At 64.9% G+C, this 57671-nt stretch carries 40 protein-coding genes and 3 tRNA genes; 20 read left to right on the forward strand and 23 right to left on the reverse strand.

Going from position 1 to position 57671, the window contains the following annotated elements; translation table 11 throughout:
* Positions 1–99: 99 nt before the first annotated feature.
* The 4 genes from ACFOPH_RS19235 to ACFOPH_RS19250 form a co-directional block, all read right to left on the reverse strand.
* A complete protein-coding gene (locus ACFOPH_RS19235; protein WP_379736963.1) occupies positions 100–1488 on the reverse strand; it encodes an amidohydrolase in 1389 nt (462 codons plus the stop codon).
* 217 nt (positions 1489–1705) lie between these two features.
* A complete protein-coding gene (locus ACFOPH_RS19240; protein ID WP_379736964.1) occupies positions 1706–3460 on the reverse strand; it encodes an extracellular catalytic domain type 1 short-chain-length polyhydroxyalkanoate depolymerase in 1755 nt (584 codons plus the stop codon).
* Between the two features lie 303 nt (positions 3461–3763).
* Entirely contained in the window at positions 3764–4219 is a 456-nt protein-coding gene (locus ACFOPH_RS19245) for a MarR family winged helix-turn-helix transcriptional regulator (protein ID WP_312547355.1), read from the reverse strand.
* Positions 4220–4344: 125 nt separating this feature from the next.
* A complete protein-coding gene (locus tag ACFOPH_RS19250) occupies positions 4345–5355 on the reverse strand; it encodes an alpha/beta hydrolase (RefSeq protein WP_379736965.1) in 1011 nt (336 codons plus the stop codon).
* A 316-nt stretch (positions 5356–5671) separates the two neighbouring features.
* On the opposite strand from ACFOPH_RS19250, the gene ACFOPH_RS19255 reads away from it, so the two are divergent.
* Positions 5672–6019, forward strand: coding sequence for a tRNA-binding protein (locus tag ACFOPH_RS19255; protein ID WP_312547357.1), 348 nt, complete (start codon positions 5672–5674; stop codon positions 6017–6019).
* Between the two features lie 22 nt (positions 6020–6041).
* Here the strand turns inward: ACFOPH_RS19255 and ACFOPH_RS19260 are convergent, their stop codons facing one another.
* The 5 genes from ACFOPH_RS19260 to ACFOPH_RS19280 form a co-directional block, all read right to left on the reverse strand.
* On the reverse strand, positions 6042–6602 hold the full coding sequence (locus ACFOPH_RS19260) for a TetR/AcrR family transcriptional regulator (RefSeq protein ID WP_379736966.1): 561 nt from the start codon (positions 6600–6602) through the stop codon (positions 6042–6044).
* A 146-nt stretch (positions 6603–6748) separates the two neighbouring features.
* A complete protein-coding gene (locus tag ACFOPH_RS19265) occupies positions 6749–8221 on the reverse strand; it encodes an aldehyde dehydrogenase family protein (protein ID WP_379736967.1) in 1473 nt (490 codons plus the stop codon).
* Between the two features lie 303 nt (positions 8222–8524).
* A complete protein-coding gene (locus ACFOPH_RS19270; protein ID WP_379736968.1) occupies positions 8525–10438 on the reverse strand; it encodes a DUF885 domain-containing protein in 1914 nt (637 codons plus the stop codon).
* A gap of 219 nt (positions 10439–10657) precedes the next feature.
* Positions 10658–14800 carry a DEAD/DEAH box helicase gene (locus tag ACFOPH_RS19275; RefSeq protein WP_379736969.1) on the reverse strand — a complete coding sequence of 1381 codons (4143 nt, stop codon included), beginning with the start codon at positions 14798–14800 and terminating at the stop codon, positions 10658–10660.
* Positions 14797–16734 carry a S9 family peptidase gene (locus ACFOPH_RS19280; RefSeq protein ID WP_379736971.1) on the reverse strand — a complete coding sequence of 646 codons (1938 nt, stop codon included), beginning with the start codon at positions 16732–16734 and terminating at the stop codon, positions 14797–14799. The genes ACFOPH_RS19275 and ACFOPH_RS19280 overlap by 4 nt, the downstream gene beginning before the upstream one ends.
* 122 nt (positions 16735–16856) lie before the next feature.
* Between ACFOPH_RS19280 and hemE the strand changes: the two genes are divergently transcribed.
* The 3 genes from hemE (at position 16857) to ACFOPH_RS19295 (ending at position 22040) form a co-directional block, all read left to right on the forward strand.
* Positions 16857–17939, forward strand: a complete 1083-nt coding sequence (gene hemE, locus ACFOPH_RS19285; RefSeq protein WP_379736972.1) for a uroporphyrinogen decarboxylase — start codon at positions 16857–16859, stop codon at positions 17937–17939.
* Positions 17940–18546: 607 nt separating this feature from the next.
* The gene (locus ACFOPH_RS19290; protein ID WP_379736973.1) at positions 18547–20553 is read left to right on the forward strand and encodes a primosomal protein N'; all 2007 of its coding nucleotides are present in this window, start codon (positions 18547–18549) and stop codon (positions 20551–20553) included.
* 47 nt (positions 20554–20600) lie between these two features.
* A complete protein-coding gene (locus ACFOPH_RS19295) occupies positions 20601–22040 on the forward strand; it encodes a dihydrolipoyl dehydrogenase (protein WP_379736974.1) in 1440 nt (479 codons plus the stop codon).
* Between the two features lie 99 nt (positions 22041–22139).
* Here ACFOPH_RS19295 and ACFOPH_RS19300 read toward each other — a convergent pair whose 3' ends face one another.
* The 4 genes from ACFOPH_RS19300 to modA all read right to left on the reverse strand — a co-directional run bounded on the left by ACFOPH_RS19300 (position 22140) and on the right by modA (position 24996).
* A complete protein-coding gene (locus ACFOPH_RS19300; RefSeq protein ID WP_312547367.1) occupies positions 22140–22679 on the reverse strand; it encodes an REP-associated tyrosine transposase in 540 nt (179 codons plus the stop codon).
* 194 nt (positions 22680–22873) lie between these two features.
* Positions 22874–23359, reverse strand: a complete 486-nt coding sequence (locus tag ACFOPH_RS19305; protein ID WP_379736975.1) for an SRPBCC family protein — start codon at positions 23357–23359, stop codon at positions 22874–22876.
* Between the two features lie 171 nt (positions 23360–23530).
* Positions 23531–24229, reverse strand: coding sequence for a molybdate ABC transporter permease subunit (gene modB / locus ACFOPH_RS19310; RefSeq protein ID WP_312547369.1), 699 nt, complete (start codon positions 24227–24229; stop codon positions 23531–23533).
* Positions 24226–24996 carry a molybdate ABC transporter substrate-binding protein gene (gene modA, locus ACFOPH_RS19315; protein ID WP_312547370.1) on the reverse strand — a complete coding sequence of 257 codons (771 nt, stop codon included), beginning with the start codon at positions 24994–24996 and terminating at the stop codon, positions 24226–24228. The genes modB and modA overlap by 4 nt, the downstream gene beginning before the upstream one ends.
* A 69-nt stretch (positions 24997–25065) precedes the next feature.
* On the opposite strand from modA, the gene ACFOPH_RS19320 reads away from it, so the two are divergent.
* Both ACFOPH_RS19320 and ACFOPH_RS19325 read left to right on the forward strand, forming a co-directional pair.
* Positions 25066–27147 (forward strand): UvrD-helicase domain-containing protein, encoded by a 2082-nt coding sequence (locus ACFOPH_RS19320; protein WP_379736976.1) that lies wholly within the window; start codon positions 25066–25068, stop codon positions 27145–27147.
* A gap of 25 nt (positions 27148–27172) precedes the next feature.
* Positions 27173–27376: a SlyX family protein gene (locus ACFOPH_RS19325; protein WP_312547372.1), complete on the forward strand. Its 204-nt coding sequence runs from the start codon at positions 27173–27175 to the stop codon at positions 27374–27376.
* Positions 27377–27536: 160 nt separating this feature from the next.
* Here the strand turns inward: ACFOPH_RS19325 and ACFOPH_RS19330 are convergent, their stop codons facing one another.
* Complete coding sequence (locus ACFOPH_RS19330) at positions 27537–28844, reverse strand: GMC family oxidoreductase N-terminal domain-containing protein (RefSeq protein WP_379736977.1); 1308 nt, start codon at positions 28842–28844, stop codon at positions 27537–27539.
* A 219-nt stretch (positions 28845–29063) separates the two neighbouring features.
* Here ACFOPH_RS19330 and ACFOPH_RS19335 point away from each other — a divergent pair, with 219 nt between their 5' ends.
* The 7 genes from ACFOPH_RS19335 to ACFOPH_RS19365 all read left to right on the forward strand — a co-directional run bounded on the left by ACFOPH_RS19335 (position 29064) and on the right by ACFOPH_RS19365 (position 40199).
* The gene (locus ACFOPH_RS19335) at positions 29064–31199 is read left to right on the forward strand and encodes a M3 family metallopeptidase (protein ID WP_312547376.1); all 2136 of its coding nucleotides are present in this window, start codon (positions 29064–29066) and stop codon (positions 31197–31199) included.
* 91 nt (positions 31200–31290) lie between these two features.
* Positions 31291–33414, forward strand: a complete 2124-nt coding sequence (locus ACFOPH_RS19340; RefSeq protein WP_379736978.1) for a M3 family metallopeptidase — start codon at positions 31291–31293, stop codon at positions 33412–33414.
* Positions 33415–33546: 132 nt separating this feature from the next.
* Positions 33547–35667 (forward strand): M3 family metallopeptidase, encoded by a 2121-nt coding sequence (locus ACFOPH_RS19345; RefSeq protein ID WP_312547378.1) that lies wholly within the window; start codon positions 33547–33549, stop codon positions 35665–35667.
* A 176-nt stretch (positions 35668–35843) separates the two neighbouring features.
* The gene (locus tag ACFOPH_RS19350; RefSeq protein ID WP_312547380.1) at positions 35844–36056 is read left to right on the forward strand and encodes a VF530 family protein; all 213 of its coding nucleotides are present in this window, start codon (positions 35844–35846) and stop codon (positions 36054–36056) included.
* A gap of 12 nt (positions 36057–36068) precedes the next feature.
* The gene (locus ACFOPH_RS19355) at positions 36069–36362 is read left to right on the forward strand and encodes a DUF4404 family protein (RefSeq protein WP_312547382.1); all 294 of its coding nucleotides are present in this window, start codon (positions 36069–36071) and stop codon (positions 36360–36362) included.
* A 169-nt stretch (positions 36363–36531) separates the two neighbouring features.
* Entirely contained in the window at positions 36532–38778 is a 2247-nt protein-coding gene (locus ACFOPH_RS19360; protein ID WP_379737967.1) for a YgiQ family radical SAM protein, read from the forward strand.
* A 257-nt stretch (positions 38779–39035) separates the two neighbouring features.
* Positions 39036–40199: a GGDEF domain-containing protein gene (locus ACFOPH_RS19365; protein ID WP_379736979.1), complete on the forward strand. Its 1164-nt coding sequence runs from the start codon at positions 39036–39038 to the stop codon at positions 40197–40199.
* 153 nt (positions 40200–40352) lie between these two features.
* On the opposite strand, the gene ACFOPH_RS19370 is transcribed toward ACFOPH_RS19365, so the two are convergent.
* The 3 genes from ACFOPH_RS19370 to ACFOPH_RS19380 form a co-directional block, all read right to left on the reverse strand.
* Positions 40353–40429: transfer RNA gene (locus tag ACFOPH_RS19370), tRNA-Asp, on the reverse strand.
* 191 nt (positions 40430–40620) lie between these two features.
* Positions 40621–40697 (reverse strand) — tRNA-Asp (locus ACFOPH_RS19375).
* Positions 40698–40734: 37 nt separating this feature from the next.
* A tRNA-Val gene (locus tag ACFOPH_RS19380) sits at positions 40735–40810 on the reverse strand.
* 588 nt (positions 40811–41398) lie between these two features.
* Between ACFOPH_RS19380 and ACFOPH_RS19385 the strand changes: the two genes are divergently transcribed.
* The 3 genes from ACFOPH_RS19385 to ACFOPH_RS19395 all read left to right on the forward strand — a co-directional run bounded on the left by ACFOPH_RS19385 (position 41399) and on the right by ACFOPH_RS19395 (position 45515).
* Positions 41399–43210, forward strand: a complete 1812-nt coding sequence (locus ACFOPH_RS19385) for a S8 family peptidase (RefSeq protein WP_312547384.1) — start codon at positions 41399–41401, stop codon at positions 43208–43210.
* Positions 43211–43455: 245 nt separating this feature from the next.
* Complete coding sequence (gene dinB, locus ACFOPH_RS19390; RefSeq protein ID WP_312547385.1) at positions 43456–44532, forward strand: DNA polymerase IV; 1077 nt, start codon at positions 43456–43458, stop codon at positions 44530–44532.
* Between the two features lie 86 nt (positions 44533–44618).
* Positions 44619–45515, forward strand: a complete 897-nt coding sequence (locus ACFOPH_RS19395; protein ID WP_312547386.1) for a recombination-associated protein RdgC — start codon at positions 44619–44621, stop codon at positions 45513–45515.
* Positions 45516–45707: 192 nt separating this feature from the next.
* Here ACFOPH_RS19395 and ACFOPH_RS19400 read toward each other — a convergent pair whose 3' ends face one another.
* Complete coding sequence (locus ACFOPH_RS19400) at positions 45708–47306, reverse strand: catalase (protein WP_379736980.1); 1599 nt, start codon at positions 47304–47306, stop codon at positions 45708–45710.
* A 99-nt stretch (positions 47307–47405) separates the two neighbouring features.
* The gene (locus ACFOPH_RS19405) at positions 47406–47891 is read right to left on the reverse strand and encodes an asparaginase domain-containing protein (RefSeq protein WP_312547390.1); all 486 of its coding nucleotides are present in this window, start codon (positions 47889–47891) and stop codon (positions 47406–47408) included.
* Between the two features lie 137 nt (positions 47892–48028).
* On the opposite strand from ACFOPH_RS19405, the gene ACFOPH_RS19410 reads away from it, so the two are divergent.
* On the forward strand, positions 48029–48784 hold the full coding sequence (locus tag ACFOPH_RS19410) for an L-asparaginase (protein WP_312547392.1): 756 nt from the start codon (positions 48029–48031) through the stop codon (positions 48782–48784).
* 207 nt (positions 48785–48991) lie between these two features.
* Here the strand turns inward: ACFOPH_RS19410 and ACFOPH_RS19415 are convergent, their stop codons facing one another.
* Positions 48992–49981, reverse strand: coding sequence for a D-2-hydroxyacid dehydrogenase family protein (locus tag ACFOPH_RS19415; protein WP_312547393.1), 990 nt, complete (start codon positions 49979–49981; stop codon positions 48992–48994).
* A 348-nt stretch (positions 49982–50329) separates the two neighbouring features.
* Here ACFOPH_RS19415 and ACFOPH_RS19420 point away from each other — a divergent pair, with 348 nt between their 5' ends.
* Positions 50330–52195 carry a phosphoenolpyruvate carboxykinase (GTP) gene (locus ACFOPH_RS19420; protein WP_312547394.1) on the forward strand — a complete coding sequence of 622 codons (1866 nt, stop codon included), beginning with the start codon at positions 50330–50332 and terminating at the stop codon, positions 52193–52195.
* 189 nt (positions 52196–52384) lie between these two features.
* Here the strand turns inward: ACFOPH_RS19420 and ACFOPH_RS19425 are convergent, their stop codons facing one another.
* Both ACFOPH_RS19425 and ACFOPH_RS19430 read right to left on the reverse strand, forming a co-directional pair.
* Positions 52385–52861, reverse strand: a complete 477-nt coding sequence (locus ACFOPH_RS19425; RefSeq protein WP_379736982.1) for a hypothetical protein — start codon at positions 52859–52861, stop codon at positions 52385–52387.
* 13 nt (positions 52862–52874) lie between these two features.
* Positions 52875–53330 carry a DUF2214 family protein gene (locus tag ACFOPH_RS19430; RefSeq protein ID WP_379736983.1) on the reverse strand — a complete coding sequence of 152 codons (456 nt, stop codon included), beginning with the start codon at positions 53328–53330 and terminating at the stop codon, positions 52875–52877.
* Between ACFOPH_RS19430 and ACFOPH_RS19435 the strand changes: the two genes are divergently transcribed.
* Together ACFOPH_RS19435 and ACFOPH_RS19440 are read left to right on the forward strand one after the other, a co-directional pair.
* The gene (locus tag ACFOPH_RS19435) at positions 53329–53505 is read left to right on the forward strand and encodes a hypothetical protein (protein WP_379736984.1); all 177 of its coding nucleotides are present in this window, start codon (positions 53329–53331) and stop codon (positions 53503–53505) included. The genes ACFOPH_RS19430 and ACFOPH_RS19435 overlap by 2 nt on opposite strands.
* A 25-nt stretch (positions 53506–53530) precedes the next feature.
* Positions 53531–54328, forward strand: a complete 798-nt coding sequence (locus ACFOPH_RS19440) for a lipid-binding SYLF domain-containing protein (protein ID WP_379736985.1) — start codon at positions 53531–53533, stop codon at positions 54326–54328.
* Positions 54329–54506: 178 nt separating this feature from the next.
* Here the strand turns inward: ACFOPH_RS19440 and uvrA are convergent, their stop codons facing one another.
* Complete coding sequence (gene uvrA, locus ACFOPH_RS19445) at positions 54507–57356, reverse strand: excinuclease ABC subunit UvrA (protein WP_312547399.1); 2850 nt, start codon at positions 57354–57356, stop codon at positions 54507–54509.
* Positions 57357–57671 lie beyond the last annotated feature (315 nt).

Genomic DNA, 57671 nt, shown 5'->3' on the forward strand with positions numbered 1-57671 from the left:
TCGTTATTGTAGGGGACCCGAGAGCGCCGAATACTCACCAATTGTTGCCAATTTGAACTTTTTGAGGCCGCCGGATCGGCCGCAGCGACAGGGTGCCGTTCACGGCGCCAGCCAGGGCCCCGCAGCCGCCAGCATCGCCTCGACGCCCCGGCCCACCGTCGGCGTGATGGTCGGCGCGAACTGGGGCGAATGGTTCGAGGGGATCTCATTGACCCGGCCTTCCCGCTCGAGCCGGTCATACAGTGCCGGGTCGGTTCCGCCCACTGCCCAGTAGACGGAAGGAACATCCCAGGCCCGTGCGAACCAGCTGAAATCCTCGCTGGCCGACGCCGGGACGATCTCGCCGACCTGGTCCGCACCGAAGCGGCCTTTCAATGCCGCCACGACCTTGGGCGTTGCCACTTTGTCGTTGTAGGTCGCGGGGAAATGTCCTTGTTCCTCGAACGCCGGCGGCTTGGGAGCATTCGAGGCGGCCGCTTCCGCGTTGATGATGCGCCTGATGGCGCCAAGAACGGTCTTGCGTACCTGCTCGTCGAAGGTGCGGATGTTCAGGTGCATCGTCGCATCGTTAGGAATGATGTTGGCGCTGCTTCCCGCCTGCAGCGCACCGACGGTGACGACCGCGCCCTCGGTGATGCCGACCTCGCGCGAGACAACGGTCTGCAAACGCATCACCGATGCGGCGGCCATCACGACCGGATCGACCGTTTTTTCCGGCGCCGAACCGTGCCCGCCGCGGCCGAACAGCTTCACCCCCACGCTGTCGGACATCGACAGCAGCAGGCCGATGCGGGTACCGATTCTGCCGGCGCGCAGGGGCATGACGTGCTGTCCCAGCACGACGGCCGGCTTCGGGAAGCGCTTGACCATGCCGTCGTCGATCATCGCGCGGGCGCCCTTGCCGGTTTCTTCCGCCGGCTGGAACACCGCCATGACCGTACCGCGCCAGTTCTTGCGGTGTTCGGCAAGCATCCGCGTCGCACCCATCAGCCAGGTGACGTGCATGTCGTGCCCGCAGGAGTGCGCGACCGGAACCGACGCGCCGGATGGCCCTTTGCCTTCCTTCTTGCTGGCATAAGGCAGCCCCGTATCCTCCTTCATGTCGAGCGCATCCATATCGGCCCGCAGCAGCACGGTCGGGCCGTCGCCGTTGCGCAGGATGCCGACCACGCCGGTACCGCCGACTTTCTCGGTCACCTCGAAACCCTGTTTGCGCAGCCAATCGGCCGCGATCTTCGCAGTACGGACTTCCTGCATCCCGAGTTCGGGGTTGGCGTGCAGGTCCTTGTAGACGGCTTCGAGCTCCTTGAGCAACGCAGCCGACGGACTCGGGAACGAGGCCGTTTTCGCCGGCATGCTTTCCTGCTGCTGTTGGGCATGGGCCGTGTCCATGATCGCTATCCCGGGGAACATGAAGACCGTTCCCGCCAGCACGGTCAACCGTAAACCGGGAAGCCGCGCGACCCACCGCTGGAGCAGCGCCGACAAGGTTGGGATAGGCATGATGGACCTCCACGAAGGTTGGTCGAACGCAGCCGCGCAGCCGCCCGCCTTTCGGCCGACGCGATGTGACCTGGGCCACGATCGGGACTCGACTGCCAGCAAAATCCTTGGTTCCTGATCCTAGCACGGGGCAGGCGGCGGCACGGCGTACGAAAAAAAGCCGGGGCCAGGCCCCGGCAAGCGCTGCGTCTGACTGGTCGTGTCAGTTTGCCGGTGGACAGCTGCCGATGATGTAGTAGCCGGCCGAGGTCTGCGCCAGGGTGCTGGTATAGAAGGTGTTGTTCAGCCCCATGTTCTGGTTCGAGCCGTTGGCCAGCGCATAGCCGCCGCTGGCGTGGGCACGCCCGGCCTGCACGTGGCTGTAGTTGCTGGCCGTGGTCGCGGTGCAGACGAAGCCGGAGCCGGTGCTGCCGGTTACCGTTGCCGAGCGCGCGCTTTCCACGCCGCCGTTGCCGACGGCCGAGACCTGGTAGCCGTAGCTGGTCGAGGCAGCCAAGCCGCTGTCGGTGTAGCCGGTCGCCGTCAGCACCGTGCCGTTGACCTTGCTGCCGTTGCGGTAGACGTTGTAGCCGGTGGCGCCGTTCGCGGCGTTCCAGCCCAGCGTGATGCTGCTGGCCGTGCTGTTTGTCACCGCCAGGCCGGCCGGCGGCTGCAGCGCCGGCGCCGTGCCGACCAGGAATTGCGGGATGGCGCAGGCGTTCGAGGTCAGGCCGGTCGTGCTGTCGGTCGCGCTGACCGTACCGCTGTAGTAGCCGTCGGCGCGGCTGCCGTAGGCCTTGCTGAAGCTGGCGCCGCTGCCGGCTGCGGCGTCGTTCACCGGCGTCGGGCCGTTCAGGGTCACCTGGTAGCTGGCGATCGTGCCGCCGCTGGCGCCGCCGTTGACGGTAACGGTCGAACCCGAGACGGTCGCGCTGCACGAATTCATGACGGGCGCCGCCGCGCGCGCCACGCGCAGGTTGTTCTTGAACCAGAAGTCCATCACGAAGGACGGGTAGTTGACCTTGGTCGCGTCCACGTAGTTGCTGTTCTGGCCGCCGGTGCCGGCCGGCCAGGCGTGGCCCATGCCGGTGACCGTGATCTCGGAGGTGCGCAGCTTGCCGTTGGCGTCAAGGTAGGGGATGTTGCTGCCGCCGGTCGGCACGGTGACGGTCGTCCCCTTGGTGAAGCTGCCGCCGTAGGCGATGCGCATTGCCGCCGCGTCGAGCGGGCCATAGCCTTGCGCCACCGTGTAGTCGTTGGTGCCCCAGATGACGCCGGCGACCTGGGTCGCGAATTGCGGCGCGTTGGTGCCGGCCAGGTTCTTGCAGTTGTTGCCGGCCGTGGTCGCGGTGAAGCCCGACGGCACCACGCCGATCTGCGCGGTCGACACGCCGAGCGCCGGTCCGGCGTTGATGCCGATGCCGGCGAAGATGTCGGGCGCCAGGCAGCCCATCACCATGGTCTGGGCGCCGCCCGAGGACAGGCCGGTGACGTAGACCTGCTTGGGATCGATCGCGTACTGCGGGTTGCTGACGAAGCGGTTGATCAGGTCGAGCAGGATGCCGGCATGGCCAGTGCTGCGGCTGTGGGTCGTCCTGGCCCAGTCCCAGCAGTGCACGCCATAGACGTTGCCGGTGGCGTTCGGCGCCAGGATCACGGCGCCATACTGGTCGGCCACCGCTTTCCAGTTGTAGCCCTTGTCGCTGCTGCTGTCGATGACGTCGCCGGCGGCGGTCTGGGAGCAGCCGTGCAGCACCAGCACCAGGGCGCGCTTGCCGGCAAGAGCAGGGGCGCTGGCGGGCCAGTAGTAATAGCCGGTGAGGGCGCCGCCGTTGACGGTGTCGCTGGCCCAGGTCTGGTTGGCGCTCCAGGTGCCGGGACCGGCCTGGACCTGCGCCTGCGCCGGCAGGGCAAGACAGGACGCGAACGCCGCGGCCAGGGCGGCATGCCGGACCGTTGTGTGAAAAGCAAATGCCATTAAAGCCTCCGTTGCGTGAATCACTGCGATGGGCCCGGACGCGCGAGGACGTGAAGACGCCTCTCGGTGGCCGGGATCGATGACACGAGGGGAAAGCAGGCAGCCGGCGGCGGGCGCTAGGAGGAAGGCGAGGAAAGCAGTTGCATGGCGGGTCTCCGGCTGTTGTTGTCGTCGCGACGGGAAGTCGCCAAGCTTATTGTAGTCACGGAACAATTGCACACAACTGGTGCGCAAGCACGCCGTTTGTGCGGCTTTGCACAGGAGACCGGTCCTGATTGAGCCGGTCTCCTGTTGACTGCCGGGTCAGGCGTTGTCGGTCAGGCTCGCCCGCAACTGGTCGAGTTGCTTCTTGAGGGTCGCGATGTCCTGCAGGCCGCAGCCGCTGGCGCACATCACCTGGGAGGGAAACTTGGCTGCTTCCTTGCGCATCTCGCTGCCGTGTTCGGTCAGCGAGATGATGACCTGGCGTTCGTCGTTCGCCGCGCGTACCCGGTGCACCAGCCCGGCCTGTTCCATCCGCTTGAGCAGCGGCGTCAGGGTCGCCGAATCCAGCAGCAGGCGTTCGCCGATGCTCGATACCGTCTGCTCGTCCTGCTCCCACAAGACCATCAGGACCAGGTACTGCGAATAGGTGATGTCGAGCTTCTTGAGCAGCTTGCGATACAGCTTGCTCATCGCCAGCGAGGTCGAGTACAGGGCAAAGCACAGCTGATCGTCGAGCTGGGGAGCGCCCTCTGCGGATTTGTTCTTGCGGTTCATGTCGCGAGTATAGGTAGCACACTATCTAATTGCAAGCGATTTCCAGGCAAGGCCGTGCGAACATGCCGAGGCGGCGGGGGCGCGCATGCGCGCCCCCGCCATTTTTCAACGATGTGCCAACGAGGTCATTGCAGGCGCAGTTTCAGTTCCTGGGCCGCCTGGCCGAGGGCGCTGCGCACTGCCGGCACGTCGCTGAGCGCGTTGAGCAGGCCGAAGTCGTGGATCATGCCGTTGTAGCGCACCGATTTCACCTCCACGCCGGCGGCATCGAGCTTGCGGCCGTAGGCTTCGGCTTCGTCGCGCAGCACGTCGAATTCGGCGGTCTGGATCAGTGCCGGCGGCAGGCCTTTCAATTGCGCGGTGCTCGCCTGCAGCGGAGAAGCGTGGATATCGCGGCGGGCCGCCTGGTCGCGGGTGTAGTTGTCCCAGAACCACTTCATCATGTTGCGGGTCAGGAAGTGTCCGCTCGCAAACTGCTTGTACGAGTCGGTGTCGAAGTTCGCATCGGTCACCGGCCACAGCAGGACCTGTGAGCGCAGGGCAGGCGCGCCTTGTTCCTTGGCCATCAGGCTGACCACGGCCGCCATGTTGCCGCCCACGCTATTGCCGGCCACGGCCAGGCGCTTGCCGTCCACGCCGATCCGGGCACCGTGCTCGGCGACCCAGCGGGTGGCGGCGTAGGCTTCCTTGATCGCCACGCCGTAGCCGGCTTCCGGGGAAGGCGTGTAGTTGACGAACACGGCCACCGCGCCGGACCCGGCCACCAGGTCGCGCACCAGGGGCTCGTGGGTAGCATAATCGCCCAGCACCCAGCCGCCGCCGTGGAAGAACATGAAGGCCGGGAGAACCCCTTTCACGTCGGCCGGGCGCACGATGGTCAGCTTGACCGGCTTGCCGTCCAGGTCGACGGTCCTTTCGCTGACCTCGGCCGGGGCCAGCTTCGATTCGGCGCCTGCCTGCGCGCCGGCCAGCACGGCGCGCGCTTCCTGCGGCGTCATCGTTTCCATCGGCTTACCGCCTTCGATGGCTTTCAGGAAGCTGGCGGTCTGGCGTTCCACGCCCGGCAGGCTGCCGGCGCCGGCGCCGGCGGTAGCGGCGATCAGGGCGGTGGCGATCAGGGTATGAGCGGCTTTCATGATGTTTTCCTTTATCAGCGATTAAATAGCGTACTACTTATTTTGTATGAAAATGGCCGGACGAAGAGCTAGGCGGTCCGGCTTGTGCTTGCCACAACTGCCGTGTTGCGTGTTGCTGCAGGATGGCGCTTGCAGCCCGGCGCCATCGGGCGCCGTGGTCACGGCGCTGCGTGGCCATCCATGCGGCGCAGTATAGATAGCGCGCTATTTAATTGCAAGCGATTTTATTAGTGGTCGACGCGGCGTTTGCCCGTACATATGGCATACCGGGCACCGGCCTCTGGCTTGCGCCGCGTATATGGTGTATTTTTTGGTAATGGAAAAAACCGAAAAAATCGCGTGGTCCGACTTCATGAAGGTAGAACTGCGTGTCGGGCGCATCCTCTCCGCCGAAGCCTTTCCCGAGGCGAGAAAGCCGGCCTATAAACTGCAGATCGATTTCGGCAGCGAGATCGGCATCCGCAAGTCGAGCGCCCAGATCACGGCGCTGTACGACCCGCAGACGCTCGTCGGGAAGCAGGTCGTGGCGGTCGTGAATTTCCCCGAAAAGCAGATCGGCCCCTTCATGTCCGAATGTCTGGTGACGGGCTTCCACGACGCCGCGGGCAACGTCAGCCTGTGCGTGCCGGAGCATGAGGTGCCGCTCGGCACCCGGCTGCTGTGACCGCGTCGTCTTCGTGGGCGCCTCAAGCGTCCAGCTGCAGGGTATCGGCCAGCTGGCTGTAATACTGCGCGATGAATTTCTTCCCGTCGGCGGGAGAAAACAGGTACAGGCGCATCAGCCCTTCGAACACGAGCGACAGGCGCTCGGCGACCGCGTCCGGGTCGAGGTGGGCAGCGAATCGGCCATTCTTGCGGGCGGCGCGTATTCCCTGATGCACGGCTTGAAGCAGGCCTGCTTCGGAACTGCGCAGCAGTTCGGCGACCTGCGGATTGCGTGCGCCCTCGCTGGCGATCTCGGCGCGCAGCACCGCGACCGCGTGCCCTTGGGGCGTGAGGAAAATGTCCGCCAATACCTCTTCGATGGCAGCCCGGCTGAAATCCGTATTCCAGAAACGCGCAATGAAATCATAGTGGCGCCGCAGGTCGACGTCGACCAGGGCCACGATCAGCGCTTCCTTGCTTGGGAAGTACTGGTAGATGTTCGCCGTGCTGACGCCCGCGGCGGCGCTGATCTCCGCGATCGAGGCCGCGTGGAATCCACGCTGGAGGAAACAGCTGCGCGCGCCATCGAGGATCTGCGCCATGCGCTCTTCACGCGCCTGTTCGTTCACGGGACGGCCGCGCGGGGCCTTGCTGGTGCTGGTTTTCATGCCTGGATTATATAAAGGGAGCCTGTGGCAGGCAAAGTCCGGCAGGCCGCGCGCCGCCGGCGCGCGGCGCCGGTCCCCGATCAGGCTGCGGCCGGCGTCGCTTCGGCCGAGGCGTAGACCTTGATCTCCTGGAACTGCTCGATGGCGCGCGGACCGCACAGGACACCGATGCCGCTTTGCTTGAAGCCGCTCTGCTCGAAGTGTTCCGACATCACCCCCCAGCAGTTCATCCAGATGTGGCCGGCCCGGATCGCCTTGCCGACGCGGCGGCAGCGCGCCAGGTCGCCGGAAAAGACCGACGCTGCAAGGCCGTATTCGGTGGCGTTCGCACGCGCGATGGCGTCGGCTTCGTCGTCGAAGATCTCGAAGGTCTGGACCGGACCGAAGACCTCGTTCCGGACCACATAGGCATCGAGGGACTCGACTTCGATCAGGCTGGGACGGTAGAAGGCGCCCGCGGCCAACGGGCCTTCGGTGACGGGCCCGCCGCGCACGAGGATGCTGGCGTAGGATGCGGCCTCGGCGACCACCGCGTCCACGCGCTGCACGCTTGCCTTGTCGATCAGCGGGCCGAGCTGGGCGTCGGGATCGTCGCTGGCGCCGAGCCGCACGTTGCGGTAGGCTTCCACCAGCGCCGCGCGCAGCCTGTCGGCGACGCCGCGCTGGACGAGCACGCGCGCCCCGGTGCAGCAGAACTGGCCGTTCATCACGACCAGGGCGGCGACGATCTGCGGGACCACGGCCTCGAGGTCGGCGTCGTCGAACACCACCAGCGGCGCCTTGCCGCCCAGTTCGAGGTTCAGGCGCTTGAGCGTCCTGGCGCCGTTGGCGGCGATGAGCCGGCCCACCTTGGTGCTGCCGGTGTAGCTGATCATGTCGACGTCGGGAGAATCGACCAGCATCGCGGCGCCGACGCTGCCGGTTTCGGTGATCACGTTGAGTACGCCGGGCGGCAGGGACCTCGTCGCGGCGACCGCTGCGGCGAGCAGGGCATTGGTCAGCGCCGTCTGGTGCGGCAGCTTGAGCACCACCGTGCATCCGGCGGCAAGGGCCGGCGCGACCGCGCGCACCGACAGGATGACCGGCGAATTCCAGGGCGAGATCACGCCGACCACGCCAAGCGCTTCGGGATCGGAGTGGAAGTGCAGGCCGGGGGCGGCTTCGAGCGCGCGGCCGCCGGTCTGCAGCAGCGCGGTCGCGGCGCCGTGGCGCAGCCAGTCCACCGTCACCTGCAGCTCCCACTGGGTCTGCGCCAGCAGCTTGCCGCCTTCGCGCGCCAGCATCAGCGCCATCTCATCCGCCCGCTTCGCCACCTCGCCGGCCAGTTCGAACAGGGCGCGCGAGCGCAGGGAGCGGTCCCTGGACCAGCCGGTGGTATCGAAGGCGCTGCGCGCGGCCTGGATTGCCTGCCGCGCTTCTTCCGGGCCGATGTCCAGGTAGTTGCCGAGCGGCTGGCCGTTCGAGGGACTGACGGCCTGCCTGAGCGTGCCGCCATCGTTCCAGGCGCCGTTGATCCAGTTCCCTGCTGCTTTCGTTATCGTCGAGCGTTCCATCACAGTTCCTTTCAGAGCAATCCCCGCTGGTTGGTCGATACAGACAAGGTGCGGTGGGCCAGTCGTCTGATCGTGTCCTGGCGCCGGTGAACTGCTGTTTTGCGCCGCCATGAATATAAGAGTAAACGATCACTTATATAATTACAAGGCGTTTTTCTGTGGGGGAGCACCTTGCGCGTGCCGGATGGGGACGCCATAGGGCCGTAGGCAAAGGGCATGAGAATGCCAGCGAGGAGGCGCGCCGCAGCGCAAAAAAAAACCGGGACACGCGGTCCCGGCTCTTGCGGTTCGCTGCGAGGACGGTCAGTCCCGCATCAACTCCGCGATCATCTTCACCGGCGCATTGCCGTAGCTGAGGAACTGGTCGTGGAAGGCCTTCTGGTTGAAGCGCTCGCCCAGGGCCTGCTTGCGCTGCTCGCGCAGTTCCATGATCTCGGCGTAGCCGCTGAAGTAGCTGGTCAGCTGCACCGACGACAGCTGCACGCGGCGCCATTTTTCCGTCGCTTCCTGGCGCGTCTGGAAGGCCTGGCGCACCAGCAGGTCCATGGCTTCGTTTTGCTGCATGCCCAGCACGTGGACCGAGTAGTCGAGGATGGTGTTGGTGACGCTGCGCAGGTTCCACTTCGAGTACATCAGCCACATCTCGGGCGCTTTGCCGCCGTAGCCGGATTCGAGCATCATGCGCTCGCCGTATACCGCCCAGCCCTCGACCATGGCGCCGTTCCCGAACAGGGACTTGACCAGCGAGGGCGAGCGGTTCGCGTGCACCAGCTGGGCGTAGTGGCCGGGGATGGCTTCGTGGATGTTCAGGATCTGCAGGATCCACTCGTTGTACTCGCGCAGGCTGCTCTCGGCCTGCTCCGCCGACAGGCCATCCAATGGCGTGACGTTGTAGTAGGTGCGGTCCTTCGGACGGTAGGGGCCCGGCGCATCGATGCTGGCGCCGGCCACGCCGCGCTGGTACATCGGGGTCTCGCGCACTTCGAGCGGCTTGTTCGGGTCGAGCGTGAGCAGGTCGTGCTTGATGACCCAGTCCTGCAGCTCGGGGATCTGGCGCCGGATCTCGGGCAGGAAGTTCTCGCGCGCGACGTGGCGGCTCGAGAGCTTATCGATCAGCATGCCGATCTTCCTGAAGCGGTCGTTCGGCTTCGGCGTGTTCGCCATGTAGCGCGGCCACAGCTCGTCCGAGATCGCGTCCATGCGGCCCAAGAGTTCCTCGCGCGCGGCCAGGGCCTTGCGATAGGTCTGCTCGGCGCTGCTGGCCGACTGGATCTCGAGCGCGAACTTCTGCTCGTACAGTGCCTTGCCGATCCGGAAGGGACGCGCCTGGCCGTTCTGCGCCAGCGTCTTGTCCAGGTTGCTCAGGTAATCGACGTAGCCCAGCACCGCGGTGCCGGCGTTGGCGATGCGCTGGGCGAAGATGGCTTTTTCCTGGACGTTGAGGATCGAGTCCTGCGCCGCCTGGCCGAGGTCGGCCAGCACCGCCAGCGTGCCCGGCGCCTGTGCGATCGCCAGCTGGGTGTGCTCGCGGGTCGGGTTCTTGATCGTGGCCTGCGCCGCCTGGTAGTAGGCCGGCACGTCCGCCAGGCGCCGCAGGATGGTGCGCAGGCGCTGGGGCTTGGCCGCGTATTCGGTGTTGAGGATCAGGTCGAGCGGCTGGGCCACGTTGTACAGCGACGGGTTCCACTCGAATTCGCGGAAGGTGGTCAAGCGCCAGACGTCGGTCTCGAGCTTGTTGATCAGGAGCGCGATGTCGGTGCGCTGGCGCGGCGACATCTGGCGCTGGTCGAGCTTGCGGAACTTCTCCAGCCATTCGTTGGCGAAGGCCAGCTTCTTGGCGCGGGTGGCGTCGTCGGGGATGGTCAGGCTGGCGGCGGCGTCGAACTTGCCGACCGCGATGCCGCCTTCCGGATCGATGCGCCACAGCGCGGTCAGGTACTGCATGCTGTAGGAATCGGCGCGGCGGTCGAGGCGCTTTTCGGATGTGGTCTGGCGCGGCGCGGCGGCTGCGACAGCGGCGCCGGTGGCGGCGGCCGCAGCGACGGCCTTGCCCTTGCCCTTCGACTTGCCCTTGGCGGCGGGCGCCTTGGCCTTGGATGCTTTGGACTTCACTACCTTCGCCGCCTTCGGCTTGGTGCTCTTGGCCGGCTTGGCGCTGGCGGGCGCCAGCACGAGGCTGGCGACAATCGCTGCCAGCGCGAGTTTTGTTTTCATCATCGTCATCTGCCCTGTGGAGTGTAGATCGGGGCGCGGCCCCGGCGATATGTGGGCCAGCGCGCCAGAGTAGCACCATTCAGGCCGCTTGCGGGCGGCTGAAACAAACCGTCACGTTTCGTACAAATGGCCCCTGCGCGCCTCATCCACCGTCGGGTTCGCTTGCAAAAGCGGCAATGATCACACGGATCGGACGCGCGCGACAAGTGCGCGCTCGGCGCGTCAGTGCTTCTCCAGGCCCTGCTGCAGCATCGCCAGCATGTCGCTTGGGGACATGCGCGCGGCCATGTCGCCGCCTTCGAGCAGGCTCTCGGCCAGGTCGCGCTTGTGGTGGTGCAGTTCGACGATGCCTTCCTCGATCGTGTGGCGCGCCACCAGGCGGTAGATGGTCACCGGGCGCTGCTGGCCCATGCGGTGCGCCCGGTCCGAGGCCTGGTCCTCGACCGCCGGGTTCCACCACGGGTCCATGTGGATCACGTAGTCGGCCGCCGTCAGGTTGATGCCGACGCCGCCGGCCTTCAGGCTGATCAGGAACAGATCGCCTTCTCCGGCCTGGAAGGCGTCGACCCGTTTTTTCCGCTCCTGCATCGGGGTCGCGCCGTCCAGGTACTGGTAGCGGATGCCGCGCGCGTCGAGGTGCTTGCGGATCAGGCTCAAATGGTCGACGAACTGGCTGAACACCAGCACCTTGTGGCGGTTCTCCAGCAAATCGTCGATCAGGTGCGCAAATGTGGACAGCTTGCTGCTGGCGATGCCGATGCCGGGCGCAACCAGCTCCGGATTGCAGACCGCGCGCCGCAGCCGCATCATCTCGGCCAGGATCGCGATCGACTTCTGGCTCTCGGGCGCTTCCAGCGCGGCCAGTTTATCGAGCGCCTCGCGCCGCAGCGATTCGTACAGCGCCGTCTCTTCCGGCGTCAGTTCGACCGGGATCACGATCTCGGTGCGCGGCGGCAGCTCGGTCAGCACCTGGCTCTTGGTGCGGCGCAGGATGAAGGGCTGCGTCAGGCGCCGCAGGCGTGCCCGCGCACCCGCTTCGGCGCGCTTGTCCTGGGCCTTTTCGATCGGACCGGCAAAGCGCAGCTGGAACTGGTCGCTGGTCCCGAGCAGACCGGGATTGATGAAGCGGAACAGGTTCCACAACTCGCCCAGGTGGTTTTCCAGCGGCGTGCCGGTGGCGATCATGCGGAACTCGCCGCGCAGCGCCATCACCGCCTGCGAGCGGCGCGTCGCCGCGTTCTTGAAGGCTTGCGCTTCGTCGAGCACAATGGTGTGCCAGGTCTTCTTCGCGAACAGCGGCGCTTCCAGCTGCAGCAGCCCGTAGCTGGCGACGATCACGTCGAACGGGCCGGCGCTGTCGACCATGTCGGCGCGCTCGCCGGGGCCGAACAGTTGGATGTTCAGGGTGGGCGCGAAGCGCGCGGCTTCGGCGATCCAGTTGGTGCAGACCGACGTCGGCGCGACCACCAGGGTCGGCCCGTTCGGCGCGCGCAGCAGGATCAGGGCCAGCGCCTGCAGGGTTTTGCCGAGACCCATGTCGTCGGCCAGGCAGGCGCCCACGCCCCAGTGCGCCAGGCGCGCCAGCCACTCGAAGCCCTCGCGCTGGTAGTCGCGCAGCTCGGCCTGCAGGGTGCTCGGCAGCTGCGGCACGTACTCGGCATTCGCGGCCATCTTCTGCAGGTGCGCGCGCCAGGCTTTATCGGCTTCCACGCCGCCGGCATCGAGCGCCAGTTCCTCCAGCGCGAAGCTGGCCAGCGGGTGCACGCGCAGCGCTTGCGCGTCGGCGTCGGTGTAGGCGGCCAGGTCGGTCAATCGGCGGTGCAGCTCGTTCGTCAGCGCCAGGAACTGGTTGTCGCCCAGCGCCACGAAGCGGCCCTCGCTGCCGCGCAGCTTTTCCAGCAGCGAGACCAGGTCGAGCACGCGATTCTCGTCGACCACGACTTCGCCGTTGGCGGCGAACCAGTCCTTGTCGCGCTTGATGCTCAGGCGTACCGACTTCGACGAGACCTTCTTGCTGACCCTGAAAGGTTCTCCTTCGGGCCAGGCGATCACGACCTTCGACGCATCGAGTTCCTGCAGTTCGCTCACCAGTTCCAGGCAGGCCAGCGGCTGGCCGAGCAGCCATTCGTCGTGTTCTTCCTCGGCGCTTTCCAGCGCGCGGATGTCCGCCAGCAGCTGGCGCTGGCTTTCGCGCTCGGCGTTCAGGTCGCGTTTCGCTTCGGTGCGCACGCCGTTGACGTCGGCGATCACGCGCTCGGCGCCGCTGCCCGGCGCGTAATAGGCGCCAGTGTCCGGTAGCGGGCGCACCAGGATGCGGATGCGCAGGCCCTGGCCGTAGGGCAGCAGGTGCACGTGCAGGCGCGGGTCGGCGTCGATGCGTTCCAGGTCGGCGGCGCTGCTGCCGATGTCGGACTGCACCGTGACGATCGAGGAGATCGCGCCAATCGCCTGCAGCACCCGCACCTCGGCTTCCAGCGGGACCACCAGGCCGTCGCCGACGATGGCGCCGATGCGGTGGTGCTCCTCGCGGATACGCACCACGCGCAGCCGGGTCGGCGATTCGCGCGTGACGACCACGTCGCCGTCGCCGAGCCGCACGGGCGGACGCAGCGAGATCGTCACATGCGCGCGGTCGGCCTTTACCAGCAGCTCCGGTTCGCCCGGCAGCAGTTCGACCCGGGTGCCGGGCGAGTCGAACCAGAACAGCAGCGGGTGGCCGACCAGCGCGGCGACCGCCTTGTCGAGGTCGAAATCATAGCGCAGCCCGCTGCCGTAATGCTGGCGCTGGGCGCCGATGCTGGCCACCACCTGCAAGTCCTGGGCCGTGACGAAATCGAGCGAGCCGGCCTCGTCGAGCAGGCGTTTCAGGCCCATCGGGCGGCCACGGCTCCAGCCGCCTTGGGCATCGCGCTTCTGCTCGCGCGGCTCGATTTCCTGGATGCCGCCCAGGTGCGCGTCGTAGCGCAGCAGCCAGACCAGGCGCGATTCCTTCACCACTTCGACGTTGACGGCAGGCTGCAGGTTGATCAGGGCGTTCAGCTGGCGTTCCCAAGGCTGCTCGCGCTCGAACCAGAGCGTCATGTCGCTCAAGCGGTGGCGCTGGCGCAGGGCGATGGCGCGCTGCTCGTGCTGGACGCCGCCCAATTGCCCCAGCAGACCGGCCAGCTGGGCGCTGATGAAGTCGAAACCGGCGGCTTCCGACAGCGCCAGGCTCTCTTCGAGTTGCGCGCGCCGGGCCGACAACTGCGGCATGCCCAGCCACCAGTGCAGCAGCGCCCGGAACATTACAGGCTGCAGCGCGCTTTCCCAGCTGCGCGAGGGCAGCACCTCGGCGTCGACGGTGCCGCCGCGGATCTGGCGCAGCATGCTCAGTTGCTGGTAGACGGCGGTGTCGTGGCTCTGCACGGCGCGCGTGGCGCTGTCGAGGTAGCTCTCGACCAGCTTCTGGTGCTTGGCGTCGCCGCGGCGCAGCAGGGCCGCCACGTACAGGTGCCCGCCGATGCCGGCAAAGATCGCCTTGCGCTTGCCGGTCTCGCGCCGCAGCAGTTTCAAGGCCGCCTCGAAGCCGCTCAGGGCCTCGTCGAGCTGGTCGCGCAGCAGCAGGATCACGCTGCGGTAGAACAGGGCGGCCGAGTCGTCCAGCTCCGCCAGCAGGGTGCCGGCATCGTCCAGGCGGCCGCACAGGATCAGGTGCTCGGCCAGGGACACGCGCAGGGCCATCGAGGCGCCGCCGTGGGCGACGTGGCGCTCGACGTAGGTGCGGATATCGGATGCGGCGGCGGGTTCGCGCTGGACATGGGCGATCAGTACCGCCAGCACGTCGTCGCGCAGTTTCGGGTGGATGCGGTCGACCAGTTCCGGCTCGAAGGGGCGCGCGCAGATGTCGACCAGCGGATGCGAATATGCGGCTTCATGGCATGCCAGGCAAGCCGTCAACAGCGGTGTTACGTGGGCTGCGTCCTTGCCTTCGATGAGCGCCAGGCGTAGCAGGGCAACGCCCTGGCGGTAGCTGCGCAGCACCGGCCGGCCCTGCCAGTCGATCCGCAAGGGCATCTCGTGCAGATAGGCGAGCGCCAGCGTTTCCAGCTCGTCGGCATCGAGCATGGCGTGCAACATTGGCCAAGCCAGCTCGGGCTCGATGACGAAGCCGCGGCCCGTCACTTCCCTGATCAGGCCATTGTCGCGCAGGGTGCTCAGGTCTTCGTTCGAAGCCTTTTCGGTAAATGCGGCGTCGTAGATGAGTTTCAGGCATTCGTGGACGCGCTTGCGGCCGACCGGCTCGCCAGCTATCGCGAGCAGGCCGAGGGCGCGCTTGAATTCGTCGGAAAGGCCGTCAATGCGTTTGCGTGGGCTTGTCAATGTCATGCAGGTAAATTCTCGATTTCCACCCGGGGCAGCTCGCCCGGCACCGCAATGCCGAACACGCGCAGGTAGAACACCAGCTCCGCTTCCAGGGTGCGCACCACGCTGTCGGCCTTGCGGAAGCCGTGGCCTTCGCCCTCGAGCGTGATGTAGGCGACCGGCACCCCGCGCGCGCGCAGCGCTTCCACCATCGACTCCGACTGCTGCGGCGGCACCACCTTGTCGTCCAGGCCCTGGAAGAAGATCATCGGGCGCGTGAGCGAGGCGGTGTGATGGATCGGCGAACGCTGGCGGTACACGGCCGCGGCCTGGGCTTTCGGGGCGATCAGGTATTCGTTGTAGTGCGACTCGAACTTGTGCGAGTCGGCGTCCAGCCCGGCCAGGTCGGACACGCCGTAGTAGCTGGCGCCGGCCTTGAACACGTTGTGGAAGGTAAGGGCGGAGAGGGTCGTCAGGCCGCCGGCGCTGCTGCCGCGGATCAGGAGGCGCTCGGGGTCGGCCAGCCCTTGTTCGGCCAGGTGGCGCGCGCCGGCCACGCAGTCCTCGACGTCGATCACGCCCCACTGGCCGCGCAGCAGGTCGCGGTAGTGGCGCCCGAAACCGGTGCTGCCGCCGTAGTTCACGTCGAGCACGGCAAAGCCGCGGCTGGTCCAGAACTGGGTGGCCAGTTTGAGGGTGCTGGTCGCCATGCCGGTCGGGCCGCCGTGGCCGATCACGATCAGAGGCGGCAGCTCGCCATCGGTCGGCGTGTAGTCCTTGTTGGCCGGTGCGTAGTGGAAGGCGTAGGCGGTGCGGCCGTTCGCGCTCGGGTAGCGGATGCTGCGCGGGACCGACAAATACCCCGCGTCGGGCAGGTGTTCGATCGAGCGCGCCAGTACCTCGCGCGCGCCGCTGTCGACGTCGACCAGGGCCAGTTCCAGCGCGATCGTCGGCGAGCCGGCCAGCAGCGCCACCTTGCCGGAATTGACGCGCAGTTCGCGGATTTCCTGGTAGGGCGTATCGATCGGCGTCAGGGCGCAGCCGCGCGTGGACAGGCGCGCCAGGCGGCTGACGCCCTCTTCGATATAGGTGCAGACGATCTCGTCGGCCGAGCGGAAGCCGTACATCGCGCCGCCGAAGACCCAGTGCGGGCCGCCGAATTCCGCTTCGCGCGGGCACAGCGCGTGCACCACGCCGTGCTCGAAGCGGTACAGGTTCCACCAGCCGCTGCGGTCGGACACGAAGTGCAGCAGGCCGTCGGGCGACCACTCCGGCTGGCAGATCGATTCATCCATGCCGCCCGCGACCATGCGGCCATCGACCAGGCTGCCGTCCGGGGCGACATTGGCCACCCACAGCTCGGTGCCCTGCCAGGGCATGCGCGGGTGGTCCCAGCACAGCCAGGCCAGGTGGCGCCCGTCCGGGGACAGGCGCGGCGCCGCATAGAAGTCGTTGCCGTCGACCAGGATCGTCTCGCTGCCGTCGAAGCCGACCGCGCAGATCGTATTGACCGGGTAGGCTTCGCCCGCCAGGTGGTCTTCGCGCACCGCGACCAGGCGGCTGCGTGCGCGGTCGGGCACGAAGTCGGCGTAGCGCACCGCGTCTTCCCTGGTCATCAGGACCGGCGCGCCATCGTTGTCGACGCGGTACAGGCGGTTGTCGGCATGGTGCGAGAACCACACCGTGCCCCCGTCCACCGCATAGGCGCCGCCGCCGTACTCGTGCACGCGGTTGCGCACGTTGAAGGGGGCGGGCGTGAGCTCGGCCTGGCTGGCGGCGCGCCGGCGCAGCAGGGTGGTGCGGCCGGCTTCGCTCGCGCGGCCGGCCAGCCACAGCACGTCATCGCCGTCGAGCGCGAGCTGCGACAGCGGCATGGCGCCGGCCGCAACCACGGCGGCGCTGATCGGGGAAGTCCAGGTGCCGCAGGGCGCGGCCTGTGGGCGGTGCGGGTCGGTCATGGCGGTTGGCGTCGAAAAGGGATGGAACCGCATTATAAGAGTTGACAGGTTTTTCGTCGGATGCAGAGTCACCCCCAAGGATGCGATAATACCCCTCTTCACGACGCCAAATATTGCCAGCCATGCCACAATTTGCCCCGCTCAAGAACGATACCTTCCTGCGCGCCCTGCTGCGCCAGCCGACCGAGTACACGCCCGTCTGGCTGATGCGCCAGGCGGGACGCTACCTGCCGGAATACCGCGCCACCCGCGCGCGCGCCGGTTCGTTCCTGGGGCTGGCGAAAAACCCGGACTACGCCACCGAAGTCACGCTGCAGCCGATCGACCGCTATCCGCTGGACGCGTCGATCCTGTTCTCCGACATCCTGACCGTGCCCGACGCGATGGGCCTGGGCCTGTATTTCGCCGACGGCGAAGGCCCGAAGTTCGAGCGTCCGCTGCAGAGCGAAGCCGACGTGCTGGCGCTGCGCGTGCCGGACATGGATTCGCTCGACTACGTGTTCAAGGCCGTTACCCAGATCCGCACCGCGCTGGACGGCCGCGTGCCGCTGATCGGCTTCTCGGGCAGCCCGTGGACGCTGGCCTGCTACATGGTCGAAGGCCAGGGTTCGCGTGAATTCCACACCATCAAGAAGATGCTGTACGCACGCCCCGACCTGATGCACCGCATCCTGGAGATCAACGCCACGGCGGTCGCCCAGTACCTGAACGCCCAGATCGACGCCGGCGCCCAGGCCGTCATGATCTTCGACTCCTGGGGCGGCGCGCTGGCCGATGGCGCCTACCAGGAATTCTCGCTGAAGTACATGGAGACGGTGGTCAGCCAGCTGCAGCGCGAGAAGGACGGCGTGCGCATTCCGGCGATCGTGTTCACCAAGGGCGGCGGCATCTGGCTCGACGAGATGGCGAACATCGGCGCCGACGCGCTGGGCCTGGACTGGACCGTCAACCTGGGCCGCGCCCGCGCCATGGTCGGCGACCGCGTCGCCCTGCAGGGCAACCTGGACCCGGCCATCCTGTTCGCTTCGCCGGAGCAGATCCGCGCCGAAGTCGAGCGTTCGCTCACCGCCTATGGCGTGCCGAGCGCCGGTTCGGGTCACGTGTTCAACCTCGGCCACGGCATTTCACAGTTCACGCCGCCGGAATCGGTGAGCGCCATGGTGGAAGCTGTCCACAGCTTCAGCCGCAAGCAGCGCGCCGGCTGACGCCGTCTTTTCTGACGCGCTGCGGTGCACGATCGTGCGCCGCAGCGTGTTTCTCCCTTGTCGAAGGCGCTCAGGCAGCGCTGGCGTCCACAGGGCAGCGCAGCAAAATCACACTTGTTCACATGTTTCAAAAATGCAAGCCGTCTACCTGTGGACAATTGGATGAGTGAACAAAGATCGCAAGCTATTGAATGCAAACGATTTTTCTGCGTTTACTTCTTGGGATTGCAATTCCGAAAACTAGTTTTCCCAGAAAAATCGCCGTTTTTCAGGGCCTTGTTCACAAAGTTATCAACAGCACGAACAACTCAGCAATAAAAATGCTCGTGTTTACCGATACTTAGGAAAAGCTTCGCAGATAATTGTTTAAATATTCATTACTCGGGCGCATGCAAAACCAGTAAATCGCGGGTTATACACAATCATTGCAGATAGGGAAGCAAGTTGCTGTGGACTACTTTGACCTCTGTAAGTAATTGATTTTTAGAGTGTAATTTTTCTTGTATTTCCGCTAGTCTATGCATGGTTTGACTTAACGTAAACTTCTCCACTGGTCAAGCAGTTCATTCTCCACAAAGTTTTCCACAGCCTTTCACAGCCAGACGACGTGCCCTACTGCATCCTACAAATCGCCCTCGATACGCCGCTCAACAGCGTGTTCGACTACGGCTGGCCGTACGAGGACGACGCCGCGCCGCAGGTCGGCCAACTGGCGTTGGTGAGCTTCGGGCGGCGCGAGGCGATGGGGATCATTGTCGCGATCAAGGACGAGACCGACGTCCCGCCGGACAAGCTCAAACATGCGCTGGAGGTACGTACCCAGCTGGCGCCGCTGTCGCCGGCATGGCTGGCGTTGGCTGGTTTCGCGGCCGACTACTACCAGCGTCCGCTGGGCGAAGTCGCCTTGCCCGGCTTGCCGAAGAACCTGCGCGTGCCCAAGACGGTCGCGCTCGACCGCGCACTGAAAAAGCTGGCCAAGCTGCACGTGGCGAACGACGCCACGCCGTCCGGCATGCCGCCCCTGAACCCGGCCCAGCGCGAGGCGGCCGACGCCATCGGCGGTGCGCGCGGCTTTACGCCATTGCTGCTGTACGGCGTCACCGGCAGCGGCAAGACCGAGGTCTACCTGCAAGCCTGCGCCCAGGTGCTGGCGCGCGATCCCCAGGCCCAGATCCTGATCCTGGTCCCCGAGATCAACCTGACGCCGCAGCTGGAAGCGAACATCCGCGCGCGCTTCCCGGGCCTGATGCTGGCCACCCTGCACAGCAGCCTGTCGGAAGGCGAGCGCATGCTGCACTGGCTGTCCGCGCATGCGGGACAGGCCCGTATCGTCCTGGGCACGCGCCTGGCGATCCTGGCCTCGCTGCCGCACCTGAAACTGATCGTCATCGACGAGGAGCACGACCCCTCCTACAAGCAGCAGGAAGGCCTGCGCTATTCGGCGCGCGACCTGGCCGTGTGGCGCGCCTGGCAGCTGGCGATCCCGATCGTGCTCGGCTCGGCCACGCCCTCGCTGGAGAGCTGGCACCATGCCCAGACCGGCCGTTACCGCAAGCTGGAGCTGCGCGAGCGCGCCGTGCGCGACGCCGTGCTGCCGACCGTGCGCCTGCTCGACATGGAGCGCGACAAGCCGAAAGAGGGCCTGACCTCCGGCCTGCTGGCCGCGCTGCGCACGCGGCTCGAGCGCGGCGAACAGTCGCTGCTGTTCCTGAACCGGCGCGGCTATGCGCCGGTGATCACCTGCGAATCCTGCGGCTGGATCAGCAACTGCACCCGCTGCACTTCCTTCATGGTGCTGCACAAGCCCGAACACCGGCTGCGCTGCCACCACTGCAGCCTGGAGCTGCGCATCCCCCGTCACTGCCCGACCTGCGGCAACATCGACCTGCAGCCTTTGGGACGCGGCACCCAGCGCTTCGAGGAAGGGCTGGCGGCGATGTTCCCGCAGGCGCGCATCCTGCGCATCGACGCCGACTCGACCCGCAAGAAGGGCAGTGCCCAGGAGGCCTTCGACACCGTGCACCGGGGAGAAGTCGACATCCTGATCGGCACGCAGATGGTCGCCAAGGGCCACGATTTCAAAAAGCTGACCCTGGTCGGCATCCTGAACCCGGACACGGCCCTGTTTTCGCAGGACTACCGCGCCAGCGAGCGCCTGTTCGCCCAGCTGATGCAGGTGGCGGGCCGCGCCGGCCGCGCCGGCCTTGCCTCCGAGGTGCTGATCCAGACCCGCTATGCCCAGCATCCGCTGTACTCGGCGGTGGTGCGCCACGACTACGACCGCTACGCCGGCAGCCTGCTGGAAGAGCGGCGCCAGGCCGCGCTGCCGCCCTACATGTACCAGGCCCTGCTGCGCGCCGAGGCGCCGGAACTGGCCAACGCCATCGCCTTCCTGGAAGAGGCACGGGACATCCTGCCGACCGATGCCGTCACGCTGAACGACCCGATCCCGATGACCATGACCCGGGTCCACAACGTCGACCGCGCCCAGCTGCTGGTCGAGTCGAGCTCGCGTCCCGCCCTGCAGGCCTTCCTGAAGGAGTGGATGGGTCTGCTGCGCGCGATGAAGACGCGGGTGCGCTGGTCGCTCGAGGTCGATCCGCTCGACATCTGAGCCCGAAACAGCGTATCGTCATGGCGGCACAGCAAACGAGGGACAAGATGAACAAACTCAATGTGGACGTCGCCATCATCGGCACCGGCACGGCCGGCATGTCGGCCTATCGCGCCGCGCATGCCGAAGGCGCACGCACGGTCGCCATCGAAAGCGGACCTTACGGCACCACCTGCGCGCGGGTCGGCTGCATGCCCAGCAAACTCCTGATCGCCGCCGCCGACGCGGCCCACATGCTGGACCTGGCGCCCGGTTTCGGCGTGCATCCCGGCGACAAGCGCATCGACGGGCGCGCGGTGATGGAGCGCGTGCGCCGCGAGCGCGACCGCTTCGTCGGCTTCGTGCTCGAGAGCGTCGAACATTTTCCGGCCCAGGACAAGATCCAGGGACGCGCACGCTTCACCGGGCCGCACACGCTGCGCGTGGACGAGCATACCGAGATCGAGGCGAAGGCGATCGTCATCGCCACCGGCTCCACGCCCGTGATGCTGCCGCAATTGAAGGACGTCGGCCCGAACGTCGTCACCAGCGACGACGTGTTTTACTGGGACGATCTGCCGCGCTCGGTGGCGGTGATCGGCACCGGCGTCATCGGCCTCGAACTGGGCCAGGCCTTGAGCCGCCTGGGCGTGCGCACGACCCTGTTCGCGCGCGGCGGCAGCGTCGCCCACCTGAGCGACCCTGAGGTGCTGCACGCGGCCACGCGCACGCTGTCCCAGGAACTCGACCTGCGCTTCCAGACCGAGGTCGTGCGCGCAGAACAGCAGGGCGACGAGGTGCTGCTCACCACGCGCGACGCGCTCGGCAAGGAGACGGCCGAGCGTTTCCAGTACGTCCTGGTCGCCACCGGCCGTGCGCCGAACGTGCATGGCATGGGACTGGAGGAAACCGGGATCGAACTGCAGGCGAACGGCATCCCGGCGTTTGACAGCCGCACCATGCAGTGCGGGAACAGCCACATCTTCATCGCCGGCGACGCCAACAACGAGCTGCCGCTGCTGGCCGAGGCGGCCGACCACGGCAAGATCGCCGGCGAGAACGCGGGCCGCTTCCCCGACGTGCGTCCGGGCCTGCGCCGCACCCCGCTGGGGATCGCCTTCACCGAGCCGAACATTGCTACGCTGGGCAAGAGCTACAAGGCGCTGTGCGAGGGCGGACGGCCGAAGTTCGCCATCGGCAAGGTCTCGTTCGAGAACCAGGGCCGCAGCCGGGTCATGTTGCAGAACAAGGGCATGCTGCGCGTGTATGCGGAGTACGGCACCTGCCGCTTCCTGGGCGCCGAGATGATCGCCCCGCGCGGCGAGAACATCGCCCACCTGCTGGCCTGGGCCGTGCAGGCCCGCCTGACCGTGCCGCAGATGCTCGACATGCCCTTCTATCACCCCGTGATCGAGGAGGGCGTGCGCACCGCGCTGCGCGACCTGGCGGCTAACCTGGCGAAAGGGGCGAATCACACGGACCCCGCTGATTCAGAACCGGGAACCTGACCGTAGGGTGGGCACCCCGTGCCCACGCGTTACGTGCGTGACCGGAGTCCGCTGCCGCAACTTGTCGCTCCGCGGCTCCAACTCCGGTCACGTACGCGGCTATTCCCACTCAATCCGTGCCGCATGCGCCGTGCCGCCCCAATCCGCCGGATATACACCTTCCCGCACATACCGATGAAACGTCGAAAACGGCCACGTTGCCGCGCTGTTGGCATGCCGATGTTTCACCGGATTGAAATGGATGTAATCCACGTGCCGCTCGAAATCCCATTCGTCACGAATCATGTGTTCATGAAATCGGCGCTGCCAGACGATGGAATCACGGTGCTTGATGCGTGAAGTACTCGGCCGCCAGCCATCGTCGAGCTCATGCGCACATGAACGCGATACCAGACGTTTGATGAGCGCCCAGCGCGTCGAGTAATCGGTATCACCAGAAGGCAGCGTCCAGATGCAATGCAGGTGGTCCGGCATCAGGACCCAGGCATCGATCTCGAAGGGCCGCCGTTGACGTACCTCGATCAGGGCCGAGCGCAGGGCATTGCGGATGGGTGAGTAGCAGAGGATGGGCCGGCGCCGGAACGAGACCAACGTGAAGAAGTAGGTATGACCGTTGTAGGCGCGGCGGTAGCGGGACATAGTGCCGCGGATTGTAGGGCAGGCATGTGGCGGTCCAGGTGGCGTCGCGTGTGATCAATGACACACGTCAACGGAACGTCGTCGCATCAGTTCGGTCCCAGCAGTCGGTATGCGGCGTTACGCGTGGGCACAGAGTGCCCACCGTACGGGATGCAGCGCGATTACCCAGAGGTGCAGTGTAATCGTCTTGCAAATTAATTCAGATAGCTTGCGTCGAGCTTGCCCTGCGCCGCCAGCTGGCGCAGGATGCGGATCGTGTCGAGGTCCGCTTCCTGGTAGGCCGATTTCTTGAACTCGTCGTACATCTTGTTCGCCGCGTCGACGTGGTCGCCGGTGCCGTCGTCGTAGCAGAAACGCACGAAAAGACGGGCCTCGTCCGGGGCCTCGATGGTCATGGTGAGAGTGGACGCCTGGATCTCGCCCTGGGCCGGCACCTCGTAGCGTACCTGCTGCAGCGGCGTGAGCACGACGGTGTCTTCGATGACCAGGTCGCCGTAGCGCAGGCGGCGCGTGAAGGTGCCGCTGTTGCGCTCGCCGATGGCGCACTCGTCCAGGTGCGGCACGAACATTTTCGGCGACTCGGCGCGGATGACCAGGCCGCGCCACAGCTGTTCGCGGGTGATCGTGTCGATCAGCGGGTTGAGCGGGTCGTTAATTTCAATCAGGTGTTCGAATTTCATCGTTTCTCGTGCTCGTCGTCGGGTGGCGCAGTGCGCCAAAGGGGCGATGGTAACCGATCGTGCGTCCAACACAACCTCCATGGCTGCGTTGCATCGTCTCGCCGTACAAGCGTACTGTCATCGACGCTGCGCCTTGCCCTGGAGGCTTTGTTAAACGCTCTTGATTACCGCTCAATTGGATAGCAGGATCGCGTTCTGTCTGCGTTGCAAGAAAGCGATCCCGATCAGGATGGCAAAGGAAATGGCCAGCAACACCAGGGCATATGCGTGCGCCGCGCCATAATTCAACTTCTGCGCTTCATCGTAGAGCGCGATCGAGGCCACCCGGGTCTCTCCTGGGATATTCCCGCCGAGCATGAGCACGACGCCGAACTCGCCCATCGTGTGGGCAAAGCTGAGCGACACGCCGGTCAGGATGCCGTGCTTCGACAGCGGCAGCACGATCGACCAGAACACTTGCCGTTTGGTCAGGCCCAGGGCCAGCGCCGACTGCACCATCTCGCGCCCGACGCCGCGGAAGGCCGCCTGGAAGGGCTGCACCGCGAAGGGCAGGCTGTAGACGACCGAGCCGGCGACCAGCCCGGCGAAGGAAAACGGCAGCGAATGGCCGAACACCGACAGCCAGGCCGCGCCCAGCGGTTGCTGCGGCGCCATCAGCATCAGCAAATAAAAGCCGATCACGGTCGGCGGCAGCACGATCGGCAGGCTGACCAGGGTCTCGATGAAGATGACGCCGCGCCGCCTGCTGTTGTTGAGCCAGTTGGCGAGCGGAATGCCGATGACCAGCAGCACCGCCGAGGTGACGAAGGCCAGGCGCAGGGTCAGGCCGATCGCGTCCCACAGCTCGGGCGGGAACTGCCAATCCGTCATTCGGCGGCGCCCGCCGGCAGGCTGAAACCGTTGCGTGCAAGGATGGCGCGCGCTTCAGGCGAGCCGAGGAAACGCAGGAAGCCGGCCGCATGCGGGTTGTTCGCGCCGGCGCGGGTGACGATGGCGCCTTGCTCGATCGGCGCCAGCCCGTCCTGGGCAATGAGGGCATAACGGCCGACGCCTTTCAGCCTGGTCGAGTGCAGGGTGGCAAACGAGATGATGCCGGCCTGGGCGTTGCCGGTCTGGACGAATTGCGCGGTCTGGGCGATGTTTTCGCCGACCACGATTTTTGACTGCGCCGCCTGCCACAGGCCGTCGCGCTCGAGCGCTGCCCTGGCCGCCTTGCCATAGGGCGCGGTGACCGGATTGGCGATCGCGAAACGGCGCACGCGCTTGTCGTTCAGCAGGGCGGCCAAACCCTTGTTCGGGTCGAGCTGCGGGTCGAGCGTCCACAGGGCGATGCGCCCGACCGCATAGGGGGCAAGGGTGGCGCCGTCAGCCACGCCGAGCCTGGCCAGCTGGCGCGGATAGTCCATGTCGGCCGACAGGAAGACCTCGAACGGCGCGCCGTTGCGAATTTGTGCAAAAAAGTTGCCAGATGCACCAAGCGAGACTTTCAGCTCGGCGTCGGGTGCGGTTTTCCGGTACGCGGCTGCGAGTTCATCGATACAATAGCCGAGATCGCTGGCGGCGGCGACCAGCAGCGGGCGCGCCAGCGCCGGCACGGCAAGTATGCTTGCCAGCAACAGTACGAAGATTTTTTTCATGCCCAACATTGTAGCGCGCGGCCATCCCGGCTTCGCTACAATGCTCGGCTGTCCTCAAGAATATTTCCCATGTCTAATGCACCAAAGTTCGGCCTGAACGGGCCGCAAAGCGAAGCCGTGCTCTACCTCGACGGCCCCAGCCTGGTGCTGGCGGGCGCCGGCTCGGGCAAGACGCGGGTGATCACCCAGAAGATCGCGTACATGATCGAAGACCGCGGCTACGATCCGCGCACGATCGCGGCGCTGACCTTCACTAACAAGGCCGCGCTCGAGATGCAGGAGCGCATCGGCAAGCTGCTGAAACAGCCGAAGCAGGCCAAGCAGATCACGGTCTCGACCTTTCACTCGCTGGGCGTGAAAATCCTGCGCCAGGAAGCGGCCGGCGTCGGCCTGAAAGACAAGTTCTCGATCATGGACAGCGACGATTGCTACACCATCGTCTCCAGCCTGGCCGTCACGACCGATAAACAGGAAGTGCGGCGCATCCAGAACATGATCTCGCTGTGGAAGAACGGCCTGGTCGATCCCGACGACGCCATCAACAACGCCAAGGACGAGGACGAGGCCCAGGCCGGCCGCATCTACCGCAGCTATGTCGCCACGTTGCAGGCCTACCAGGCGGTCGACTTCGACGACCTGATCCGCCTGCCGGTGGAGCTGTTCCGCAACAACGAGCCGATCCGCGACCGCTGGCAGCGCCGCCTGCGCTACCTGTTGATGGACGAGTACCAGGACACGAATACCTGCCAGTACGAGCTGGTCAAATTGCTGGTGACGGGACTCGGCAAGAAGCCGATGTTCACGGCGGTGGGCGACGACGACCAGGCGATCTACGCCTGGCGCGGCGCCTCGGTCGAAAACCTGAAAACCCTGCAGACCGACTTCCCGGACCTGCGCGTGATCAAGCTCGAGCAGAACTACCGCTCGACCACGCGCATCCTGCAGGCGGCGAATGCCGTCATCGGCAACAACCCGAAACTGTTCGAGAAGTCGCTGTGGTCCGAACATGGCCTGGGCGAACCGATCAAGGTCTTGGGGATGCAGAGCGACGAGCAGGAAGCCGACCAGGTCGCAATCATGATCTCGGCCGACCATTTTCAACGCAAGAACAAGTGGACCGATTACGCGATCCTGTACCGCGGCAACCACCAGGCGCGCATCATCGAACAGGCGCTGCGCAAGGAGCGCATCCCGTACACGATGTCGGGCGGGCAGAGCTTTTTTGACAAAGCCGAGATCAAGGACATCATCGCCTACCTGCGCCTGATCGCGAACCAGGACGACGACCCGGCCTTCATCCGTGCGGTGACGACCCCGAAACGCGGCGTCGGCATGGCCACGCTCGAGGTGCTCGGCGAATTCTCCAAGCAGTGGAACTGCTCGCTGTTCGAGGCCGCCGGCAAGGGCGGCATCGAAGCGAAATTGCAGGACCGCCAGTTGCATCCGCTGCGCGACTTCTGCCGCTTCATCGACGAGCTGGAAAGCCGCGCCACGCGCCCCGGCCCGTCCGGCAGCGGCGAGAATGCGGCCGAGGTGCTGGACGACATGATGAAGGAGATGAATTACGAGCACTACCTGTACGAGAACTTCGACGACCGCGCGGCGCAGGCCAAGTGGCAGAATGTCATGGAGTTCCTCAACTGGCTGAAGGAACGCGGCAACGGCGGACGCGACGGCACCGGCGAAGAAAAGAACCTGCTGGAGCTGACGCAGATGGTGGCCTTGATGTCGATGCTGGAAGGCCAGGACGAAGAGCAGGACGCGGTGCGCATGTCGACCCTGCACGCTTCGAAAGGCCTGGAATATCCGCACGTGTTCCTGGTCGGCGTCGAGGAGGGCATCCTGCCGCACAAGGGCGACCCCGACGACCTGATCGAGAAGATCGCGGCGCGCATCCAGGAAGAGCGGCGCCTGATGTACGTCGGCATCACGCGCGCCCAGCGCACGCTGCAGGTCACCTGGTGCAAGAAGAGGAAGCGCGCCGGCGAGCTGGTGCACTGCGACCCGTCGCGCTTCATCAAGGAGATGGCGCTGGACGAGGGCGACGCACCGCCCAAGGAAAGCGAAGTGCTCAGCCCGAAGGAGCGCCTGGCGAATTTGAAGGCGCTGCTGAATACGCCGAAGCCGGACGCCGCCAAGCTGATGTCATAATGCCCGTTTAAACCAGGGAAGCACCGTGGACCACGAAGACCGTTTTGTCGACATCGAAATCAAGCTCGCGCAGCAGGAAGACCTGGTCGATTCCCTGAACGGGATCGTCTACCAGCAGGCGCGCAGGATCGATCAACTGGAGGCCATGGTCACCAAGCTGGCCGAGCACGTGCGCACGCTGCAGGAAGCCGGGCAGAGCCCGATCAACGAGCGGCCGCCGCATTATTGAACGGTACGGTTTTACCTGTGCTGGGTGCCTGATTGTCTGGGAATCGGCGGCGCTGGCGGAGGCGTAGGGTGGGTTCTTGAACCCACGCTGTACAGCGACTGCGCACACGCCGCGTTTGCGGTGGCTGCTGATTTTGATCATCGGGTGAAACCGCGTGGGTTCAAGAACCCACCCTACGAACCCGGTCTTCGCCAATCCACCCACCCAGCCGCTTGCCCAGGCACAGCAGCGTCAAGGTCGGCGGCAAGCCCCACGGCTCGGGAATGACGGACGCGTCGCAGACGAACAATCCAGGCGTCGGCGTTTGCAGATCGGCATCCACTCCCTCCCCGATGCGCACGCTCCCACCCGGATGCGCCGCAAAATGCCAGGACTGGAAAATGTGATGCGCCCCTGCCTGGCGCAGGATCGCCCTGGCCATGTCCACGCCATGCCGCAGCTTCTGGCGATCGTTTTCCGTGAGCCGCTTGTCGGCCCAGCGCGGCGTCACCTTGCCGCCGATCTCGTCGCGGATCTTGACCATCATCGACAAGGTGCGCCTGTGCGCGAACAGGCGGTCGACACGCCCGACCTGGGCCGCGAAAGCCGCGTACATCGGCTGCGGCAAGGTCAAATCCGCCAGCGCGACGCCTTCCTCATGCAGGCTCAGGCCGCCCGCCATCGGCACCTCGGCGCCGCCGTCGATGTCGTCCACGCTGCCCATCACGGCGATCACCGGATCGCTGAAGAAGGGAGCATGGCGCGGCCCCAGGCCTGAGGCGTGCAGCAGGCGCGGACTGCCCAGGCCGCCGGCGGCGAGCACCACGATCGGCGCCTTGATCGTCCGCGTTTCGCCGCCGACCTGCACGGCGACGCCTGAGGCGCGGCCATCTTCCACCAGCACGCGCAGCACGCGGGCACGCTCGGCCAGCCGGGCGCCATGGCGGCATGCCTCGTCCAGGAAATCGCGCGCCGTCCACTTGGCGCCAAATGGGCAACCGTAGACGCAGCGCCAGCAGCCGCTGCGGCAAGCCGCGGGCCGGATCATCTTGTCGAGCTTGCGCCAGTCGAGCGCCAGGGCGTGCGCGGCGGCCATCATGCGCGCGGCCATCGGGCCGATCAGCGTATCGGGCAGGGGCGCCATCGGCAGTTCCGCACGCAGTGCAGCCAGGGCCGGCGCCAGGTCGATGCCGTGGCGTTCGAACATGCCTGGGGGCGGCGGCGCGGCGGTGGCGAAGTTGATCGCCGAGCTGCCGCCCGCCGTGATGCCGGCCACCAGCAGCGAAGCGTCGCGATGTACGTAGGCGCCCTTGCCCGGAACGGCGGCCATCGCCGCCATCTGCGTTACCGTGCCCATTAAAGGCTCGGCGCCGCCCTGTTCCAGCACCAGCACGCGCAGGCCGGACCGGGCCAGTTCCCGCGCGGTGCTGGCCCCGCCGGGGCCGCTGCCGACGACGATGGCGTCATAGGAAGGTAAAAGGGGAGGCATGGACGGAAGCGCTGTCGGGAGACGCCGATGCTACCACGGCCCCCACGCTTTCTCGCCACCTGGGAGCGCGGCATCGCGCTACCGTGCGTCAACTTGTATATACATGTTTGTATGCTTTTGTTTCACTATGACGATAGGGCAATAAAGCCTGCTATGATCTGGCGCGCAGCTGTCGGCGGCGATCCCGCGGGCAGTCCCTTCGAGTTCGTGAGAGAGACCATGAAACGTCCACAAATGCTCATCATCGCGGCCAGCCTGGCGTTCGCCGGCACGGCCTTTGCTGCCCCTGCCGGCTCCGGCGCCACGCTGGATGCCTCCAATCCCTTCGCCAAGCCGAGCGCGCTGCCGTTCAACTACCCGGCCTTCGACAAGATCAAGGACGAGCACTTCCTGCCGGCCTACGCCGCCGGCATGCGCGAACAGCTGCGCGAAGTGGCGAGCATCGCCGACAACAAGGCGGCGCCGACGTTCGATAACACCATCGTCGCGCTGGAGCGCTCGGGCCAGATGCTGTCGCGCGTGGCCGCCGTGTTCTCGAACCTGCAGACCGCCAACACCAACGACCGCCTGGACGCGATCGACCGCGAAATGTCGCCCAAGCTGGCGGCGCACAGCGACGCCATCCACCTGAACCCGAAACTGTTCAAGCGCGTCGAGACCCTGTACAACAAGCGCAGCAGCCTGGGCCTGGACGCCGAGGCGGCCTTCCTGCTCGAGCGCTACTACAAGGAATTCGTGCGCGCCGGCGCCAAGCTCTCAAGCGCGGACAAGGAAAAACTGAAGGCCTACAATGGCCAGATCGCCTCCCTGCAGTCCGAGTTCTCGCAGCGCGTGCTGAAGGAGGCGAACGCCTCGGCCCTGATCGTCAACACCCGCGAGGAATTGGCCGGCCTGTCCGACGCCGAGATCGCCGCCGCCGCCGCCGAGGCGAAGAAGCGCGGCATGGACGGCAAGTACGCCATCGCCATCGTCAACACCACCATCCAGCCGCCGCTGGCGAGCCTGACCAACCGGTCGGTGCGCGAGCGCCTGCAGGCCGCCTCGATGAACCGCGGCAGCCGCGGCGGCGAATTCGATTCGCGCGACCTGGTGCTGAAGCTGGTCAAGCTGCGCGCCGAGCGCGCCACCTTGCTGGGCTACCCGAACTACGCCGCCTACTCGCAGGAACTGGAAACCGCGAAGAACCCGGCCGCCGTCAACAAGCTGCTGGCCGAACTGGCCAAGCCGGCCGTCGACAACGCGAAAAAGGAAGCGGGCGAGATCCAGAAGATCATCGATGCGGAAAAAGGGGGCTTCAAGGTCGCCGCCCACGACTGGGCCTATTACACGGATAAAGTGCGCGCCGCCCAGTACAATTTCGACGAGAACCAGCTGCGCCCGTATTTCGAGATGAACAACGTCCTGGTCAACGGCGTGTTCTTCGCCGCGACCAAGGAATACGGCATCACCTTCAAGGAGCGCAAGGACCTGCCGGTCTACGATCCGGACGTGCGCACCTTCGATGTCATCGACGCCAACGGCAAGCCGCTCGCGATCTTCATCTTCGACCCCTACGCGCGCGCCAACAAGCAGGGCGGGGCCTGGATGAACGAGTACGTCTCGCAGTCCCACCTGCTGGGCAAGCACCCGGTCGTGGGCAACCACCTGAACATCCCGAAGCCGCCCGCTGGCGAGCCGACCCTGATGACCTATGACGAGGTGCGCACGGCCTTCCACGAGTTCGGCCATGCGCTGCACGGCATGTTCTCGGACGTGAAGTACCCGCACTTCTCGGGCACCAACGTGCCGCGCGACTTCGTCGAGTATCCGTCGCAGGTCAACGAGATGTGGGCGATCTGGCCGGAAGTCCTGGCCAACTACGCCAAGCACTACAAGACCGGCGCGCCGATGCCGAAGGAATTGCTGGACAAGGTGGTCGCCTCGAAAAAATTCAACCAGGGCTTCATGACGACCGAGTACCTGGCCGCTTCGCTGCTCGACCAGAAATGGCACCAGCTGACCCCGGCCCAGGTCCCGACCGACGTCCTCGCTTTCGAGGCGAAGGCCCTGAAGGACGCCGGCGTCGACTTCGCGCCGGTGCCGCCGCGCTACCGCACGACCTATTTCTCGCACTCGATGAACGGCGGCTACTCGGCCGGCTATTACGCCTACCTGTGGAGCGAAAAGCTCGACGCCGACACCGTGCAGTGGTTCACCGAGAACGGCGGCCTGTCGCGCAAGAACGGCGACCACTTCCGCAAGACCCTGCTGTCGCGCGGCGGCACCGCCGAGGCGATGGACCTGTTCCGCAACTTCCGCGGCCGCGACCCGATCATCGAGCCCCTGCTCGAACGCCGCGGCCTGACGGCGCAGTAGTTTCAAACGCAAGCTTCGTGTGCATGCCGGCCGGGAGACAGGCCGGGCATGCACACGTCACCTCATTCACCACCACCATAAACAGAGACACATGAATCGTCCACGCATGCTCCTGATCGCCGCCAGCGTCGCCGTGGCCAACCTGGCCTGGGCCGCACCGAGCGCCTCGCTCGACGCCGCCAACCCGTTCGCCAAGCCGAGCACCCTGCAATATGGCTACCCGGCCTTCGACAAGATCAAGAACGAACACTTCGCGCCGGCGTTCGCCGAAGGCATGCGCCAGCACGCCGCCGAAGTCGAAGCGATCGCCAACAACAAGGCCGCGCCTACTTTTGAGAACACCATCGTCGCGATGGAGCGCTCGGGCCAGCTGCTGACCCGCGTGCAGGCCGTGTTCCAGACCCTGATCGGCTCCTACACCAACGACCAGCTGCAGGCGCTGGACAAGGAGCTGGCGCCGAAGCTGGCCGCGCACGCCGACTCGATCCGCCTGAACCCGAAACTGTACGCCCGCATCAAGGCCCTGTACGACAAGCGCAACAGCCTCAAGCTCGACGCCGAATCGGCCTACCTGGTCGAGCGCTACCACAAGGACTTCGTGCGCGCCGGCGCCCAGCTGTCGGAAGCGGACAAAGCCAAGCTGAAGGCCATGAACAGCCAGCTGGCCGCCCTGCAGACCCAGTTCAGCCAGAACGTGCTGAAGGAAGTGAACGCCTCGGCGTTCGTGGTCGACACCCGCGAGGAACTGGCCGGCCTGCCGGAGAAGGCGATCGCCGCCGCCGCGCTTGAGGCGAAGAAGCGCGGCCTGGAAGGCAAGTTCGTGTTCCCGGTCGTGAACACCACCCAGCAGCCGCTGATGTCGACCCTGAGCAATCGCGGCACCCGCGAAAAACTGTTGAGCCTGTCGATGGCGCGCGGTGCGCGCGGCGGCGAGTTCGACAACCGCGAGGTCGTGCTGAAGCTGGCCAAGCTGCGCGCCGAACGCGCCGAGCTGCTCGGCTTTGAGAGCCACGCCGCCTATTCGCTGGCGGACCAGACCGCCAAGACCACCGGCGCCGTCAACAAGCTGCTGTCCGACCTGACCGTGCCGGCCGTGCGCAACGCCGGCAAGGAAGCGGCCGAGATCCAGCAAGTAATCGATGCCGAGAAGGGGGGCTTCAAGGTCGCCGCCTCCGACTGGAACTACTACAGCGACAAGGTGCGCGCCGCCAAGTACGCCTTCGATGCCAACGAACTGAAGCCCTACTTCGAGTTCAACAACGTCCTGAACGGCGCCTTCTTCGCTGCCAACCAGCTGTGGGGCATCACCTTCAAGGAGCGCAAGGACCTGCCGGTCTACGATCCGGACGTGCGCGTGTACGACATCTTCGAAGAAAACGGCACCCACCTGGCGATTTTTGTGGTCGACCCGTATGCGCGCGCCAACAAGCGCGGCGGCGCCTGGATGAGCGCCCTGGTCACCCAGAGCAAGCTGCTGGGTAACAAGCCGGTCATCACCAACAACCTGAACCTGGTCAAGCCGGCCGCCGGCGAGCCGACCCTCCTGACCTGGGACGAAGTGCGCACCACCTTCCACGAATTCGGCCACGGCACCCATGGCTGGTTCTCGAACGTGAAATACCCGCGCTTCTCGGGCACCAGCGTGCCGCGTGACTACGTCGAGCTGCCGTCGCAGGTCTACGAGATGTGGATGGCCTGGCCGGAAGTGCTGGCCAACTACGCCAAGCACTACCAGACCGGCGCGCCGATGCCGAAGGAACTGCTCGACAAGCTGCGCGCGTCGCAGCGCTTCAACGAAGGCTACCGCACCACCGAATACCTGGCGGCCGCGGTGCTGGACCAGAAATGGCACCAGCTGGGCTCGAAGGCGATTCCGTCGGACGTGAAGAGCTTCGAAGCGCAGGCGTTGAAGGAAGCCGGCCTTGACTTCGGCCCGGTCCCGCCGCGCTACAGCACGACCTACTTCTCGCACGCCTTTGCGGGCGGCTACTCGGCCGGCTACTACAGCTACCTGTGGGCCGAGCGCCTCGATGCCGACGCCGGCGAGTGGTTCAAGGAAAACGGCGGCCTGTTGCGCAAGAACGGCGAGCGCTTCCGCCAGATGGTGCTGTCGAAGGGCGGCACCATGGATGCGGTCGAGATGTACCGGTCCTTCCGTGGGCGCGATCCGGAAATCGGACCGCTGCTGGAGCGTCGTGGTTTGACGGCTGAGTGATCTGGGGTGGCGGTGGAGCTAACGCTGTTCTGTTTGCACCGCCAACAATGATCGTCGTTTCGCGTGGGCACGGAGTGCCCACCCTACGGGGGGCTTCGGTGACCGCCCGGGTTATTCAAGAAGAAAGTGTTTATGAATCGTCCTCAAATGTTGTTGATCGCTGCCAGCGTCGCCGTCGCGAACCTGGCCTATGCCCAACCGGCGTCGCTGCTGGAAGCGTCGAACCCGTTCGCCAAGCCGAGCACCCTGCAGTTCCAGTACCCGCCGTTCGACAAGATCAAGAACGAGCACTTCGCGCCCGCGTTTGCCGAAGGCATGCGCCAGGAAGCGGCGGAGATCGAAGCGATCGCCAACAACAAGGCGGCGCCGACCTTTGACAACACCATCGTCGCGATGGAGCGTTCGGGCCGCCTGCTCGACCGTGTCGGCGCGGCCTTCGGCACCCTGCAAGGCTCGTACACGAACGACACCCTGCAGGCGCTGGCCAAGGAACTGGCGCCGAAGCAGGCTGCCCACAACGATGCGATCCGCCTGAACCCGAAGCTGTACGCGCGCATCAAGGCGCTGTACGACAAGCGCGACAAGCTGAACCTGGACGCCGAGTCAAAATACCTGCTCGAGCGCTACCACACCGACTTCGTGCGCGCCGGCGCCCAGCTCTCCAGCGCCGACAAGGACAAGCTGAAGGCGATGAACGGCCAGCTGGCCGCGCTGTCGACCCAGTTCGCCCAGAACGTGCTGAAGGAAGCCAACGCCTCGGCGCTGGTGGTCGACACCCGTGCCGAACTGGCCGGCATGTCGGACAAGCAGATCGACGCCGCCGCCGCGGAAGGTAAAAAACGTGGCCTGGACGGCAAGTTCGTGATCCCGGTCGTGAACACCACCCAGCAAGCCGGCCTGTCGGTGCTGACCAACCGCGCCACCCGCGAAAAACTGCTGGCCGCATCGTTGGCGCGCGGCTCGCGCGGCGGCGAGTTCGACAACAAGAACATCGTGCTGCAGATCGCCAAGCTGCGCGCCGAACGCGCCGTGCTGCTGGGCTACCCGAACTACGCCGCCTACAACCTGGAAGACCAGACCGCGAAGACCACCGGCGCCGTCAACAAGCTGCTGGCCGAATTCGCCAAGCCGGCCGTGAACAACGCCCGGAAGGAAGCGGCCGAGATCCAGAAGGCGATCGACGCCGAGAAAGGCGGCTTCCAGGCCGCCGCCCACGACTGGGCCTTCTACAGCGACAAGGTACGCCAGCAGCGCTACGCCTTCGACGCCGGCCAGCTGCGTCCGTACTTCGAGCTGAACCGCGTGCTGCAGGACGGCGTGTTCTTCGCCGCCAACAAGGAATTCGGCCTCACCTTCAAGGAACGCAAGGACCTGCCGACCTATGTCGAGGACGTGCGCACCTTCGACGTGTTCGACGCCGACGGCAAGCAGCTGGCGATCTTCACCTTCGACCCGTACGCGCGCTCGAACAAGCGCGGCGGCGCCTGGGCCAATGCCCTGGTCGGCCAAAGCAAGCTGCTGGGCACCAAGCCCGTCATCGCCAACAACCTGAACATCGCCAAGCCGGCCGCGGGCGAGCCGACCCTGCTCACCTACGACGAAGTGCGCACCACCTTCCACGAGTTCGGCCATGCGCTGCACAGCATGTTCTCGGAAGTGAAATACCCGCGCCTGGCGCGCGTGCCGCGCGACTACGTCGAGTTCCCGTCGCAGGTCAACGAGATGTGGATGGCCTGGCCGGAAGTGCTGGCCAACTACGCCAAGCACTACCAGACCGGCGAGCCGATGCCGAAGGAACTGCTGGATAAAGTGCAGGCGTCCGCCCAGTTCAACGAAGGCTTCCGCACCACCGAGTACCTGGCCGCGTCGCTGCTGGACCAGGCCTGGCACCAGCTGGCGCCGAACCAGATCCCGACCGACGTGCTGGCCTTCGAGGCTGAGGCGCTGAAGAAGGCGGGCGTGGACTTCGCGCTGGTGCCGCCGCGCTACCGCACCACCTACTTCTCGCACACCTTCTCGGGCGGCTATTCGGCCGGCTACTACGGTTACCTGTGGGCCGAGAAGCTCGATGCCGACACCGTGAACTGGTTCAAGGAAAACGGCGGCCTGACCCGCAAGAACGGCGACCACTTCCGCAAGACCCTGCTCTCGCGCGGCGGCACGCTCGACGCGATGCAGATGTACCGCAACTTCAGCGGCCGCGATGCGCAGGTGCAGCCGCTGCTGGAGCGCCGTGGTTTGACGGGCGAGTAAGCTGTCGGCCGCTGTGCGGTTGATCTGATGTTGTACCGCGTGGGCACAAGTGCCCACCCTACGAAAGGCGGCAAGCGTAGGGTGGGCTCTTGAGCCCACGCGTTCTTTCGTGTCCATGCACACCTTAATCCGGTGTATAAATCACCCGTTTCCCACTACGAAAAACGCTCCAAGCGATGAGTGCTCAACCCCTGCACGGTATTACCTTAGAATCACTGTTAACCCGCCTGGTCGAGCACTATGGCTGGGACGGACTCGGCCGCCGGATCGACATCAACTGTTTTCAGAAAGATCCGAGCATCAAGTCGAGCCTGAAGTTCCTGCGCCGCACGCCCTGGGCGCGCGAGCAGGTCGAGAAGCTGTATCTCGAGACCCGCTTCCCCAACTAGAGCGAGAAAGACATGCTGAACGAGAACGAATCGAACGAATCGAACCTGAAGGCGCACCTGAAGACGCTGCACCGCAGCCTGTCCGAGACCGATCAGGTCGACGAGGAACTGCAGATGCTGCTGCGCCAGCTCGACGGCGACATCAAGCAGGTGCTCGAGCGCCGCGCCGACCAGGACCTCGACGCCAACACCTATGGCCTGGGTTCGCGCACCCAGGAACTGAGCGCCCGCTTCACCGCGCGCCACCCGAACATGGCGACTACGCTGCGTGAACTCGGCAACATCCTGTCGAGCATGGGCATCTGAAGGGTCGCTGCTCTACCACAAGTCATTGATATTCAAGCTATTTTTACGGCCGGGGAGCAGCCGGAAAAATGGTTTTCCGGTACAATGCCGGCCAATGAACTCCCCAACCAATCTCTTCGCGAGCGTGCCCAAGCGCTCCAGCCGCGCACCCGCCGCGCCTTTCCTCCCGATGACCCGCGCCGAAATGGACGCATTGGGCTGGGATTCGTGCGACATCATCCTCGTCACCGGCGACGCCTACATCGACCATCCGAGCTTCGGCATGGCGCTGGTTGGCCGCCTGCTCGAGGCGCAGGGCTACAAGGTCGGCATCATCAGCCAGCCGGACTGGACTTCCGTGGATCCCTTCCGCGCCCTCGGCAAGCCGAATTTGTACTGGGGCATTACCGCCGGCAACATGGACTCGATGGTCAACCGCTACACGGCGGACCGCAAGATCCGTTCGGACGACGCCTACACGCCGAACGCCGAGCCGAACAAGCGGCCGGACCGCGCGGTGACGGTGTACGCCCAGCGCGTGCGCGAAGCCTATCCCGGCGTGCCGGTCATCGTCGGCTCGATCGAGGCCTCGCTGCGCCGCATCGCGCACTACGATTACTGGTCGGATAAAGTGCGCCGCTCGGTGCTGTTCGAATCGAAGGCCGATCTGCTGATCTTCGGTAATGCCGAACGCGCCCTGGTGGACGTGACGCGCCGCATCGCGGCCGGGGAGAACATCAAGAACATCCGCGACCTGCGCGGCACGGCTTTCCTGGTGCCGCAAGGCTGGCTGCCGGACGAAGAGTGGAGCGTGCACAATTCCACCCGCGTGGACGTGCCGGGCCGCATCGACAAGCAGCCGAATCCCTACGCGATGGCGCTGGAAGATCCAAAAGCTTGCGCGCTGGACAATGCCGCGCCGGAGCCGGAAGTGAAACCGGTCGTCATCATGACGCGCGAAGAGCGCCAGGCCGCCAAGCGCGAGCAGGCAAGAAAAACCGTGGTGCGCCTGCCGAGTTTCGAAACCGTCAGCGAAGACCCGGTGATGTACGCCCACGCTTCGCGCGTGTTCCACCTCGAATCGAATCCGGGCAATGCCCGCGCCCTGGTGCAGGCGCACGGCGACCGCGACGTCTGGCTCAATCCGCCGCCGCTGCCGCTGGCCATGGACGAGATGGACAACGTCTACGACCTGCCGTATGCGCGTGCGCCGCACCCGAGCTACGGCAAGGCCCACATCCCGGCCTGGGAGATGATCCGGTATTCGGTCAACATCATGCGCGGCTGCTTTGGCGGCTGCACTTTCTGCTCGATCACCGAGCACGAAGGCCGCATCATCCAGAGCCGCTCGGAGCCGTCGATCCTGCGCGAGATCGAACTGATCCGCGACACGACCAAGAATTTTGCCGGCACGATTACCGACCTCGGCGGACCCACGGCCAACATGTACCGCCTGGCCTGTAAAGATAAAACAATCGAGGAATCCTGCCGCCGCCTGTCCTGCGTGTACCCGACCATCTGCAGCAACCTGGGCACCGACCACAGCAAGCTGATCTCGCTGTACCGCAAGGCGCGCGCCATTCCCGGCATCAAGAAGATCCTGATCGGCTCGGGCCTGCGCTACGATCTGGCCGTGCGTTCGCCGGAATACGTGAAGGAACTGGTCACCCACCACGTGGGCGGTCTCCTGAAAATCGCGCCGGAGCACACCGAGCAGGGCACGCTGTCGAAGATGATGAAGCCGGGCATCGGCGCCTACGACGAATTCAAGCGCCTGTTCGACAAGTATTCGCTGGAAGCGGGCAAGAAGCAGTACCTGATCCCGTATTTCATCGCCGCCCATCCGGGCAGCACGGATGAGGACATGCTGAACCTGGCCCTGTGGCTGAAGAAAAATAACTTCAAGCTCGACCAGGTGCAGACCTTCACGCCGACCCCGATGGCGATGGCGACGACCATGTACCACAGCCGCAAGAATCCGCTGCACAAGGTGACGGAAGACTCGGAAACCGTGGAGACCGCGCGCAGCGGCAAGATGCGCAAGGCCCATAAAGCCTTCCTGCGCTACCACCACCCGGAGAACTGGCCGATCCTGCGCGAAGCGCTGACCAAGATGGGTCGTGGCGACCTGATCGGCAACGGCGAGCGCCACCTGGTGCCGGCCTGGCATCCGTCGGAAGAGGGGGGATCAGGCGCGGTGCGCGAGACCGGCGCACGCCAGCAGCCCCCGCGCCAGACCGGTGCACGCCCGACCACGGCGCCGCAGGGCGAGCGCAAGCGCGGCACCGGCATGCCGCAGCCGCACCAGATCGCGGCAAATACGCGGCGCCAGCCGGAACGTGCCCAGGCCGGCGGCCGTGGCGCGCCCGCTGTGCTGGAGAAGAACCGGCCTTCGATCCTGTCGACCATCAAGTCCAAGCCGAAAGCCGGACGCTAATAAGCGTTCTGGAAAAGGTCCGGGCCAGCCACGCCGCCATGCGTGTGCTGGCCTTTTTCATGGCCGTTGCCTGTCGACGACATGCACATATCTTGCCGCCCCAAGCGTCGGGGGCATCGTCTAAATCTTTCAATCGTGCGTACAGGATGCGGGAAAATAGGTAATATAGTTCCTTTAGGAAACAGTTGTTGTGCATTTGATAGCGCCGCATCGAAAGCGAGCGGTGGCGGCAACGACGCTCCTGCAAGGAATGCGCAGTGATCGACACCCAAACTTTCATGCTGGTGCTTGGCATCGGCAACATCTCGTTTGCCCTGCTGATGGTCGCCTACATCCGCGACACCGCGCCCAGCCCCGGCCCGCGCATCTGGACCTGGGCGCGCGTGGTCGCGGGCGCCACCCAGCTGCTGGCCTTTGCCCGTCCACAGCTGGGCGTGCCGGCCCTGCTGCTGTTGGAGCCGATGGGCTGGATCGTCAGCCTCGCCCTCGAGGTGGCGGCCTATTGCACCTTCTTTGAATTCCGCAACTGGCAGCGCATCGTTTATCCGCTGGCCGGGCTGGCGCTGCTGCTGGCCTGTACCGCGCCACTGATGGGCGCGGGGTATGGCGAACTGATCGGGCTGATCGCCTGTGTGTTCGCGCTGTGCGCGATTGCAACCGCCTGCGTGCTGCTGCATCCCAAGCTGAAGAACCCGTCGCTGCTGCAGCGTATCATCGGCGTCAACGATGCCGTATTCGGCCTGGCGATCGCGGCCTGGGCGGTGGGCGCCTTCGTGCATGACGAGCTGAACCTCGCCAGCGCCGACGCCAGCCAGCTGGCGGCCTACGTGTCGGGCTATATGCTGATGATCGTGAACGGCTTCGGCTTCCTGCTGATATGCAAGCAGCGCAACGACGCCACCATGAAGCGGCTGGCCAGCACCGACGACCTGACCGGCTTGCTGAACCGGCGCGAATTTTTCGCCCGCGCCGACGCGGCGCGCATGCTGGCGCTGCGCCAGCGCCAGCCGATCGCGCTCCTGATGCTCGACATCGACCACTTCAAGCAGCTCAACGACCGTTTCGGCCACGCCACCGGCGACGAGGCGCTGCTGCTGTTCGCCCGCACCACGGGCGGCATCCTGCGCGAGCACGACATCCTGGGACGCATGGGCGGCGAGGAATTCGCGCTGGCGCTGCCGGGCACCGACCTGGCCGGCGCCAGGCAGGCCGCCGAACGCCTGCGCCAGGCGACGATGGGGATCCGCCTGCTCACCTGCGGCAACAACTACACGATGACGGTCAGCATCGGCCTGGTCGTGATCGAGCCCAACGAGGACCTGCCGGCGGCGCTGGCGCGCGCCGACCGCGGGCTGTATGCGGCCAAGCGCAATGGACGGAACCGGATCGAAGAGGGTGGGGCGGTCAGGCACGCAGCTTGAATTGCCGCTGCCAGGCCTGTAGGGTGGGCAGCTTTGCTGCCCACGCGGGGATAGTTGGCGGTGAAGGCAGCGCATTCGATGCCACGGCCGATCACCATTCGTGCGCGTAAACGAAAAAAGGGTCCGACGAATCGGACCCTTCTTTCTTGAAGCTGGCGGAGCGGACGGGACTCGAACCCGCGACCCCCGGCGTGACAGGCCGGTATTCTAACCAACTGAACTACCGCTCCAGTTTTTCGGTCTTGCGAAGACCACTACTAAGACAAGAAAAAAGGCCCGATTCATCGGACCCTTCTCTTTGAAGCTGGCGGAGCGGACGGGGCTCGCCCACGTTCCGCGGGCCGCGGATTCCCTTGCAAGGGAATCCCTTCTCGCCCAAATTCGTGTTCCCCGCAGGGGGAACACTCTTCTTCCTAAATGCTGGCGGAGCGGACGGGGCTCGAACCCGCGACCCCCGGCGTGACAGGCCGGTATTCTAACCAACTGAACTACCGCTCCGTTTTTTCTGATCGTTACTTCGATCGATACTCTGATCTGGTGGGCGCTGAGAGGGTCGAACTCCCGACCTAATCCTTGTAAGGGATCCGCTCTACCAACTGAGCTAAGCGCCCGCTCTCTTTTCAGAGTGTTCGTCTGACGTTTGTCACCACGTCCGAAGAGGCCCGAATCATAGCGTAAGGCTTCGAGATCGCGCAAGGGTTTTTCATAAAAATATGCAAAAGGCGTTCTGTCGGCGCGGCTGATCCGCATCGGTATCGCACCGCATGCGCCGTCATCAAGCGGCGCGGACGGTGAGCGATTCATACACCTTGGGTATGAAATTTGAATTTAACTTTTGATTACACCAACCTGACAAAGCACAAAGTCGTGCACGCCTGAGGGTTTTTTTATGCTTATCGAATAGGCAAATCTCTTGATCTATACATGAAGTAATTGATGTTGTAGACATGCCAATGAAGTTCAACCATATGTTATTTGGCGTACATACAAACTTTGCAAATAAACGATGTTTTTGTTAACTCAGCCATAAAAACCGTTGCGCGAACGCGTCAAACGCTTGGAAATTCCCTGCGCGCATATTTACTCAGGAGTAGTCTTTTGAAGCCGCCAGCAGAGGGCACCCCGGTAGGGAGATAACCGGGGAACCATAAAACAGGGCAGCTTTGCCCTGACGGAAAACTAACAGCAAAGGACGAAACATGAAGTCGACGCATTCGATCTATCCGAGCTTGTTGAAAGTCACTGCAGCACTGGCCATCGTCGTGGGTCCGCTCCACGCCTCGGCCGCCGTCCCCGATGCCGTTCCCGGCGCCGCCCCGGAAGCGCAATACATCCTGCATACCGATCGCATGATCGTGAAGTACAAGGACGCCAAGGTCGTCAACGGCCGCGCCTTCGTACCTGCCGTGACCGCGGCGCGCCAGGCGGCCGTCGACCGCGCCGGCCAGGATTTCGGCGCCAAGCTGGCTCCGATGCACAGCATCGCCACCGGCGCGCATGTGATGAAGCTGAACCGCAAGCTCTCGCTGACCGAAGCGGGTGCGCTGGCCAAGGAAATGATGGCGCGCGACCCGTCGATCGAATATGCCGAGCCGGACCGCATCATGACCAGGATGATGACGCCGAACGACCCGCGCTACACCGAGCAGTGGCACTACTATGAAGCGACCGGCGGCCTGCGCCTGCCGGCAGCCTGGGACAGCTCGACCGGGGCCGGCGTGCGCGTCGCCGTCATCGACACCGGCTACCGTCCACATGCCGACCTGTCGGGTCAGATCCTGGCCGGCTACGACTTCATCTCCGACACCGCCGTCGCCAACGACGGCAACGGCCGCGACAGCGACGCGTCCGATCCGGGCGACTGGGTCTCCGCCAGCGAATGCTACGCCGGCAACGCGGCATCGGGCTCGAGCTGGCACGGCACCCACGTGGCCGGCACCATCGCCGCCGCGACCAACAACGGCGTCGGCGTGGCCGGCGTCGCCTTCGGCGCCAAGATCGTGCCGGTGCGCGTGCTCGGCAAGTGCGGCGGCTACACCTCGGACATCGCCGACGCGATCGTCTGGTCCTCGGGCGGCAGCGTCAGCGGCGTACCGAACATCGCGGCCCGCGCCCAGGTGATCAACATGTCGCTGGGCGGCAGCGGTTCCTGCGACACTACCACCCAGAACGCGATCAACAGCGCCCGTTCGCGCGGCACCGTCGTGATCGTCGCGGCTGGTAACGAAAACCAGAACGCCTCGAACTCGAACCCGGCCAACTGCTCGGGCGTCGTGACCGTGGCTGCGACCACCCGCGCCGGCGGCAAGGCTTCGTACTCGAACTACGGCACCGTGGTCGACGTGGCGGCGCCGGGCGGCGGCACCGGTGGCAGTATCCTGTCGACCCTGAACAGCGGCACCAGCTCGCCGGGTTCCGACAGCTACGCCGGCTACCAGGGGACCTCGATGGCGACGCCGCACGTCGCCGGCGTGGCGGCCCTGATGCTGGCGAAGAACGCGGCGCTGACGCCCGACCAGATCGAGTCCAAGCTGAAGAGCACGGCACGCGCCTTCCCGGCGACCTGCTCGGGCTGCGGCACCGGTATCGTCGACGCGGCAGCAGCGGTGGCATCGGCCACCGGCACCACCCCGGCGCCGGGCCCGACCATCAGCGAAACCGAGTCGAACAACACGATCTCGACCGCGAACGCGATCAGCACCAGCGGCACGGTCGTCAACGGCACCATGAGCGCCAGCACCGACACCGACTACTTCGTGGTCCAGCTGCCGGCCGGCAAAACGCTCACGGCGACCATGACCCCAGGTTCGTCGACCGCCGACTACGACCTGTACATCTACAACAGCGCCGGCACCCAGCTGGCGCTGAGCGAAAAGAGCGCCGGCGCGGTCGACAGCGCTTCGGTGACGAACTCGACCACCGCTACCTCGGCACGCTATGTGCGCGTCAAGTACTACAGCGGCGGCACCGGTTCGACCAACGGCAAGTACACGCTGAGCCTGGGCTGGTAATTGCAGTAAAAACAGTCGAGTCCCAAGGGTGAAAGACGCGCGGCTTGCCGCGCGTCTTTTTTTGTTTCTTCGTAGGGTGGGCTCTCGAGCCCACGCGGTGATCGATAACGGCTCCGATGTCGGACTCGGTGATCTCGCTGCAAACCATCACCGCGTGGGCACAGCGTGCCCCCCCTACTTGCACCAAACCGCAATTGACGAGATACTGTACGGAATTACAGTAGTCGGCTCCCGCCGCCGCCCGAGTGAACGCCCCCGCACGTAAAATCATCCATTGCGATTGCGACTGCTTCTATGCGTCGGTCGAGATGCGCGACGATCCCTCGCTGCGCGGCCGGCCGCTCGCCGTCGGTGGGCGGCCGGACCAGCGCGGGGTGATCGCGACCTGTAATTACGAGGCGCGCCGCTACGGCATCCACTCGGCCATGGCCACTGCCCAGGCAATGAAACTGTGTCCGGACCTGCTGGTGATCCCGCCGGCAATGGAAAAGTACCGCATCGCGTCGCGCCAGATCATGGACATCTACCGCGACTACACGGAACTCGTCGAACCGCTGTCGCTGGACGAAGCCTATCTCGACGTGTCGAATTCGCCGCATTGCAAGGGCAGCGCGACCCTGATCGCGCAGGAAATCCGGCGCCGCATTGTCGAGACCGTCGGCATCACGGCGTCGGCCGGGGTGGCGCCAAATAAATTCGTGGCGAAGATCGCCAGCGACTGGAACAAGCCCGACGGCCTGTTCCTGGTGCGTCCGGAAGAGGTAGATGCTTTCGTTGCCGCACTGCCTGTGAAGAAGCTGCACGGCGTCGGCAAGGTCACGGCCGCCAAGATGAACAACCTGGGCCTGAAAACGTGCGCTGACCTGCGCGGCTGGAGCCTGCACAAGCTGCAGGAGCACTTCGGCAGCTTTGGCGCGCGTTTGCATGACCTGTGCCGGGGCATCGACTACCGCGAAGTGTCGCCCGAGCGCGAGCGCAAATCGGTCAGCACCGAGGAAACGTATACGCCCGACGTGCCGGACCTGGCGGGCTGCCTGGCCCTGTTGCCGGACCTGTATGAACATCTGCTGGGGCGCATCAAGCGCAACGGTGCCGAAAAATTCATCAATAAGCTGTTCGTGAAAATCAAATTCGCGGACTTCCAGCAGACCACGGTCGAGTGTGTCGGTTACGCGCCACATTTGCCGAGCTATGCGCGCCTGATGGAAATCGGCTGGCAGCGCGCCAGCCGCCCGGTCCGCCTGCTGGGCGTCGGTGTACGCCTGGGCGAGGCCGAACATGTCGAGCAGCTCAGCCTGTTTGACGAACACACAACACATTGAATTGTTGATGTTGCCTGCCAAAAATAGTGCGACATCAGCGTGTAAAATGTCGTTCCCCTGAAATACTGAGACAACAGAAAGCAACTATGTGGTTCAAGAATCTTCAGATTTACCGCCTGCCCCAGAACTGGGCGTTCACCCCTGAACAAATGGAAGACGCGCTGCAGTCGCAGGCTTTCACGCCGGCCAGCAGCAATGAACTGCTGCGCCAGGGCTGGGATTCGCCGCGCGGCAACGGCAAGCTGGTCCACGTGGTCAACAAGCAGATGCTGATGATGCTGGGCACGGAAAAGAAACTGCTGCCGAGCTCGGTGATCAACCAGGTGGCCAAGGCCAAGGCGGCCGAACTGGAAGAGCAGCAGGGCTTCCCGCCGGGCAAGAAGGCGATGAAGGAATTGAAGGAACGCGTGGCCGACGAACTGCTGCCGCGCGCATTCTCGATCCGCAGCAATGTCTGGACCTGGATCGACCCGGTCAACGGCTGGCTGGTGATCGATGCCGCCAGCCCCTCGAAGGCCGACGACGTCATCAAGCTGCTGCTCAAGGCGGTCGACAAGCTGCCGCTGGAATCGCTGCGCGTGCAGCGCTCGCCGGTGGCCGTGATGACCGGCTGGCTCGAGTCGGACGAAGCGCCGTACAACTTCACGATCGACCAGGATACCGAACTGCGCGCCACCGGCGAAAGCCGCGCCGCCGTGCGCTACGTGAAGCACTCGCTGGACCCGGAAGACATCCGCCGCCACATCGCCTCGGGCAAGCAGTGCACCCGCCTGGCGATGACCTGGAACAGCCGCGTCTCGTTCGTGCTGACCGAATCGCTGGCGATCAAGGGCGTCAAGCCGCTGGATGTGATCAAGGAAGGCGAAACCGTCACCTACAGCGACGACGAGCGTTTCGATAACGACATCATGCTGATGACCGGTGAACTGGCCAAGATGCTGACCGACGTGGTCGAGGCGCTGGGCGGGGAAGCGAAGGCGTAAGGGTTCCGCGGCATTTGCCGAAGGGCGTAGGGTGGGCTCTCGAGCCCACGCGGTCGTGCTGACGCATACCACGACCGTCACCGTATCGACCGATCATCCGTCGTACCGCGTGGGCACAAGTGCCCACCCTACCAGAAGCAAAAAACGGACCCTCACGGGTCCGTTTTGCTTTACTGCCGAGGCAAACGCAGCTTACTTCGCCCCCACCTCCTCGCTGGTCGCCGGTTCTTCGCGCTTGCCGTCGGTATAGGTCGACCCTTGCCGGTTGTCGTGCGGCGCTGGTTTACCCGGCAGCGGCGGCAGGGCCTTGGCCTTCTCGAGGTCGATGCCGGCGATTTCCGCCACGCGGCGACCGTAGTCCTCGTCGCAATGCCACAGGTGCCACACCATGCGCAGCTGGATCGGTTCCGGGCACTGCTTCAGGTCGCCGCCGACGTTGTTGACCAGGTCGTCGCGTTCCCAGTCCTGGAAAGTACGGTAGCGGTCGCCGGCCTGCTTGTAGTCGGCGGCAGTCGAGGTGGTCTGGTAGCGGCCCAGGTGGCCTTCCACGTACTGGTGGTAGTCGCGCTGCGGTTGCGGCGCTTCCTGCATGCCGCCCATCAGGCTCGGCTCGTAGTTGATGTGCTTGTTCTCTCCGCCGTCGTCGACGTAATAGGTCATCTGGCCGTCGCGCTGGTTGGTCTTCGCGCGCGCCTTTTCCTGCGGCGCGTTGATCGGCAATTGCAGGTAGTTCGGGCCGACGCGGTAGCGCTGGGTGTCGGAGTAGGACAGGGTGCGGCCCTGCAGCATCTTGTCGTCCGAAAAATCGATGCCGTCGACCAGTACGCCGGTGCCAAAGGCCGACTGCTCGGTCTCGGCGAACACGTTGTCCGGGTTTTTATCCAGCACCATGCGGCCTACCGGCAGCAGCGGGAACTGGTCTTCCGGCCAGCGTTTGGTGTCGTCGAGCGGATCGAAGTCGAGCTCGGGATGCTCGCCGTCGGCCATGATCTGCACGCAGAATTCCCATTCCGGATAGTCACCGCGCTCGATCGCCTGGTACAGGTCGCGCGTGGCGTGGCTGGTGTCGTGGGCCTGGATCTCGGCCGCCTGCTGGGCGGTGAGGTTGCGCACGCCCTGGCGCGGCTGCCAGTGGAATTTCACGAGGTGGGCCACGCCCTCGTCGTTCACCAGTTTATAGGTGTTGACGCCGGAACCTTCCATTTCGCGGTAGTTGGCCGGGATGCCCCATGGGCTCTTGACCCAGGTAACCATGTGCAGCGATTCCGGGTGGTTCGCGATGAAGTCGTAGAAGCGCCAGGGTTCCTGCTGGTTGGTGACCGGGTCGGGCTTGAAGGCGTGGATCATGTCCGGGAACTTGATGGCGTCGCGGATGAAGAAGACCTTCAGGTTGTTGCCGACCAGGTCCCAGTTGCCCTCGACGGTTTTCAGTTTGACGGCAAAGCCGCGCGGATCGCGCGCCGTTTCCGGCGACTCCTTGGCGCCGATCACGGTCGAGAAACGTATGAACACGGGCGTCTGCACGCCGACCTCGGTCAGCACCTTGGCGCGGGTGTATTTGCTGGCCGGCTCGTCGCCGATCTTGCCGTAGGCTTCGAAATACCCGTGGGCGCCGGTGCCGCGCGCATGGACCACACGCTCGGGAATGCGCTCGCGGTCGAAGTGGGTGATTTTTTCGATGAATTGATAATTCTCGAGGGTTGCCGGACCGCGCTCGCCGACGGATCGCAGCGACTGGTTGTCGCGCACGGGATGACCCTGGCGGGTGGTCAGGATGGGACGGTCTGACATGAGAACTCTCCTCTGATTCATGGGAGAGAAAAGTATAGGAAGATATTCCGAAGGGGGGCGCGCTGCTGCCCTTCGGAATGTCCAGTCCGCCGGGGCCGGTCAGAGCGGCTGGAATACGCCGGCGGCGCGGTTTTTCGTGACGTTGTCCCAGCTAAATACCTGCCCGTTCATCGCCACGTAGACGCCGGGCGGCAGGGTTTGCGCCACGCCGCAGGCGAAGCCGAGGTTGAACAGGGCGTCCGAATTCGCGATCTCGTAGGGGATCATGGCGCCGGTCAGCACGATGGTCTTGTCGAGCTGGGCGCCGCCGAGCACGCCCGCGGTGTCGCGCATCGTGTCGGTGCCGTGGACGATGACGATCGCCTTCTCCGAGGCGGCCTGGCAGGAAGCCAATACGCGCTGGCGGTCGGGGTCCTGCATGTCGAGCGAATCGAGCAGCGGCAGCACTTCGAGCTCGACGGGAATGGTCATGCGGGCACGCGCGATGACAGCTGGCAAGTGGCTTTCGGCGAAGCCAAGCACACCGTTCAGCTCGTTGTAGTGTTTGTCGAAGGTACCGCCGGTGGCGATGAGTCGCAAAGTCATATCGGTTTGTAAAGGCAGTGAAAAAAGGTGGGTAATGATAGCCGCAAACGGTAGTGTATCCATATGTGACTGGGCTAGAATCGACCGAATCGGATGAGTAGACTGACCTTTTCCTCAGGCATTAACTAAGATAGAACATGAAAGCCGTTGCTCCAGGAACCGTTATTTTTCACCGTCATCGCGGATATGGCGTGATCACCCACGTCAACCTGCTGACCGGGTGGATTTCCGCGCGGTTCGGCAGCGAATCGCGCACGCTCGACCTGAACCTGTCGAGCGACGAAGTACAACATGCCGATGGCGAACCGATCCTGTTCCGCCGCACCCCGCCCGACCGCATGCCGCATGCGCGCCTGATGGCCGTGGTGCGCGAACTGCACAAGGCCGGCTACCAGAAGCTGTACCTGTATTCCTGGCCGAAACCTTCCGGCTTGCACTGGCGCTGGCACCTGTTCACCGGCCAGCGCAACTGGATGCAGCGCTCCTGGCGCGAAGGCTGGTATGGCTCGGGCGCCGACTACAACAACAATCCGGTGATGGGATGGGGAGATTCCCCAGGCGCCAGCACCGAGGAACTGATCCATGCGCTGGCGAAGTTCGACCCGCAGGGCCTGGCCCAGGCCCTGGGCCGCGACGACGACCACAGCGCCTGGTTCGCCGATGTTTGCGAGCTGCTGCTGCCGGGCTACATGTACAGCCTGAACATGGAGCGTCCCGCCGGCGGCGGCCTGGTCGAGGCGCCGCCGGTGCCCGTGGTGCCAGTACGCGCGGGCGTGAAACCGTATGCCGGTCCCGATATCGGCTGGCCGCCGGGCTGGGCAGGCTTGTGGACGGGTACGCACGTGATGCCGACGCGGCGCATCAACTTGACGGGCGAGCCGGAGCTGGGCTGACCTTACCAGTAGGGTGGGCACCTGTGCCCACGCGAAACTCCGCATTGCGTTAACCGCGTTGGGGAAGCAACCGCGGATCAATCGAAGCGCTTCCCACTGATCATTCGAGACTTTTCGCCAGCGCGGCTGTTGCGGAAGATAATGTGCCAACACCTTGCGGGCTTCCGCGTGGGCACGGGGTGCCCACCCTACGCCCTCCGCTCGACGTTACGTCTTTAACGCTTCCGGATTCAAAATATTCGTCGGCGTCCCCGCCGCGAAATTGGCGATGTTCTCGAACGCGGCCCGGAAATAAATTTCGTAGCTGTCCTGTTCGACGTAGCCCAGGTGCGGCGTGGCCAGCACGGTCGGGATACGCAGCAGGGGTGCATCCGGCGCCAGCGGCTCGCTGGTGAACACGTCCAGGGCCGCACTGCCGGGACAGCCGCGGCGCAGCGCTTCCTCGAGCGCGCCTTCTGCCACCAGTTCGGCCCGGCTCGTGTTCACGAACAAGGCGTCGGGCTTCATGCGGGCCAGGTCCTCGCCGGTGACGATGCCGCGCGTCGCGGGGCCCAGCCGCAGGTGCAGGCTCAGCACATCGGCTTCGGCAAAGAAGGCCGCGCGCGATGGCGCCGCGAGACAGCCGTCGGCCACCGCCGCGGCGCGGCTGGTCTCGCTTCCCCACACCATGACCTGCATCCCGAAGGCCTTGCCGTAGCCCGCCAGCATGCGGCCGATCTTGCCGTAGCCCCAGATCCCGAGCATGCGCCCATGCAGGACCCGGCCCAGGCCGTTCAGCTGCGGGTTGACCGAGGCCGTCTGCCAGCTCCCTTCCTTCAAATTGGTCGCATACGGCAGGATCTTGCGGCTGGCGGCCATGATCAGGGCCCAGGTCAGCTCGGCCGGCGCGATCGGCGAGCCGACGCCTTCGGCAATCGCGATGCCGCGCGCGCTGGCCGCCGCCACGTCCACATGCCCGCTGACCTTGCCCGTCTGCGAGATCAGTTTCAGATTCGGCAGCTTGTTCAGCAAGGCCGCCGGGAGTGCGGTGCGCTCCCGGATCAGGACCAGCGCATCGAAGCCGGCCAGCCGGATGGCGAGCTGGCCCACGCCGCGCGCCGAATTATTGAACACTTTGACCTCGTGACCGTCCAAAATTTTGTAACAGTCGAGACCCGGGACGACGTTCTGGTAGTCGTCAAGAATGGCAATTTTCATGGAAGTTGGCCGAAGTTATTGATGAGTACGTAAAGGAATAACACGATCTGGAGGAATCAAAGTAGCCCACTACTTTAGTCAACTATATTTCCTACATTTTTCCGGCCGAAGAGCTTGTGCATCGGTTTCAGGGGTGTACAATCGCCCGAATATTAAGGGTTTGACACCACCGTTTCTTATATCAGACCCGGCTGCACCGTTCCACTCGGCTCGCCAGGCGAGCTTGTCGACATGACCGCCGTACCGCCGCGCTCGCCCGAGCGAAGGGATTCACAACGCAGTCCCGGGCCCACGACGATCTGCCGTGCCGGGACAAGACCAGAATTCTTTATTGGCATTGGAGGTACTATGAACCAGCCCGTGATGGGCGGCGTCGCCGCACTGAACGTTCCAGCTTACATCAAACACCAAAAGCTCATCAATTGGGTCGCGGACATTGCCGCCCTGACGAAGCCTGACGCTATCTACTGGTGCGACGGTTCCGAGGAAGAGTACGATCGCCTGTGCGCACAGATGGTCGAAGCCGGTACGATGAAGCGCCTGAACCCGGAGAAGCGGCCGAATTCCTACCTGGCCCATTCCGATCCGTCGGACGTGGCGCGCGTGGAAGACCGCACCTTCATCTGCTCGGCGACCAAGGAACAGGCTGGTCCGACCAACAACTGGATGGACCCGGCCGAGATGCGCACGACCCTGAACGGCCTGTTCGACGGCTGCATGGCCGGCCGCACGATGTACGTGGTGCCGTTCTCGATGGGCCCGCTCGGTTCGCCGATCGCCCACATCGGCGTCGAGCTGTCCGATTCGCCGTACGTCGCCGTGAACATGCGCATCATGACGCGCATGGGCAAGGCCGTCTATGACGTGCTGGGCGAGAACGGCGAGTTCGTGCCGTGCGTGCACAGCGTCGGCATGCCGCTGGCCGCCGGCCAGCAGGACGTGCGCTGGCCGTGCAACAGCACCAAGTACATCGTCCACTATCCGGAAACCCGCGAGATCTGGTCCTTCGGTTCGGGCTACGGCGGCAACGCGCTGCTCGGCAAGAAGTGCTTCGCGCTGCGCATCGCCTCGAACATGGGCTACCAGGAAGCGCAGGCAGGCGGCACCGGCTGGCTGGCCGAACACATGCTGATCCTGGGCGTCGAGTCGCCGCAAGGTGACAAGAAATACGTCGCGGCCGCCTTCCCTTCGGCCTGCGGCAAGACCAACTTCGCCATGCTGATCCCGCCGACCTCCTTCAACGGCTGGAAGGTCACCACCATCGGCGACGACATTGCCTGGATCAAGCCGGGCGCGGACGGCAAGCTGTACGCGATCAACCCGGAAGCCGGCTACTTTGGCGTGGCCCCGGGCACCAACGACAAGACCAACTCGAACTGCATGTCCTCGCTGCGCGAGAACGTGATCTTCACCAACGTCGCGCTGACCGACGACGGCGACGTCTGGTGGGAAGGCATGACGAAAGAGGCCCCGGCGCACCTGATCGACTGGCAAGGTAAAGACTGGACCCCGGCGTCCGGCACCAAGGCCGCGCACCCGAACGCCCGCTTCACCGTGGCCGCCACCCAGAACCCGGTGATCGACCCGGCCTGGGACGATCCGGCCGGCGTGCCGATCTCGGCCTTCATCTTCGGCGGCCGCCGCTCGACCACGGTGCCGCTGGTGACCGAAGCGCGCGACTGGGTCGAAGGCGTCTACATGGCCGCGACCATGGGCTCGGAAACGACCGCCGCCGCCGCCGGCCAGATGGGCGTGGTGCGCCGCGACCCGCTCGCGATGCTGCCTTTCATCGGCTACAACATGAGCGACTACTTCCAGCACTGGCTGAACCTCGGCAAGAAAGTCGCCGAGAAGAACGCGGCCGCGCTGCCGAAGATCTTCTGCGTCAACTGGTTCCGCACGGACGAAGCCGGTAACTTCGTCTGGCCGGGCTATGGCGACAACATGCGCGTGCTGAAGTGGATCCTGGAGCGTACCGAAGGCCAGGCCGGCGGCAGCGAGCACCTGTTCGGCACCTCGCCGAACTACGGCGACCTGAACTGGGATGGCCTGGAGTTCACGCAAGAACAGTTCACCCAGATCACCTCGATCGACAAGGACGCCTGGCGCGAAGAACTGAAATTGCACAGCGAGCTGTTCGAGAAGCTGGCTTACCACCTGCCGCAGGAGCTGGTGGAGACCAAGGCCAAGCTGGAAAAGCAGCTGGCGCAGTAAGTTTCTGAGGAGGGGCGGCGCGTGTTGAGCGCCGTCACGTGAAAAAGGGCAGGGCCGTGTGGTCCTGCCCTTTTTTTATCAACATGTAGGGTGGGTTCTCGAACCCACCGCATGCTGCTGTTGCAAACCTGTGGACAGGTTATAGCTGCGCACCTGGCGTACCGCGTGGGTTCGAGAACCCACCCTACGTTATGACAGCACTGTCACTTCGGTCTTGTTTCCGCGATATCCATCGAACAAACGCCGGTGCCTGGCATACGACATCGCATCATTTCTCGTGTAATACCCCGCCACCCAGTCGAGCAGGAAGGGCAGTTTGCTCTGCTGCGCCTCCATCGACGCATACTTGTGCGGCTCCCACGGCCGCTTGCGGTTGTTCTCCAGGCACACGTCCAGCCCCGGATTCATGAACACCAGTTCCGAGCACCAGGGAAGCGCCGCTTCCACCAGGTCGCCGTAGCAGCCTTCCGCAATCCAGCCGGTATGCCTGTCGACGAAGGCCTGCAGGTCGGCGCGCACCTGTTCGGGCGCGCGCGGCACCGCGATTTGTCCTGGCTCCCAGACGATGGTGTCGAGGTCGAGATGCACCAGTCCATGTTGTGCGGCCAGGGCCTGCGCGCGATGCGACTTGCCCGAGTCCGAATTGCCCATGATGAGTACGCGCATGGCTTCTCCTTGCTCAGCCCAGACCGACGCCGCGCGCCATCGCGGCGGCAAGGATCGGGATCAGCGCGAACACGTGGATTTCCGCCAGCAGCACCCGGCGCAGCTTGCCCACTTCCTGCAGCGGGGGCACGAAGCGGACGTCGGCTTTGGCCGCCTTTTGCCAGGCCGCGATGCGCAGCGTCGGCTGGATCGACAGCAATCCGACCACGCCGAAGGCGGCGATCTTGGCCCAGAACACCGGATTGTGCAGGTAGAAATCCGGCCCCTTGGCGCCGTACCAGACACGGATGAAACCGGCGGCGAGGATCGCCAGCGCCAGCATGCCGTAGGCGGCATCGAAGCGCCCCAGCAGCCGCACCGTCTGCGCCGACATGGCGGCCGGACGCATCAGCGCCAGCTCGGCCGCCAGCACGGCCGCGATGCCGAAGACGATCAGGTGGTGGACGACGGCAAGCAGGAGGTCGCTCATGGTCAATATCCTGGACATTGAAGATATGCCAATGTCGTCGCGTATCTCTGCAGTGTCAAGACCGATGCGCTTCGCCATGCGCTGCGGCATGATGCGGAGACCCTATTTCCCGTTTTCAAACTGGCGCTCCCCGTTCCATGTGCGGTTTAGGCTCTTCCTGTTCCAATTCACCTGAGGAGGGCCGAGTCATGAAAACGACCATGAGGCAACTCGCTGCGACTTCTTTTGCCGTCCTGCTGGCGGGAGCGGCCGGGGCGGCCAGCGCGCAGGTCGGGGCGGCGAAGGAAGCCGGCACCCCGGGCACCACGCGCCAGCAGAAGGAAATGAAAAAAGGCATGGAACACGTCGAGAAGGCGGTGCGCGTGGTGCACCAGATGCAGGCAACGCCGGAAATGCGTGCGCTGCTGCAGCGTTCGAAAGGCGTGTTCGTGGTGCCCGACTACGGCACCGCGGCCCTGGGCATCGGCGCACGCGGCGGCGCCGGCGTGCTGCTGGTGCGTAACGGCGAGACCTGGGGCAGCCCGGCCTTTTATAACTTCGGCGGCGTCAGCATCGGCGCCCAGGCCGGCGCCGAAGCCGGCGCGATTGCCTTCGTGCTGAACGACCAGAAGGCCATGAACAGCTTCATGCAGAACAACAAGTTCTCGCTGAATGCCGACGCCGGCCTGACGGTGGTGGACTGGTCGAAGAAAGGGACTGGCGCTGCCGGCTGGGGCAACATCACCGCCTGGTCGAACACCGAAGGGCTGTTCGGCGGCGCGGCCGTCGGCGTCGACGACGTCGACTACGACGAGGACGAAACCTCGGGCTACTACGGCCGCCAGGTGGCGGCGCGCGACGTCCTCGGCGGGAAGGTCACGAATCCCCATGCCGCCGAGCTGCGCCAGGCCCTGGCGAGTGCCTCCAGCGGCAAGGGCGCGTCCAGCACGGGCAGCAGCGCAACGGCCGGCACCAAGTCCGGCGACAAGCGCACCAAGGACGACGAGCGCAGCCGTTGAGCACGGCGGTCAAACGCACATATGTAGGGTGGGTTCTCGAACCCACCATGGCGCCGGCAGGCATGAGGCCGCAACCCTCGACAGCAGCGTATGCAGCCAGCCCGCCGGCCATGAAAAAAGCCCGGACCGCATTGCGGATCCGGGCTTGCTCTCATGCTGGCGCTCCCTTAGCGGCGCATCACGCGTTCAGCAGCGGCTTGAGGTACTTGCCGGTGACGCTGGCCGGGTTCTCGGCCACGTCTTCCGGCGTGCCGGTGGCGACGATGGTACCGCCGCCGGCGCCGCCTTCCGGACCCAGGTCGACGATCCAGTCCGCGGTCTTGATCACGTCCAGGTTGTGCTCGATGATGGCGAGCGTGTTGCCCTGGTCACGCAGGCGGTGGATGACCTTGAGCAGCAGGTCGATATCGGCGAAGTGCAGGCCGGTCGTCGGCTCGTCCAGGATGTACAGGGTACGCCCGGTATCGCGTTTCGACAGTTCCAGCGACAACTTGACGCGCTGCGCCTCGCCGCCCGACAGGGTGGTCGCGCTCTGGCCCAGCTTGATGTAGCCGAGGCCCACGTCCAGCAGGGTCTGCAGCTTGCGTGCGATCACCGGCACCGGCTTGAAGAACTCGTGCGCATCCTCGACCGTCATCTCCAGCACTTCGGTGATGTTCTTGCCCTTGTACTGCACTTCCAGCGTTTCGCGGTTGTAGCGCTTGCCGTGGCAGACGTCGCACGGCACGTACACGTCCGGCAGGAAGTGCATCTCGACCTTGATCACGCCGTCGCCCTGGCAGGCTTCGCAGCGGCCGCCCTTCACGTTGAACGAGAAACGGCCGGCGCTATAACCACGTTCCTTCGCAGTCGGCACCGTCGCGAACAAATCGCGGATCGGGGTGAACACGCCGGTGTAGGTCGCCGGGTTCGAACGCGGGGTGCGGCCGATCGGCGCCTGGTCGACCGAGATCACCTTGTCGAAGTGCTCGAGGCCGTGGATGGCGTCGTGCGGCGCCGGCTCGGTCTGCGAGCCGTACAGGTGGCGCGACAGCGCCGGATACAGGGTGTCGTTGATCAGCGTCGATTTACCCGAACCCGAGACGCCCGTCACGCAGGTCATCAGGCCGACCGGCAGCGTCAGGTTCGCCTTCTTCAGGTTGTTGCCGGTCGCGTTCGTGATCACGAGCTGGCGCTCCGGGTTGGCCGGGGTGCGCTTCTTCGGCACCTCGATCTTGCGCCGTCCGTCCAGGTACTGGGCGGTGAGCGAGTGCTCGTTCTTCATGATCTCTTCGAGCGAACCCTCGGCGATCACGGCGCCGCCGTGCACGCCCGCGCCCGGACCCATGTCGACGATGTAGTCGGCGGTGCGGATCGCATCCTCGTCGTGCTCGACCACCAGCACGCTGTTGCCGATGTCGCGCAGGTGCTTCAGGGTCGCGATCAGGCGGTCGTTGTCGCGCTGGTGCAGGCCGATCGACGGTTCGTCGAGCACGTACATGACGCCGGTCAGGCCGGAGCCGATCTGCGACGCCAGGCGGATACGCTGCGCCTCGCCGCCCGAGAGGGTATCGGCGCTGCGGTCGAGCGACAGGTAATCGAGGCCGACGTTGTTCAGGAACTTCAGGCGCGCGGTGATTTCCTTGATCACGCGCTCGGCGATATCCCTTTTGGCGCCGGTCAGTTCCAGCGACTCGAAGTAGTCCAGGGTCTCGCGCAGCGGACGGTCCGACACTTCATAGATCGCGCGCTGCTGGACGCCCTGGCCGATTTTCACGAAACGCGCCTCGGTGCGCAGGCGCGCGCCTTCGCAGGCCGGGCATTTCTTTTCGTTGATGAACTTGGCCAGCTCTTCCTTGACCGCCATCGAGTCGGTCTCGCGGTAGCGCCGCTGCAGGTTGTTTACCACGCCCTCGAAGGTGTGCTCGCGGATCACGGTGCGGCCGCGCTCGTTCACATAGGTGAACGGGATCGACGTTTTACCCGAACCGAACAGCACGGCTTCCTGGGCATTCTTCGGCAGCTTCTCGAACGGCGTATCCAGGTCGAAGTCGTAGTAGGCCGCCAGGTTCGACAGCATCTGGAAGTAGAACTGGTTGCGGCGATCCCAACCCTTCACCGCGCCCGAGGCCAGCGACAGGTTGGGGAAGGCGACGATGCGCTTCGGATCGAAGAACTCGATGTGACCCAGGCCGTCGCACTCCGAGCAGGCGCCCATCGGGTTGTTGAACGAGAACAGGCGCGGCTCGAGCTCCTGCAGCGAATAGCCGCAGACGTTGCAGGCGAACTTGTTCGAGAAGACGGTTTCCTTTTCGGTGTCCATCTCGAACGCGACGGCGCGGCCGTCGGCCAGGCGCAGCGCGGTTTCGAAGCTCTCGGCCACACGCTGCTTGATTTCCGGGTTCACCTTGACGCGGTCGATGACGACGTCGATCGAGTGCTTTTCCGTTTTCTTCAGCTTCGGCAGCTCGTCGATCTCGTAGATTTTCGCCGGGTTCACGCCGCTCTGGATGCGGAAGCGCACGAAACCCTGCGCCTGCATGGTCGCGAACAGGTCGCCGTGCTCGCCCTTGCGGCCGGCCACGACCGGCGCCAGGATCATCAGCTTCGTGCCTTCCGGCATGGCCAGCACGGCATCGACCATCTGCGAGACGGTCTGCGCGGCCAGTGGCTCGTGCGGGTGCTGTGGGCAATAGGGCGTGCCGACGCGCGCGTACAGCAGGCGCAGGTAGTCGTGGATCTCGGTCACGGTGCCGACCGTCGAACGCGGGTTGTGCGAGGTCGCCTTCTGCTCGATCGAGATCGCCGGCGACAGGCCTTCGATCAGGTCGACGTCCGGCTTTTCCATCAATTGCAGGAACTGGCGCGCGTAGGCCGACAGCGACTCGACGTAGCGGCGTTGACCCTCGGCGTACAGGGTGTCGAAGGCGAGCGAGGACTTGCCCGAGCCCGACAGGCCGGTGATGACGATCAGCTTGTTACGCGGCAGGTCGAGGTTGATGTTCTTCAGATTGTGCGTGCGGGCACCACGAATACGAATTTCTTCCATTAATTTTTGGCAGGCTTTCAATAAGTTTGTGCGGGCCGCGCACGATACTGTCGCGGTGAGCGGGCCAATCGAGGGGAATCTGCTAGTTTAGCCGTTTTTTGCTTCGGCTGTACGTTTATCCAGTGGTAGGTGTACCAGCGCTGGCAAGCTGATATGCCTTCCTGGCAAGCTCCACCGGATTCCCGTCCCTGGTGGGACGTATGTGTGCCGTTTCCGTCCAGGTTCAATGACAAACCGTTCAGAATCCGAAAATAAATTCTCGATTTCGCGACTGTTGCATGGCTGAGAAGCTTGCCGCGGACCGGTAGGGTGGGC

Source organism: Massilia haematophila, from assembly GCF_042647645.1.
GTDB lineage: Bacteria > Pseudomonadota > Gammaproteobacteria > Burkholderiales > Burkholderiaceae_D > Telluria > Telluria haematophila.

Coding starts and splice junctions, on each gene's coding strand:
- ACFOPH_RS19240 (WP_379736964.1), bottom strand. CDS start 3,460: ATGGCATTTGCTTTTCACACAACGGTCCGGCATGCCGCCCTGGCCGCG.
- ACFOPH_RS19245 (WP_312547355.1), bottom strand. CDS start 4,219: ATGAACCGCAAGAACAAATCCGCAGAGGGCGCTCCCCAGCTCGACGAT.
- ACFOPH_RS19250 (WP_379736965.1), bottom strand. CDS start 5,355: ATGAAAGCCGCTCATACCCTGATCGCCACCGCCCTGATCGCCGCTACC.
- ACFOPH_RS19255 (WP_312547357.1), top strand. CDS start 5,672: ATGGAAAAAACCGAAAAAATCGCGTGGTCCGACTTCATGAAGGTAGAA.
- ACFOPH_RS19260 (WP_379736966.1), bottom strand. CDS start 6,602: ATGGCGCAGATCCTCGATGGCGCGCGCAGCTGTTTCCTCCAGCGTGGA.
- ACFOPH_RS19265 (WP_379736967.1), bottom strand. CDS start 8,221: ATGGAACGCTCGACGATAACGAAAGCAGCAGGGAACTGGATCAACGGC.
- ACFOPH_RS19270 (WP_379736968.1), bottom strand. CDS start 10,438: ATGATGAAAACAAAACTCGCGCTGGCAGCGATTGTCGCCAGCCTCGTG.
- ACFOPH_RS19275 (WP_379736969.1), bottom strand. CDS start 14,800: ATGACATTGACAAGCCCACGCAAACGCATTGACGGCCTTTCCGACGAA.
- ACFOPH_RS19280 (WP_379736971.1), bottom strand. CDS start 16,734: ATGACCGACCCGCACCGCCCACAGGCCGCGCCCTGCGGCACCTGGACT.
- hemE (WP_379736972.1), top strand. CDS start 16,857: ATGCCACAATTTGCCCCGCTCAAGAACGATACCTTCCTGCGCGCCCTG.
- ACFOPH_RS19295 (WP_379736974.1), top strand. CDS start 20,601: ATGAACAAACTCAATGTGGACGTCGCCATCATCGGCACCGGCACGGCC.
- ACFOPH_RS19300 (WP_312547367.1), bottom strand. CDS start 22,679: ATGTCCCGCTACCGCCGCGCCTACAACGGTCATACCTACTTCTTCACG.
- ACFOPH_RS19305 (WP_379736975.1), bottom strand. CDS start 23,359: ATGAAATTCGAACACCTGATTGAAATTAACGACCCGCTCAACCCGCTG.
- modB (WP_312547369.1), bottom strand. CDS start 24,229: ATGACGGATTGGCAGTTCCCGCCCGAGCTGTGGGACGCGATCGGCCTG.
- modA (WP_312547370.1), bottom strand. CDS start 24,996: ATGAAAAAAATCTTCGTACTGTTGCTGGCAAGCATACTTGCCGTGCCG.
- ACFOPH_RS19320 (WP_379736976.1), top strand. CDS start 25,066: ATGTCTAATGCACCAAAGTTCGGCCTGAACGGGCCGCAAAGCGAAGCC.
- ACFOPH_RS19330 (WP_379736977.1), bottom strand. CDS start 28,844: ATGCCTCCCCTTTTACCTTCCTATGACGCCATCGTCGTCGGCAGCGGC.
- ACFOPH_RS19335 (WP_312547376.1), top strand. CDS start 29,064: ATGAAACGTCCACAAATGCTCATCATCGCGGCCAGCCTGGCGTTCGCC.
- ACFOPH_RS19340 (WP_379736978.1), top strand. CDS start 31,291: ATGAATCGTCCACGCATGCTCCTGATCGCCGCCAGCGTCGCCGTGGCC.
- ACFOPH_RS19345 (WP_312547378.1), top strand. CDS start 33,547: ATGAATCGTCCTCAAATGTTGTTGATCGCTGCCAGCGTCGCCGTCGCG.
- ACFOPH_RS19350 (WP_312547380.1), top strand. CDS start 35,844: ATGAGTGCTCAACCCCTGCACGGTATTACCTTAGAATCACTGTTAACC.
- ACFOPH_RS19355 (WP_312547382.1), top strand. CDS start 36,069: ATGCTGAACGAGAACGAATCGAACGAATCGAACCTGAAGGCGCACCTG.
- ACFOPH_RS19360 (WP_379737967.1), top strand. CDS start 36,532: ATGACCCGCGCCGAAATGGACGCATTGGGCTGGGATTCGTGCGACATC.
- ACFOPH_RS19385 (WP_312547384.1), top strand. CDS start 41,399: ATGAAGTCGACGCATTCGATCTATCCGAGCTTGTTGAAAGTCACTGCA.
- ACFOPH_RS19395 (WP_312547386.1), top strand. CDS start 44,619: ATGTGGTTCAAGAATCTTCAGATTTACCGCCTGCCCCAGAACTGGGCG.
- ACFOPH_RS19400 (WP_379736980.1), bottom strand. CDS start 47,306: ATGTCAGACCGTCCCATCCTGACCACCCGCCAGGGTCATCCCGTGCGC.
- ACFOPH_RS19405 (WP_312547390.1), bottom strand. CDS start 47,891: ATGACTTTGCGACTCATCGCCACCGGCGGTACCTTCGACAAACACTAC.
- ACFOPH_RS19410 (WP_312547392.1), top strand. CDS start 48,029: ATGAAAGCCGTTGCTCCAGGAACCGTTATTTTTCACCGTCATCGCGGA.
- ACFOPH_RS19415 (WP_312547393.1), bottom strand. CDS start 49,981: ATGAAAATTGCCATTCTTGACGACTACCAGAACGTCGTCCCGGGTCTC.
- ACFOPH_RS19420 (WP_312547394.1), top strand. CDS start 50,330: ATGAACCAGCCCGTGATGGGCGGCGTCGCCGCACTGAACGTTCCAGCT.
- ACFOPH_RS19425 (WP_379736982.1), bottom strand. CDS start 52,861: ATGCGCGTACTCATCATGGGCAATTCGGACTCGGGCAAGTCGCATCGC.
- ACFOPH_RS19435 (WP_379736984.1), top strand. CDS start 53,329: ATGGTCAATATCCTGGACATTGAAGATATGCCAATGTCGTCGCGTATC.
- ACFOPH_RS19430 (WP_379736983.1), bottom strand. CDS start 53,330: ATGAGCGACCTCCTGCTTGCCGTCGTCCACCACCTGATCGTCTTCGGC.
- ACFOPH_RS19440 (WP_379736985.1), top strand. CDS start 53,531: ATGAGGCAACTCGCTGCGACTTCTTTTGCCGTCCTGCTGGCGGGAGCG.
- uvrA (WP_312547399.1), bottom strand. CDS start 57,356: ATGGAAGAAATTCGTATTCGTGGTGCCCGCACGCACAATCTGAAGAAC.